The sequence below is a fragment of the Escherichia sp. WS547 genome (assembly GCF_046486065.1).
Classification (GTDB): Bacteria; Pseudomonadota; Gammaproteobacteria; order Enterobacterales; family Enterobacteriaceae; genus Escherichia; species Escherichia coli.
This window is the reverse complement of the sequence record NZ_JBJQMA010000027.1, coordinates 1-57,671: the sequence shown is the minus strand read 5'-3', so window position 1 is coordinate 57,671 and position 57,671 is coordinate 1. Positions and strand designations below refer to the sequence as shown.

Below are 57,671 nucleotides of genomic sequence, written 5' to 3'. Positions count from 1 at the left end.
GGTCAGCCAGCAGTTTCTCTCCCTTGAATTTGCGCAGGTGCTGGACAAAATGGCCTACCTGACGATATGGCAGGGCGATGAAGTACAGCGCCGGGTGAAAGGCGTGGTGACCTGGTTTGAACTCGGGGAGAACGACAAAAACCAGATGCTGTACAGCATGAAGGTGCACCCGCCGCTGTGGCGTGCCGGTCTGCGCCAGAACTTCCGTATCTTCCAGAACGAGGACATCAAAAGCATCCTCGGCACGATGTTGCAGGAAAACGGGGTGACCGAATGGAGTCCGCTGTTCAGCGAGCCGCATCCTTCCCGTGAGTTTTGTGTCCAGTACGGTGAGACTGATTACGATTTCCTGTGCCGGATGGCGGCGGAGGAAGGCATCTTCTTTTATGAGGAGCATGCTTACAAAAGTACCGACCAGAGCCTGGTGCTGTGCGACACAGTCCGCCATCTGCCCGAATCTTTTGAAATCCCATGGAACCCGAACCCCCGTACCGAGGTGAGCACCCTCTGCATCAGCCAGTTCCGCTACAGCGCACAAATCCGCCCTTCTTCCGTGGTGACCAAAGACTACACCTTTAAACGCCCCGGCTGGGCCGGACGTTTTGAACAGGAAGGCCAGCACCAGGACTACCAGCGCACGCAGTATGAAGTGTATGACTACCCCGGACGTTTCAAGGGTGCCCACGGGCAGAACTTTGCCCGCTGGCAGATGGACGGCTGGCGAAACAATGCAGAAACCGCGCGGGGAATGAGTCGCTCGCCGGAGATATGGCCGGGACGACGAATTGTGCTGACGGGGCATCCGCAGGCGAACCTGAACCGGGAATGGCAGGTGGTGGCAAGTGAACTGCACGGCGAACAGCCACAGGCGGTGCCAAGACGGCAGGGAGCGGGGACGGCGCTGGAGAACCATTTTGCGGTGATCCCGGCAGACAGAACATGGCGACCACAGCCGTTGCTGAAACCGCTGGTCGACGGCCCGCAGAGCGCTGTCGTGACAGGACCGGCAGGCGAGGAAATCTTCTGCGACGAACATGGTCGCGTGCGGGTGAAGTTCAACTGGGACCGTTATAACCCGGCAGACCAAGACAGTTCGTGCTGGATCCGTGTGGCACAGGCGTGGGCAGGCACCGGTTTTGGCCACCTGGCGATACCGCGTGTGGGTCAGGAGGTGATTGTAGACTTCCTCAACGGCGATCCGGACCAGCCGATCATTATGGGGCGCACCTACCACCAGGAAAACCGCACCCCCGGCAGCCTGCCGGGAACAAAGACGCAGATGACCATCCGCTCCAAAACGTACATGGGCAGCGGATTTAATGAGCTGAAGTTTGATGATGCGACAGGGAGAGAACAGGTCTACATCCACGCGCAGAAGAACATGGATACCGAAGTGCTCAACGACCGTACCACCACCGTAAAACACGATCACCGCGAAACCGTAAAAAATGACCAGACAGTCACGATCCAGGAAGGTAACCGCCTTCTTACGGTGGAAAAAGGCCACAAAATCACAGGCGTACTAAAAGGGTCTTTATCTGAGGATGTTTTTCAGGACAGAGGCACGATTGCCGGTTCAGTGCATGTTGACGCTGTAAACAATGGTGGCGAAGGCGACGGTATACAGGCTTATACGGCGATTAAGGAAATTTTGCTGGCCGTGGAGGAAAGCAAAATTGCGCTGACGCCGGATGGCATTCAGCTACAGGTCGGGGAATCGACGGTAATCAGGCTGTCGAAGGATGGCATCACCATCGTGGGCGGTTCTGTTTTCATCAACTGATTCACTCAGATTATCAGGGAGTATTTTATGCAGTTCACTTTTAATGAAGGCCACATTCAACTGCCGTCTCAATGGCAGGATCAGTCAATGCAGGTCCTGGTGTCCACAGATAACAGTGGCATCAACCTGGTCATTACCCGCGAAGCCGTTCCACAGGGAACCCTGACACCAGAGCTGTACCAGGAAACGCTGGCGCTGTACCAGGGCAAACTCGATGGGTACACCGAACATGCCTGCCGGGAAATCACTCTGGCAGAGGCCCCGGCCTGGCTGCTGGATTATTCCTGGAACGGTCCGGAAGATGAAGGGAATCAGGGGCGGATTAGCCAGATAGCCGTATTCCAGCGGCGTGGAGATACGCTGCTGACCTTCACTTTCAGCACCTCCTTATCCCTGAAGAACAGTCAAAAGACGATGCTGCTGGAGGTGATAAAGAGCTTCACCCCGTTGCCACCGGAGAATGACATCCAAAAGGACCAGCCGCGCTGACATAAACGAGGGATAACACATGAGTGAAGGACCAGGCGGGCCACAGGGAGCGACCGCAGGCGGTACGCTGGCAATGCGAATGCTGTCACAGCAGGCGATGGTCGCCAGCCAGATGAAACGGGCAGCCAACGACAAAGCCATTGCACAGATGTTGGCATCAAAAAAGTCTGGCCCCCCCGCCGCCAGGCTGGGCGATGAAATTCAGCACAAGAGTTTTTTGGGGGCGCTGGCAGGGGCCGTGCTGGGGGCGATAGTGACCATCGCAGAAGGTTGCCTGATTATGGCCGCCTGTGCCACCGGCCCTTATGCGCTGGTTCTGGTGCCTGCGCTGATGTATGCCAGCTATAAGGCGAGTGATTATGTGGAGGAGAAACAGAACCAGCTTGAATCATGGATAAACAGCTTTTGTGACACGGACGGCGCCATCAATACCGGTTCTAAAAATGTAAAAATTAACGGAGAGCTGGCCGCACGCGCAGCGGTCACCCTTCCCCCTCCTCCCCCACCAGGAGCAATACCTGAAGTCCCACAGGGGGACCCCTCATGGGGTGATATTGCCACTGACCTGCTTGAATCGGCAGCGGAAAAAGCAGTGCCACTGGCGAAGGCCTGGGGGAACGCTGTTATCACCCTGACGGACAGCAATGCCGGTATTATGGATCGCGTCAGCGCCGGCGCATCGCTTCTGTTTCCCGCCGGTCCGGTATTAATGGAGTTTGCCACCATGGTGGGCGGGCGTGGCGAAATCAAAAAAGACGTGGATTTCCCGGAAGCCGGTGAGGACACGGCGCTCTGCGACAAGGAGAACAAACCACCGAGGATAGCCCAGGGCAGCAGCAACGTCTTTATCAACAATCAGCCTGCCGCGCGCAAGGGCGACAAACTGGAGTGCAGTGCGGCAATCGTGGAAGGTTCGCCGGACGTCTTTATTGGCGGTGAACAGGTGACCTATCTGGATATCCAGCCGGAGTTCCCGCCGTGGCAGAGAATGATCCTGGGGGGAATAACGATAGCCAGCTATCTTCTGCCGCCCGCGGGACTGCTGGGAAAACTGAAGAATCTGGCGAAACTCGGCAAACTGGGAAACCTGCTGGGGAACAGCGGGAAGCTGCTGGGGGCAAAGCTCGGCGCGTTGCTGGGGAAAACAGGTAAGTCGTTAAAAAGTATTGCCAATAAAGTCATCAGATGGGTAACAGATCCTGTCGATCCGGTAACCGGCGCATACTGCGACGAACGTACCGACTTTACGCTGGGCCAGACACTCCCCCTCTCCTTCACCCGTTTCCACAGTTCTGTACTGCCGCTGCATGGCCTGACGGGCGTGGGCTGGAGCGACTCCTGGAGCGAATACGCCTGGGTGCGTGAACAGGGAAACCGGGTGGATATCATCACCCAGGGAACCACGCTGAGATTTGCCTTCGACGGAGACAGTGATACGGCGGTTAACCCGTATCACGCCCAGTATATCCTGCGCCGCCGCGACGATTACCTGGAGCTGTTCGACCGTGATGCCCTGAGCAGCCGCTTCTTTTATGACGCCTTTCCGGGAATGCGCCTGCGCCACCAGGTGACCGGCGATACCAATGATGACCGCCTGGCACACAGCCCCGGTGACCGGATGTACATGCTGGGCGGAATGAGTGACACCGCCAGCAACCGCATCACGTTTGAGCGCGACAGTCAGTACCGGATCACGGGTGTCAGTCACACCGACGGGATCCGGCTTAAACTGACGTACCACGCCAGCGGCTACCTGAAAGCCATTCACCGCACGGATAACGGCATACAGACGCTGGCGACCTACGAACAGGACGAACGGGGACGGCTGACAGAAGCGGATGCGCGGCTGGACTACCACCTGTTTTATGAGTACGACGCTGCGGACCGGATCATCCGCTGGTCCGATAACGACCAGACGTGGAGCCGTTTCACCTACGATGCACAGGGCCGGTGCGTGACCGTCACCGGGGCGGAAGGCTATTACAACGCCACGCTGGACTATGGGGACGGCTGCACCACCGTGACGGACGGCAAGGGCACTCACCGTTATTACTATGATCCTGACGGCAATATTCTGCGGGAAGAAGCGCCGGACGGCAGCACCATCACGTATGAATGGGATGAATTCCATCACCTGCTGGCCCGCCACTCCCCTGCCGGACGGGTGGAGAAATTTGAATACGCCGCCGCACACGGTCAGTTAAGCCGTTACACGGCGGCAGACGGCGTGGAGTGGCAGTACCGCTATGATGAGCGCGGCCTGCTCAGCAACATCACCGACCCTGCCGGGCAGACGTGGACGCAGCAGTGCGATGAACGCGGCCTGCCGGTAAGCCTGGTGTCGCCACAGGGCGAAGAGACCCGGCTGGCGTATACCGCTCAGGGGCTGCTGTCGGGGATATTCCGCCAGGATGAACGGCGTCTGGGCATAGAGTACGACCACCACAACCGGCCGGAAACACTCACCGACGTGATGGGCCGTGAACACCACACCGAATACAGCGGTCACGACCTGCCGGTGAAGATGCGCGGCCCCGGCGGTCAGTCAGTGCGGTTACAGTGGCAGCAGCACCATAAACTGAGCGGCCTTGAGCGCACTGGCACCGGCGCGGAAGGATTCCGCTACGACCGTCACGGCAACCTGCTGGCGTACACGGACGGTAACGGTGTTGTCTGGACAATGGAGTACGGCCCGTTTGATTTGCCGGTGGCGCGAACGGACGGTGAAGGCCACCGCTGGCAGTACCGCTACGATAAAGACACGCTGCAACTGACAGAAGTCATCAATCCGCAGGGCGAGTCATACCGTTATCTTCTGGACAACTGTGGCCGGGTGACGGAAGAGCGCGACTGGGGCGGCGTGGTCTGGCGTTACCGTTATGATGCCGATGGCCTGTGTACCGCCAGGGTTAACGGTCTGGAGGAAACCATCCTCTACAGCCGGGACGCCGCAGGCCGCCTGGCAGAAGTCATCACGCCGGAAGGCAAAACGCAGTATGCGTATGACAAATCCGGCAGGCTGACGGGTATCTTCAGCCCGGACGGCATATCACAGCGCACCGGCTATGACGAACGCGGGCGGGTGAATGTCACCACTCAGGGCCGACGGGGCATTGAGTACCACTACCCCGACGAACACACCGTCATCCGCTGTATCCTGCCACCGGAAGATGAACACGACAGACACCCCGGTGAATCCCTGCTGAAAACCACCTACCGCTACAACGCCGCCGGAGAACTGACGGAGGTTATCCTGCCGGGGGATGAGACGCTGACGTTCAGCCGTGATGAGGCAGGACGTGAAGTGCTCCGGCACAGTAACCGGGGTTTTGCCTGTGAACAGGGCTGGAATGCAGCCGGTCAGCTTACCAGCCAGCGCGCCGGATTTTTCCCGGCGGAAGCCACATGGGGCGGACTGCTCCCCTCACTGGTACGGGAGTACCGTTACGACAGCGCGGGTAATGTGTCGGCTGTCACCAGCCGGGAAGATTACGGACGGGAAACTCGCCGGGAGTACCGGCTGGACCGGAACGGCCAGGTCACGGCGGTGACAGCCTCAGGCACCGGGCTGGGCTATGGCGAAGGCGACGAGACTTATGGCTATGACAGCTGCGGCTACCTGAAGGCGCAGTCTGCGGGCAGGCACCGGATAAGTGAAGAGACTGACCTGTATGCCGGAGGCCACCGGCTGAAACAGGCCGGAAACACGCAGTATGACTATGACGCCGCAGGCCGGATGGTCAGCCGCATAAAACACCGTGACGGCTACCGCCCGGAAACAGAGCGGTTCCGGTGGGACAGCCGTGACCAGCTGACCGGGTATTGCAGCGCACAGGGTGAACAGTGGGAATACCGCCACGACGCCAGCGGCAGACGGACGGAAAAACGCTGCGACCGGAAGAAAATCCGCATCACGTACCTGTGGGACGGCGACAGTATTGCGGAAATCCGGGAATACCGCGATGATAAACTGTACAGCGTACGGCACCTGGTGTTTAACGGCTTTGAGCTGATAAGCCAGCAGTGCAGCCGGGTACGGCAGCCGCATCCGTCCGTGGCCCCGCAGTGGGTGACGCGGACGAATCATGCGGTGAGCGACCTGACGGGCCGTCCGCTGATGCTCTTTAACAGTGAAGGTAAAACCGTCTGGCGACCGGGGCAGACCAGCCTGTGGGGGCTGGCACTCAGCCTGCCCGCAGACACCGGCTACCCGGACCCGCGCGGGGAACTGGACGCGGAAGCCGACCCCGGCCTGCTGTATGCAGGACAGTGGCAGGATGCGGAATCCGGGCTGTGCTATAACCGGTTCCGGTATTACGAGCCGGAAACAGGGATGTACCTGGTGAGTGATCCGCTGGGGTTGCTGGGGGGTGAGCAGACTTACCGGTATGTGCCGAATCCGTGTGGGTATGTTGATCCTTTGGGATTAGCAACATGTCCCATAATCAGACAACGGGTGCTGGCTAACCTTGAAGCCAGTCGGGCAGCAAGGGCTGCATCTAATTTTGGTAAGAAAAATATCTATGATTTTATCAAGGCAACTCAATCTGCTATCCCTGGCACCTCTATCCCAAAATCTTTTGAGATTATAACTGCTAATGGTACTTTCTGGGTACACCCAAATGCTACAAAACATATGGCTGAATATTTGACTCGGAACGGTCTCTCACATTCAACTTCTGTAGAGAGCCAAATAATGTTAACAAGTTTTCACGAAGCTGTAAGTTTGGCTAGTGCTCAAGGTATAAAGTATGAAGAAATGATGAATGTTGGCGGCTGGGAACTAGTATTTAGTCAAGCTAAATCTGACTCGGCTTTATCAGTTATTAAACATGCTCTTTATAAATGACGATTATGCTTACATTAGAAAATGAAACAAACTACAAAGATGTTGTTGTTAATATAGATGAATTTGTACCTTTTGATATAACTTTTGGAAAGGGGAGCGAACAGTGTTTGTACTGGAGAGGCGGCAATGGTAAAAGTTCTTTGGTTGAAGTTGGGTTAAATATGTACAGCGGAGAAGTAAGTAACATCACACTAGCAAATATCGATTCAGGTGAAATTAACATTACAGATGAGATGTTAGCCAACAACCTTCCTGAAATACAAGGGTCTGTTATATTTCAGACAAGCGAGTGGCTTAATAAAGACATTTCCGAATACTCAAACAGATTTATTGATGATTTTGATTGCAATATCAAGTTAATAATTGGTAGTAATTACATTAAATTATTATTTAAAAAAGCAACAAATCCCATTTGTTATATCATTAATAGGAATATAAGATTTGGTTTTTCTTTGAGTAGGGAACTTTCGACATTGGAAATATTAGACCTCAATCAAGAAAAATTAGATATTCTAAAGTTATTTAAATAGTTTTAGTGTTTGAAACTTACCGAGAGATGATAGCTATGAATGAATACAAAAACATCCATCTTGGAGGAAACAATGGAATGTTAATCCATTAAAAAACATACTTCAATATCTTTAGTGAAGAAAGAGTTGTATGAAAGAAATATATCTTATGTGAGCGACATGATGCATGCTAATTATATTATTGGCCGGAAATTTTATGATGATAGCAAAAAGGAGGGGTTATTTCTGTAAGAATGGATATACCCGCAGGGTTTGAACCAGACATTTATTTGTTGAAGTCTAAGATCCAAATGGAAGCATTTATATCCCTCAGATATTATGCGTTGACGGGTTGATAAAGATACTTTTAGAGGGTTAATAAATGGAGAACGTATAATAAATCTCTTAAACAAACTATAACCTGTACTAATGAAAAAAATGGGAATAGATAAGTTAATAGCCTATTCTAAAAATGGTAAAGTGGTTTTACTTCCAAAATAATGGAGTTTAGTATGAAAATCGAAGCTAATTCCCTTACTCATCCCTATGACTACAACGCCTCACTGAACAATTATTTACATTATTTTGAGAATTTCTCTCGTAATGACTGGAATAAAGATTCATGTGGAGGATATTTTACTTTTAGAGATGATGACAGAGAGTGTGTTTTGTTTTTTGTGAATTATGGTGATAATTTTTCATTGCGCTATGATTGTACACAAAGTTCTGATGGAATAGTGTCATGCTGGTATAGTAACCATGAAGATGATAAAATGAATATCATCGTCGATGCTGATACAGAACAATTTATCCCTTTAGGTTCTTGCTTACCTCCTGATATTACTTTATCAGTAATAAAAGATTTTTTCAAAAATCCTTTAGAGAAATCAAAAAAAGTAAAATGGATGAATGCAGATGACATTGACTGGTCATCTGTGTATTAAAGTTGGATTGGATAATTATCTGTTTCAAAAATCATTAAATTTAGAACCTATCTGTTCAACAGAGCTGCCTTGAACAGCAGGTTCTTTTATGATGTCCAGGAGCGAATATGCCTGTGATGTCTGGCACTCAGCATCTGACTGACCTGGACTACTGATCCTACTCACACAGGGAGCTAGACCTGGAAGCAACCTACTGTAAGCAGTGCAGTAGCAGCCCACCTCACATCAGTCCTTGCAAGGTGTGGGCCTTTGTGATCTTGCTCTGTATTGCTGAGATCCTCAGGAAGGACTCGAAATTTAATCAGGAAGGCCGTTGCTAAAAATCAAAAAATAAATTCAAGAGCAATTTCTAAAACTTTTGAATCTACTGTATCGGATGAGGTTTTCACTCCTTTCCAAAAGGTGAGTTTTCAAGCATTCAAGTTTCTGTTATGACCAAAACTTCACCATTTAACACTAATCCGAGTATTATGTTACCATGAAGAAAAAAGATATTAGATTTGCAATATCCATTAACTCCAACTCAAGTAAGATAGAATTAATGGAAAAATTAAAAACATAATCCCAGGGCTTATTGAAATAACTCCCAGTGCATTAAGAGAAGAAAAAACATGGTAGTTATTGAAGATAATGATCTTTATGACCCTATAAAAGCAGAGGGAGTTGATGGATGGATGTATTATAAATTCATATTATCCATATTCCCATTAAAGGGAGTAGACACAACATTAGAATATCAACGGGAATTATCTTTTCTTTTCTTAAAGAAATTAAAAGATGCGGGTCTGTTAGGTGAACTTATATGCGAGGATGATTTTCATGACTGATGACCTCTACATATATCCTCAGTTCGTGGCTGGTATTACATGATCTGACAGGGAAAGATCGTAGCGAAATCAAAAAAGACGTGGATTTCCCGGAATCCGGTGAAGACACAGCGCTCTGCGACAAGGAGACTAAACCGCCGAGGATAGCCCAGGGCAGCAGCAACGTTTTTATCAACAATCAGCCCGCCGCGCGCAAGGGGGACAAACTGGAGTGCAGTGCGGCGATCGTGGGAGGTTCGCCGGACGTCTTTATTGGGGGTGAGCAGGTCACCTATCTGGATATCCAGCCGGAGTTCCCGCCGTGGCAGAGAATGATCCTGGGGGGAATAACGATAGCCAGCTATCTTCTGCCGCCAGCGCAGGGAAAGATCACGTAACGCTGCTTTTTTGTACTAAATAATTCGCACTAAATGTTCAATAATTGAGATATTCCTTATTACCTAAATACAGTTCCACCAAGATTACCTAAACCCAAATGAGGTAAAAGATAGTGGGTATGAATAAAAATGAAATCCATTTCCCTATAGGATATGGTTGGTTGAATGAAAAAAAAATTATTGGCACCAGTGAATTTAGCCAATTAGAACCATGGTTTTATCTAGATGAGAACAGGTGTTTTTTTGCGAATAAAAAATGGCCAAATGTCATAGGTGAACAATTATTCGCTTTTGCTAAACGTCAAGATAATGATGAATTGGCTTGTTTCAAAATTAATGAATCTGGAGTCTGTGAGGGTGTTTATTTAATTAATGGGTGGACTCCTAACGGGTTTGATATTATACAATTTTACCCTGATTTTTGGGAATGGGTACATTTGGTTATACAAGATGTCTCGGAGTGGATTGATAATAAAGGATAATTTGAAACAAAAGTAAAAAACCGCCTTCATTGAAGGTAACGTGGAGTGGTGGGCGGAGCAGCCTGCCCGCAGACACAGACTACCCGGACCCGCGCGGGGAGCGGGACGCGGAAGCCGACCCCGGCCTGCTGTATGCAGGACAGTGGCAGGATGCGGAATCCGGACTGTGCTATAACCGGTTCCGGTATTACGAGCCGGAAACCGGGATGTACCTGGTGAGTGATCCCCTGGGGTTGCTGGGGGGTGAGCAGACTTACCGGTATGTGCCTAATCCTAGTGGGTATGTTGATCCTCTGGGATTAGCAACGTGTCCTATACTCAGACAGTGGGCGCTGACTAACCTTGAAGCCAGTCGGGCAGCAAGGGCTGCATCTAATTTTGGTAAGCCTCTGGTCCAGCGAAATAAAACGATTGGCGATAAAGTAAGGGATATGATTGCCAAAGAGAGGGGAACCACTCTAATTGAACAAAATTATAGAGTGACAGGAGGATTAAAGCGTATTGACGTTGTTGATGGAGTAACGGGTATAGAATCTAAAGTCGGTCGAACAGGGTTAACAACCCGAGTACGGCAAGAGGTAGCGCGGGATATTAAGATTTTGAGAAGTGAGCAACTTGATCAAATTGAATGGGTGTTTACAAGAAGTTCAACTACAGGGAAGATTGGGCCAACTAAACCACTTGAAGATCTTTTAAATAAACATGGTATACCGATTATTTATCGATAAGGAGTGATAGTGTGAAACTCAAACCGATTGGTGACTTTTTAAACAAAAATGGGTTTATAAAAAATGGTAACAATGATTTTTATAAAGTTCATGATAAGTTTGTAAATTGTATAAATTTTCAAAAAAAGAGTACAGGTGATATTTTTTTTATAAACACAGGTGTTCATCCTGTGTTCGAAAATTTTTGCAATGAACCACCGAAAAAAGAAATAGATTGTTACATCCGTAACCGTGTGTGTGATGGACTAAGTATATCTTTGCTGCATTCTTTTGAAGGTAGTGAGTTTGTTATCAGTGAGATAAAAAACAAAGCGTTTTGTTTTTTTGAATACTTTGATTCATTGAATAAAATATTCGATGCTATTCGTGTTGTAGATATTGAAGAGAGAAATATTTGCGATGAGCTAAGTGGTGTAAGCAGCGTAAGATTAGCTTTGATGTGTATGAACTACCAGTATGAGAAAAAAAATTTAGCCTTGTTTCTGATTTTGCGAACTATGGTCTTGCTATATCTAGAGGCCCGGTACCGAAAAAAGCATTTAAGGATATGATAAAAATAACAGAGTGATACCTAATCCGGTGTAATACTTGCTGCCTGTGTACCGCGAAGATTAACGGCCGGGAGGAAACTATTCTCTACAACCGGGACGCCACAGGCCGCCTGGCAGAAGTCATCACGCCGGAAGGCAAAACGCAGTATGCGTATGACAAATCCGGCAGGCTGACGGGTATCTTCAGCCCGGACGACACATCACAGCGCACCGGCTATGAAGAACGCGGGCGGGTGAATGTCACCACTCAGGGCAGGGAAAGATCATCCAAAGTACACTTTTTGTACTAAATAATTCGCATTTTATGTTTAAAAATGGAGATATTCCTCATTACCTAAAGCTGTTTTTTATTGCTTATACATGATCAAATACTCCTTACATAATTAAGGAGAACAAAATGGAACTTAAAAAATTGATGGAACATATTTCTATTATCCCCGATTACAGACAAGCCTGGAAAGTGGAACATAAATTATCGGATATTCTGCTGTTGACTATTTGTGCCGTTATTTCGGGTGCAGAAGGCTGGGAAGATATAGAGGATTTTGGGGAAACACATCTCGATTTTTTGAAGCAATATGGTGATTTTGATAATGGTATTCCTGTTCACGATACCATCGCCAGAGTTATATCCTGTATCAGTCCTTCAAAATTTCACGAGTGTTTTATTAACTGGATGCGAGATTGCCATACTTCAGATGATAAAGACGTCATCGCAATTGATGGAAAAACACTCCGGCATTCTTATGACAAGAGTCGCCGCAAGGGAGCGATTCATGTCATTAGTGCGTTCTCAACAATGCACAGTCTGGTCATCGGACAGATCAGGACGGATGAGAAATCCAATGAAATTACAGCTATCCCTGAACTTCTTAACATGCTGGATATTAAAGGAAAAATCATCACAACTGATGCGATGGGTTGCCAGAAAGATATTGCAGAGAAGATACAAAAACAGGGCGGTGATTATTTATTTGCTGTAAAAGGAAACCAGGGGCGGCTAAATAAAGCCTTCGAGGAAAAATTTCCGCTGAAAGAATTAAATAATCCAGAGCATGACAGTTACGCCATTAGTGAAAAGAGTCACGGCAGAGAAGAAATCCGTCTTCATATTGTTTGCGATGTCCCTGATGAACTTATTGATTTCACGTTTGAATGGAAAGGACTGAAGAAATTATGCGTGGCAGTCTCTTTTCGGTCAATAATAGCAGAACAAAAGAAAGAGCCAGAAATGACGGTCAGATATTATATCAGTTCTGCTGATTTAACCGCAGAGAAGTTCGCCACAGCAATCCGAAACCACTGGCGCGTGGAGAATAAGCTGCACTGGCGTCTGGACGTGGTAATGAATGAAGACGACTGCAAAATAAGAAGAGGAAACGCCGCAGAATTATTTTCAGGGATACGGCACATCGCTATTAATATTTTAACGAATGATAAGGTATTCAAGGCAGGGTTAAGACGTAAGATGCGAAAAGCAGCCATGGACAGAAACTATCTCGCGTCAGTCCTTGCGGGGAGCGGGCTTTCGTAATCTTGCCCTGCGTTAACCGCCCCTCCTTGACACCACGCTTTTGTCTACATTCTACACAAACGGCAACTTTTATAACCAGTGTAAAAATAACGTGCCGCAATAGTCATACCTATTAATGGTAAAAAGCTGTCACAATTCATAAAAAACCTTAATATACGCCACCCTAAACATAACCAGCGTTAATGTAAGGTTTTTGTGTGGACTGGCTTCTTGATGTTTTTGCTACCTGGCTCTACGGCTTAAAAGTAATCGCGATAACGTTAGCGGTCATCATGTTCATCAGCGGGCTGGACGATTTTTTTATTGATGTCGTCTACTGGGTACGCCGCATTAAACGCAAGTTGAGTGTTTATCGCCGCTACCCGCGAATGAGTTACCGCGAACTGTATAAACCAGATGAAAAACCGTTAGCGATTATGGTTCCGGCGTGGAATGAAACGGGCGTCATCGGCAATATGGCCGAGCTGGCGGCGACCACGCTCGACTATGAAAACTATCATATCTTTGTTGGCACCTACCCCAACGACCCCGATACACAGCGTGATGTTGACGAAGTGTGCGCTCGCTTCCCGAACGTGCATAAGGTAGTCTGCGCGCGTCCTGGCCCCACCAGCAAAGCCGACTGCCTGAACAACGTGCTGGACGCCATCACCCAGTTTGAGCGTAGCGCCAATTTCGCTTTTGCTGGTTTTATTCTGCATGACGCCGAAGACGTAATTTCACCGATGGAATTGCGTCTGTTCAACTATCTGGTCGAGCGTAAAGATCTGATTCAGATCCCGGTGTATCCGTTCGAACGCGAATGGACGCACTTCACCAGCATGACTTACATTGATGAGTTTTCAGAACTGCATGGCAAAGATGTTCCGGTGCGTGAAGCCCTCGCCGGACAAGTGCCCAGCGCAGGCGTCGGTACCTGTTTCAGCCGCCGCGCCGTGACCGCACTGTTAGCTGACGGTGACGGTATTGCTTTCGACGTGCAGAGTCTTACTGAAGATTACGACATTGGTTTCCGCCTGAAAGAAAAAGGTATGACGGAAATTTTTGTCCGTTTTCCGGTGGTGGACGAAGCCAAAGAACGCGAGCAGCGTAAATTTTTACAGCACGCGCGGACGTCAAACATGATCTGCGTGCGCGAATATTTCCCTGATACCTTTTCGACTGCGGTTCGACAAAAATCTCGCTGGATCATCGGCATTGTTTTCCAGGGCTTTAAAACCCACAAATGGACCTCCAGTCTGACGCTGAACTACTTTCTCTGGCGCGACCGCAAAGGGGCAATCAGTAACTTTGTCAGCTTCCTCGCGATGCTGGTGATGATCCAGCTTTTGCTGTTGCTGGCGTATGAAAGTTTGTGGCCCGATGCCTGGCATTTCCTTTCTATTTTCAGCGGCAGCACATGGTTAATGACTCTGCTGTGGCTAAACTTTGGCTTGATGATTAACCGCATCGTGCAGCGGGTGATTTTCGTTACTGGCTACTACGGCCTGACGCAGGGGCTGCTATCTGTCCTGCGTCTTTTCTGGGGCAACCTGATTAACTTCATGGCCAACTGGCGCGCGTTAAAACAGGTACTTCAACACGGCGATCCACGTCGTGTCGCGTGGGATAAAACAACGCATGACTTCCCCAGCGTGACTGGCGATACCCGCTCGTTGCGTCCGTTAGGTCAAATCCTGCTGGAAAATCAGGTCATCACTGAAGAACAACTCGATACAGCACTGCGTAATCGCGTCGAAGGTCTACGCCTGGGCGGTTCAATGCTGATGCAGGGGCTGATTAGCGCCGAACAGCTGGCACAGGCGCTGGCAGAGCAAAACGGCGTGGCGTGGGAGTCGATCGACGCCTGGCAGATCCCTTCATCACTGATTGCCGAAATGCCGGCTTCCGTGGCGCTGCATTATGCAGTACTGCCGCTGCGTCTGGAAAATGATGAGTTAATTGTCGGCAGTGAAGATGGTATTGACCCGGTTTCGCTGGCAGCCCTGACGCGTAAAGTCGGACGCAAAGTGCGTTACGTCATTGTTCTGCGGGGACAAATTGTCACGAGGTTACGTCACTGGTATGCGCGCCGACGCGGTCACGATCCGCGGGCAATGTTGTACAATGCGGTTCAGCATCAGTGGCTCACGGAACAGCAGGCCGGTGAAATCTGGCGGCAATATGTGCCGCATCAGTTCCTGTTCGCCGAAATACTGACCACGCTCGGTCATATTAATCGTTCAGCAATTAACGTGTTGTTATTGCGCCATGAACGCAGTTCTCTGCCGCTCGGCAAGTTTTTGGTCACCGAAGGCGTTATCAGCCAGGAAACGTTGGATCGCGTCCTGACAATTCAACGCGAATTACAAGTTTCGATGCAATCACTATTACTCAAAGCAGGTTTAAACACAGAACAGGTTGCGCAACTGGAGTCCGAAAATGAAGGAGAATAACCTTAATCGCGTCATCGGATGGTCTGGTTTACTGCTGACGTCTTTATTGAGTACCAGCGCACTCGCAGACAATATCGGCACCAGCGCAGAAGAGCTGGGGCTGAGCGATTATCGCCATTTTGTTATTTATCCCCGTCTCGATAAGGCGCTGAAGGCACAGAAAAATAACGACGAAGCAACCGCCATCCGCGAATTTGAATATATACACCAACAGGTGCCGGATAATATTCCGCTAACTTTATACCTTGCGGAAGCCTATCGCCATTTTGGTCATGATGACCGGGCGCGGCTGTTGCTTGAGGATCAACTGAAACGTCACCCAGGAGATGCCCGACTTGAGCGCAGTCTGGCGGCTATTCCAGTTGAAGTGAAAAGCGTTACGACTGTTGAAGAACTGCTTGCCCAGCAAAAAGCGTGCGACGCTGCGCCGACCCTGCGTTGTCGCAGTGAAGTCGGGCAGAATGCCCTGCGGCTGGCACAATTACCTGTCGCCAGAGCGCAACTGAACGATGCGACGTTTGCTGCATCGCCGGAAGGAAAAACGCTGCGAACCGATCTGCTGCAACGCGCAATCTACCTGAAACAATGGTCCCAGGTAGATACGCTATACAATGAAGCACGCCAGCAGAACACATTAAGCGCGGCAGAACGCCGCCAGTGGTTTGATGTGCTTCTTGCCGGGCATCTGGACGATCGGATCCTGGCGCTGCAATCACAGGGGATCTTCACCGATCCTCAGTCATATATTACTTACGCGACCGCGCTGGCTTATCGTGGCGAAAAAGCACGCCTCCAGCATTATCTCATTGAAAATACGCCGCTATTTACCACGGACGCACAAGAGAAAAGTTGGCTCTATCTGTTATCTAAATACAGCGCCAACCCCGTTCAGGCGTTGGCGAATTATACGGTACAGTTTGCCGACAACCACCAGTATGTTGTTGGCGCGACGCTACCGGTGCTGTTAAAAAAAGGTCAGTACGACGCAGCGCAAAAACTGCTCGCCACCCTCCCCGCCAATGAAATGCTTGAGGAGCGTTATACCGTTAGCGTAGCGACCCATAACAAGGCTGAAGCTCTGCGTCTGGCACGATTGCTGTATCAGCAAGAACCGGCAAATCTTACCCGCCTGGATCAACTGACCTGGCAACTGATGCAGAACGAGCAGTCACGCGAAGCTGCCGATTTATTGCTGCAACGCTATCCTTTCCAGGGCGATGCGCGTGTCAGCCAGACTTTAATGGCGCGACTGGCGTCTCTGCTGGAAAGTCATCCTTACCTGGCAACGCCGGCGAAGGTGGCGATTTTATCGAAACCCTTACCGCTGGCGGAGCAACGTCAGTGGCAAAGTCAGTTGCCGGGTATTGCAGATAATTGCCCGGCAATAGTTCGCTTGCTGGGCGATATGTCGCCTTCCTACGATGCCGCCGCCTGGAACCGTCTGGCAAAGTGTTATCGGGACACGCTACCCGGTGTGGCGTTGTATGCATGGCTTCAGGCCGAACAACGACAACCGAACGCCTGGCAACATCGTGCGGTAGCGTATCAGGTTGAGGACTACGCCACCGCACTGGCGGCCTGGCAGAAAATCAGTCTTCACGACATGAGCAATGAGGATCTGCTTGCTGCTGCCAATACCGCCCAGGCGGCAGGAAATGGTGCGGCTCGCGATCGCTGGCTTCAGCAGGCAGAACAACGTGGGCTGGGAAACAATGCCCTCTACTGGTGGCTGCATGCGCAACGTTACATTCCTGGTCAGCCGGAACTCGCACTGAACGATCTCACGCGCTCAATCAATATTGCGCCTTCTGCCAACGCTTACGTTGCGCGGGCGACAATTTATCGCCAACGTCATAATGTCCCGACGGCAGTGAGTGATTTGCGCGCCGCGCTGGAACTGGAGCCGAATAATAGCAACACCCAGGCAGCGCTTGGTTACGCCTTGTGGGATAGCGGTGATATCGCACAGTCGCGGGAAATGCTCGAACAGGCGCATAAAGGGCTACCGGACGATCCGGCACTTATCCGACAACTGGCCTACGTGAACCAGCGTCTGGATGACATGCCTGCGACGCAGCACTACGCCCGGCTGGTGATTGATGACATTGATAATCAGGCGCTGATAACCCCACTGACCCCAGAGCAAAATCAGCAACGCTTCAATTTCCGCCGTCTGCATGAGGAGGTCGGTCGCCGCTGGACGTTCAGTTTCGATTCTTCCATCGGCTTGCGTTCCGGCGCGATGAGTACCGCTAACAATAATGTCGGCGGCGCAGCGCCAGGGAAAAGCTATCGTAGCTACGGGCAACTGGAAGCCGAGTACCGCATCGGACGCAATATGCTGCTGGAAGGCGACCTGCTCTCAGTTTATAGCCGCGTCTTTGCCGATACCGGAGAAAACGGGGTGATGATGCCGGTGAAAAATCCGATGTCCGGCACCGGTCTGCGCTGGAAGCCGCTGCGCGATCAGATCGTTTTCCTCGCCGTCGAACAGCAGTTGCCGCTGAACGGGCAAAATGGCGCATCCGATACCATGCTGCGCGCCAGCGCCTCATTCTTTAATGGCGGCAAATACAGCGACGAATGGCACCCGAACGGTTCAGGCTGGTTTGCCCAAAACCTGTACCTCGATGCGGCGCAATATGTCCGCCAGGATATTCAGGCGTGGACGGCAGATTATCGCGTAAGCTGGCATCAGAAGGTGGCGAACGGACAGACTATTGAGCCTTACGCTCACGTTCAGGACAACGGTTATCGTGATAAAGGCACTCAGGGCGCGCAGCTTGGCGGTGTCGGGGTCCGCTGGAATATCTGGACCGGCGAGACGCACTACGACGCCTGGCCGCACAAAGTCAGTCTCGGCGTCGAGTATCAACATACCTTTAAGGCGATTAATCAACGTAACGGAGAGCGCAACAACGCGTTTCTCACCATTGGAGTGCACTGGTAAATGCGTAAGTTCATTTTCGTATTGCTGACACTGCTTTTGGTCAGCCCTTTTTCCTTTGCGATGAAAGGTATTATCTGGCAACCACAAAACCGTGATAGTCAGGTTACCGATACCCAGTGGCAGGGGCTGATGAGTCAGTTACGTTTGCAAGGCTTCGATACCCTGGTTTTGCAATGGACTCGTTACGGCGATGCATTCACCCAGCCAGAACAGCGCGCGTTATTGTTTAAGCGTGCAGCAGCTGCGCAACAGGCTGGCCTGAAGCTGATTGTCGGGCTGAATGCCGATCCGGAATTTTTTATGCACCAGAAACAGTCATCCGCGGCGCTGGAAAGCTATCTTAATCGCCTGCTGGCTGCCGATCTCCAACAAGCCAGATTATGGAGCGCCGCGCCTGGCGTAACGCCGGATGGCTGGTACATCAGCGCGGAAATTGACGACCTGAACTGGCGCAGCGAAGCCGCCCGTCAGCCTTTGCTGACATGGTTAAACAACGCGCAGCGGTTGATTAGCGATGTTTCAGCAAAACCGGTTTATATCAGTAGTTTTTTCGCCGGAAACATGTCGCCCGATGGCTATCGCCAACTGCTGGAACACGTTAAAACAACCGGCGTTAATGTCTGGGTACAGGATGGCAGCGGCGTGAATAAACTTACCGCTGAACAGCGTGAACGTTATCTACAGGCCAGCGCCGATTGCCAAAGTTCCGCCCCTGCCAGCGGCATTGTTTATGAACTGTTTGTCGCCGGCAAAGGCAAAACCTTTACAGCGAAACCGAAACCGGATGCAGAGATCGCCTCGCTGTTAGCGAAACGTTCCTCTTGCGGTAAAGACACGCTCTATTTCTCTCTGCGCTATTTGCCCGTCGCGCACGGCATTCTCGAGTATTAAATCCCCTCCAGGTAAGTCGGGTACGACCTGACTTACCACTTTCGCTCTCGTCAGAATTCCATCAAGATTAATTGCTAAAAAGCGTGCTAAAGAAAGAAGATCGTTATCGGCGAACGGGCCGATCACTCATGCAGGAAGCATAGATCCTTTGAGCGGAGTTTCTGATATCTGAGGAGTGCGAAATGCAATTGAGCAGCAGTGAACCTTGCGTGGTGATCCTGACCGAAAAAGAGGTAGAGGTAAGCGTCAATAACCATGCTACGTTTACCCTTCCGAAAAACTACCTGGCCGCCTTCGCGTGCAACAATAACGTCATTGAACTCTCAACGTTAAATCACGTATTAATCACCCACATCAACCGCAACATCATCAACGATTATCTGTTGTTTTTAAATAAGAACTTAACCTGCGTAAAGCCCTGGTCGCGGCTGGCTACCCCGGTTATCGCTTGTCATAGCCGTACACCGGAAGTGTTCCGGCTAGCCGCCAACCACAGCAAGCAGCAACCCAGCAAACCCTGCGAAGCGGAGTTGACGCGCGCATTGCTTTTTACCGTATTGTCTAACTTTCTTGAGCAATCGCGGTTTATTGCCCTACTGATGTATATCTTACGCAGCAGCGTCCGCGACAGCGTCTGCCGCATTATTCAAAGCGATATTCAGCATTACTGGAATCTGCGAATTGTCGCCAGTTCGCTATGTTTAAGCCCCAGCCTGCTCAAAAAGAAATTAAAAAACGAAAATACCAGCTATAGCCAGATTGTCACAGAGTGTCGTATGCGTTACGCCGTACAGATGTTATTGATGGATAACAAAAATATTACTCAGGTGGCGCAATTATGTGGCTATAGCAGCACGTCGTACTTTATCTCTGTTTTTAAGGCATTTTACGGCCTGACACCGTTGAATTATCTCGCCAAACAGCGACAAAAAGTGATGTGGTGAAGGGCAAAGCGGAAACGGATAAGACGGGGATAAATGAAGAAGAAATGGCGCGCCCTGCAGGATTCGAACCTGCGGCCCACGACTTAGAAGGTCGTTGCTCTATCCAACTGAGCTAAGGGCGCGTTGATACCGCAATGCGGTGTAATCGCGTGAATTATACGGTCAACCCTTGCTGAGTCAATGGCTTTTGATCTGGTTGCTGAACAAGTGAACGACCGCGTCTGATTTTCTGATTTATTTCGCTATAGCGGCAAACAAACGTACACCGCTGCGCGTCTGAATCAAGAAAACCCGTATTTTCATGTATCAAAGTACAATTTCCCGCCCTAACGGAAAATTGTCCGATCCAATGAGACTGGTAACTATGAAACCAACGTCGGTGATCATTATGGATACTCATCCTATCATCAGAATGTCTATTGAAGTTCTGTTGCAAAAAAACAGTGAATTGCAAATTGTCCTGAAAACGGATGATTATCGCATAACCATCGATTATCTCCGAACCCGTCCTGTTGATTTAATCATTATGGATATAGACTTGCCCGGAACAGACGGTTTTACCTTCCTGAAAAGGATCAAACAAATCCAGAGCACAGTGAAAGTATTATTTTTATCATCGAAATCAGAATGCTTTTATGCTGGCAGAGCGATACAAGCTGGTGCTAACGGTTTTGTCAGTAAATGCAATGATCAGAATGATATTTTTCACGCCGTTCAGATGATCCTCTCCGGATACACTTTTTTTCCCAGCGAAACGCTCAACTATATAAAAAGCAATAAATGTAGCACGAATAGTTCAACGATCACTGTGCTATCTAATCGTGAAGTGACGATATTACGTTATCTGGTCAGCGGATTATCCAATAAAGAAATTGCCGATAAGTTATTACTTAGCAATAAAACAGTTAGTGCGCATAAATCTAATATTTATGGCAAGCTAGGTTTGCATTCAATTGTAGAGCTTATCGACTACGCCAAATTATATGAATTAATATAATATTAATTATAATTGATCATAAATATCGCATCCGCTTTCGCCACACCTGGCTGAACACCGCTGGCTAACGCTCGATAATTGGCAAAAAAGTTTAGTGTGACATTGCCATTTGCATCTACTTCCTCAGTCGGACTCGCCTCCCCCAGTGCGAGCCGGGAGCGATCGCTATTACGTAATTCGATGGCGACGGTTTGTGCCATTGCGGGATCATCCAGAGCCAGCAGGTTGGCATCAGATGCCGGCGTTCCCGTAAATAAAATCGCAACTGAACCCGGAGGACATCCCTCCAGCCGCAGGCTAAAAGGGACGAGTGCCGTGGTATCGCCAGCGCTCAGTAATTGTGTCGTAGGCCATCTGCCTAAATCTACCGTCTTATCCTTATCCGCTGTGTTTACGGTACAGGAGAAATCAACAACGTTACCGTGCAAATTGATATTAATCGTTCCTAAAGGGTCAACTGCCCATCCACTGGAACTCCACAGTAGCCCGCAGAAACAGCTAAAGAGCACTCTTCTCATTCTCCGTACCTCATTGATAATCGACGCGTAAATACCCCAGCGCGCTAAACGGCCCTTCGGTCGGTTTTTGACCGGTAATACTGATAGGCCAGGCGCGAAGTGTGACATTGGCTGCCGCAGCTGCATCCAGACGGAAAGGAATAACGCTATTGAGATCGTTAGGCGTGATCGGCGTATCGTTCTGATCGGCCACAATAAAACCTAAATCCTGATTGTCCGACACCATCGCCTGACCAGAAACGGCACTGGCTTCCAGACGCATTGTTAAATAAGCCTGCGCAGCAACATTCGTACATTTGATCGCAATGCTCTTGGTTTGCGGCATGACACCAGCTGGTCGATTCCCCGGCCCTGCCGCACTAAATAACGATGCGCCGATATCACCAAAATCAAATTCAACAATTTGCCCGGCATTTAATTCGCAGTTTTGCGGTACTTCAACCCGGCCACCAAAACTAATGGTATAAACAGGTGTAACCAACGGATCGTTAGGCGTTGATGTCACATACACGGTAAACATCACCTGTCTGGGGATCTCCACCATGTTAATAAAGGGACGAATAACCTTTAAACGAAATATCAAACGAGAATCCATCACCCCGAACGGAAGGTTTTGCGAAACGTTAGGATCTGTTCCCATACGAATATAATTTTGCGGAGGGAATTGAATATCCATCACGCTATCAACCAGACTCATCGCACCTAATAGATAATCATTTAATTGCATATATTTATAATTATCGATAGTTTCCTGAACAATAAAGTTAGTGACATAACTACGGTATGTATAATTCACCAGCGTGCCGGGTGGACAAATTGCTGACACACCTACCCAGCCGGATTTTTCCGGTAAAACAACAATCTGGCCTGGCTGGTTATTGGTGCTATTAAAGACATTTGAGAGATCATAGTGTTCATCTTCTGCTACGCCAGTACTATTTGCACAAACAGTAGCCCAGGATATGTTTGCCAGACACAAACATGCCATTGCCAATAATAATCTGCAGATTATCTTCATTGATAATTTCCTTTATGAGCCAGGATGTGTGCAAACTGCCGAAATAACAGTGACGGCTTGCTGTAAGCTTTGCTTCGGCAATACATAGTGCGCAATGCAGCGTGAGTTTGCACCGTCTCCCCACTGAACCAGTAATTCACCAGACAATGGCGCACCGCTTAAATAAACTTGCCCGTCATCACCCACCATACTGGTTATTCCGGTACTGTTTTCCCGTACCAGTGATCCAAACGGCACCGGTTTTCCGCCCTGGGTAACGGTAATGAGCGCCCGCACGCCTATGCGGGTGTCAAAATTGGCACGAACCAACGCGCCTTGCGTCGGCACAACACTGCTAATATTTTTTTCAACATCGATGGAATTCCCCATCGTATTGGTATCAAGCGCGATACGGTTATACCGATAAACCGTGGCATACGGCATCACCGCATAGCCGCGCCAGTCGGTTAAAATGCCAGTTTGATTTTCAATGCGTACACCGCCTGCGCCAGGCGCTTTAATCAAAACATTGGTATCCCCTAAAGGCTGGCTCAGCGTTATGCCATTTTCATGTCCGACCACACCGCCAGACAGCTGCCAGTTAACGTCATGTTGATCGCGGTCGTAGTTATACCCGACCCCCAGCGTACCGTAAGTGGCCTGCCAGTTTGCCGTAGCGCTGCCCGTATACCCATTATTCGAGGTATCGCCCTGGCTTACGTGATAACTCAGGTTGTGGCCTTCCAGTAAGGTCCCACCTACACCTGCCAGCCAGCTATTTTGCCCGTTGCTGTTACGGTTGGCGTTAAAGGAGGCATAAGCGCGGTCGAGCGCATTTTCCCGGGTGTAGCGACGTTTGGTCAAAACATTGAAAGGCACTGAAACATTAAGTCCGACAATACGTTCGTTATCGGGAATCCCTACAGATTCATTCCACGAAAATGAGAGCGAATAACTGATGCCAACCCAGCTGCTGGTATACCCCACCTGATACCACGTATCTGAATCCGAAGTATTCCAGTATTTTTGATGGGTACCAGAAATATAAAGCGAGCCAAAGTCATTAAGTGATTGTGAAATATTTAACTGCAAACGGTCTTTACGGCTAAAGCGTAAATTGTGGTAATTCACGATTATCGGTTCATCGCGATGCTCACCGTCATAATCGTAATCATATTCGTACCCCTCCATACGACGATACGCAACATCATCAAGGGTATAAAAACCTTGTGTCGAATAGCGGTAACCCATCAACTGAAAATTGGTGCCGAAAGTGTTCATTGATTTCGCATAGAGGAAGCGAATGGAATCCCCCTCATGACGACTGTCGTCGGCTAACTGACTGCGCGCATGCGTTACATCCAGCGACACTGCGCCCCAGTTCCCGAGGTTGCGCCCCAGCCCTAACAAAAAGGCGGTGTAATTTGCAGATAATTGCGTCCCGCCGTAGGCAGTAAATTCCTGTGGTAAACCGCCGAGTGCCGTGCCCTGAAAAAAGAAAGGCGACGATTGCTGACTATTACCGCTACGAAAATCGCCCGCTGTCAGGTCAAATTTGAAACGCCCTTCGCGTTGTAAAATTGGCACTGTTGAATACGGAATTGTGTAATTCTGCTGATTGCCATCGCGCTCGTCGATGGTGACATCCAGATCGCCATTTGAAGATGTCGGGTGCAAATCTGTAATTTCAAAAGCGCCGGGGGAAACATAGCTTTGATAGATAATAAAACCATTTTGCCGAATCGTTAGCTGGGCCGCCGTACGGGCAATCCCACGTACCGTTGGGGCAAACCCTTGCTGGCTATCAGGATACATATTATCGGAAGAGTAAAGCCGTACACCACGAAATCCAACGCCATCGAAAATATCACTTCCTGTATTGCCGTCTCCCATTACCAGTTCACTTTTCAGCGGAATAATGGCGCGCTGTACCCAGGTGCCAATATTATTCCACTGTTCTGAATGATATCCATTTCCGCGAAAATAGTTCCAGGAACCATTGTTGCGTAAACGCCACGGGCCAATATTAATCCCGCTGAGCTCACTAAAAAAATAGCTATCGTTACCATTACCTCTGTTACCGGTGAAATTATAATTCAGGAGTAAAGCAGGAATACCTTCATCCCACTCTTCAGGCGGAATGTAACCGTGAGCGCTACTCAACAACGCTATCTGAGGAATAGTGATGTTCAGGCGCATCGCTGCAAAATCAAAGTTAATTGTGGTATCAGGTACAGCTTTCAGTAAATTAATGCATTTATTATTTTGCTGCTGGGCTAACTCGGGGAATGCACTGCTATTAAGGCCAATTCGTTCAAGGAGTGCCTGGTTAAAACAAGGCATTAACCCACCTGATTTATCACCTGTATTTACTGTCGTCGATTCAAATACGATATCCTGTGAACCAATGAACTCATCATTACGCCAGAGATCCACCCGATACACGCCCGCAGGTTGATGATTACCTCTCTCAAAGCGCGATAAATCAGCAACGGATGTGCCATTCTCTAATAAAAATGCCGGGTTGAAATAACTTTCCGCATAGCTTAAAAAGGAGGGTAAAATGGCAAGAGATGAATAACAAATTCCGGCCAGACACCAGCTATACCTCTGCGGAATATCCGTAGTAGTGGGTATTTTCATAATTAGCTCTGATATTGTCAGATGATTCGGTTAGTTTAAGTTCACTTCTCTGACCGGGGTTACTGAACCATAATCATTAACGGTCTGAAATTTCAGCTTTCCCTGCACTCCTGAGGGTAAGGGAATTTGTGAATTAACTCTGGGTGCAACCATAGCATTCCCCAGTTTTTGGCTGCCCACTTGCAGGTTAACCAGGGTGACATAAAAAGGTGATGGATTATGAACATTGATATAGTTACCGGATCGCGAAAACTTGAGTGTGTCCGGCGCTTCTGCGGGTAATTCTTGTAGTTGAATTGGACGGAGAAATAACTTCATGCGCGATAAAATCGCCAGTTGCAAAACATTCCTGCCGTTCAATGCATTTTTATCTACCGAAGGGATCGTCTTAACATTCATCCAGAACAGAGACTCACGATCTGCCGCCAGCGGTGGACCGGTGTAAATAATACGCAAGGTATTTTCGCTTTTGGGTTCACTAACAAACAGTGGCGGTGTAATGATGAATGACTTTTCTTTTACACCGCTGCTGTTTTCAATCCACGAATTGACCAGAAAGCGCTCATTGGTATGGCTATTTCTAATCCATACCGCAGTCTGTTTAGCATCAGCGGGATAAATAATACGCGTGGCACCTAATGCGATCCCTCCGGCAGCATGGGCGCTGGTCGAAATGATTAAATAAAATATAATGAGCATCAATAACTTTATTTTAGTCATCATAGTTAATACGCCTTGTGTATTCCTGACGGCAAAAATAAGGAGTATAAAGAAATGATTGCTTTGGTTTCTTACAACACATCATTCCCTTTTCATTTAATAAAGCGGCATGATACAAAGTGAACATGATTTCGATTTACATTGCCACCATACCGCTTCAGACAACCGGTACATTACTTTGTTATAAGACGTGATATATAATTCAAAACAACGTGGTTTTGATTATTCGTATCTCATAATAAAAGTCGCGTCAGCATTTGCTTGCCCTGCTGATGCACTTGTACCGGTGCCTTTATAACGTGCAGAAAAATGAAGAACGTTGGTCCCGGGGATCAAGTTCTGGTTGGTTGAGAAGCTATTCCCATCAGGTTTGAGAATTGCGGATGTATTATCAAGTATTTCAATACCGACACCCGTTGCTGTTGTTGTATTAGTACTGGATGCAATGGCCAATAAATTATCATTGATTGCATCCGCCTGACCAGAAAATGCAACGGCAGCATTAGCGGCAACGACAGGATCGCAGTCGTTCAACTGTATAGTGAATGGAATTAATGCAGAGGTATTACCAACAGCATTGAAAATATCGGTACGATATTGACCGAGTGTGACAACCTGGTCTGCCGAGTCAGTATTCACTGAACAGGCAGCATTCACCAGTTCGCCTTCAAAGTGAATTGTACCGCCATCTACAACGGCAGCATAACTACCCGTAGCGGCGAATAGTGCGGCGGCCAGCGCAGACGAAATAAATCTTAATTTCATATATATTCCTTCAATCTCATTTATCGACTCCACATCCGTATATAACCGATTACTTTATTTAAGACACTGATAGTAGTAAATTCCTTTTTATCCTCTAAGAATGTCTTAATTGAAAATATGCACTCTATTCTAAAAAATAGAGAGCCCCGTTAGATGAATACTTCCGCGCAAAATATATTCAACACAAATATAGACCTGAAGCGGTAAATTACCAGGCTGAAAATTCTTTTTATATTGTCAGGTATTTCTTAAATTATCTTAATCCTTAAACAAGGAAATAAATCAGTTCCAGATTTACAACGCCATCATGGACGAAAAATGAAGCTTTCAATCTCAGCGACAGTGCGCCTCACCTTCGCAAGAGGTCGCTTCACGCGATAAATCTGAAACGAAACCTGACAGCGCGCCCCGCTTCTGACAAAATAGGCGCATCCCCTTCGACCTACGTAACAGATGGAATCCTCTCTCTGATGGCAGCAAAGATTATTGACGGTAAAACGATTGCGCAGCAGGTGCGCTCTGAAGTTGCTCAAAAAGTTCAGGCGCGTATTGCAGCCGGACTGCGGGCACCAGGACTGGCCGTTGTGCTGGTGGGTAGTAACCCTGCATCGCAAATTTATGTCGCAAGTAAACGCAAGGCTTGTGAAGAAGTCGGGTTCGTCTCCCGCTCTTATGACCTCCCGGAAACCACCAGCGAAGCGGAGCTGTTGGAGCTTATCGATGCGCTGAATGCCGACAACACCATCGATGGCATTCTGGTTCAACTGCCGTTACCGGCGGGTATTGATAACGTCAAAGTGCTGGAACGTATTCATCCGGACAAAGACGTAGACGGTTTCCATCCTTATAACGTCGGTCGCCTGTGCCAGCGCGCGCCGCGTCTGCGTCCCTGCACCCCGCGCGGTATTGTCACGCTGCTTGAGCGTTACAACATTGATACCTTCGGCCTCAACGCCGTGGTGATTGGCGCATCGAATATCGTTGGCCGCCCGATGAGCATGGAACTGCTACTGGCAGGTTGCACCACCACCGTGACTCACCGTTTCACTAAAAATCTGCGTCACCACGTAGAAAATGCCGATCTATTGATCGTTGCCGTCGGTAAGCCAGGCTTTATTCCCGGTGACTGGATCAAAGAAGGCGCAATTGTGATTGATGTCGGCATCAACCGTCTGGAAAATGGCAAAGTTGTGGGCGACGTCGTGTTTGAAGACGCGGCTAAACGCGCCTCATACATTACGCCTGTTCCCGGCGGCGTTGGCCCGATGACGGTTGCCACGCTGATTGAAAACACGCTACAGGCGTGCGTTGAATATCATGATCCACAGGGTGAGTAACATGGCGACATTTTCTTTAGGTAAACATCCGCACGTTGAGCTGTGCGACTTGCTGAAACTGGAAGGCTGGAGCGAAAGCGGCGCGCAGGCGAAAATCGCGATTGCCGAAGGCCAGGTGAAAGTCGACGGTGCGGTTGAAACGCGCAAACGCTGCAAAATCGTTGCCGGGCAGACAGTGAGTTTTGCCGGTCACAGCGTACAGATTGTTGCCTGATCCCTTTCCCGGCCTGTAACAACAGGCCGGTTCTCTTTTCAGACTTTTGCCCTCTACGCCCCGTTCATCCATGCTGATAGCATCGACATTTTGCCGAAGCGACCATCATGCCAACCATTATTACGCACGCAGCCGTTCCCCTTTGCATTGCTTTAGGGTTGGGTTCGAAAGTCATCCCTCCGCGCCTGTTATTTGCCGGAATCATCCTGGCGATGCTGCCCGATGCCGACGTCTTGTCGTTTAAATTTGGCGTTGCTTACGGCAATGTTTTTGGTCATCGCGGGTTTACCCATTCGCTGGTGTTTGCGTTTGTTGTCCCGCTGTTATGTGTGCTGATTGGACGCCGATGGTTCAGGGCTGGGCTGATTCGCTGCTGGCTGTTTTTAACCGTCTCGTTGCTATCGCACAGCTTGCTGGATGCGGTAACCACTGGTGGTAAAGGCGTTGGCTGGCTATGGCCGTGGTCAGATGAACGCTTTTTCGCTCCCTGGCAGGTGATTAAAGTCGCGCCGTTTGCATTGTCTCGTTACAGCACGCCGTACGGGCATCAGGTGATTATTTCTGAATTGATGTGGGTGTGGTTGCCGGGGATGCTACTGATGGGAATGTTGTGGTGGCGCAGACGATAACCGGATGCGAAAACTCGCATCCGGCAATAGCGCAATTACTTACGACGCCAGGTGGTCCCTTGCGGGCCATCTTCCAGCACGATCCCCATCTCGTTAAGACGGTCACGCGCCGCATCTGCCGCCGCCCAGTCTTTCGCTTTACGGGCATCCAGACGCTGTTGAATTAACGCTTCAATCTCAGCCACTTCGCTGTCGTCTGCCTGCGCACCGCTTTGCAGGAACGCTTCCGGTTCTTGCTCCAGCAGGCCCAATACGGCGGAAAGTTTACGCAGATGAGACGCCATCGCGTTTGCCGCTACCATATCTTCTGCTTTCAGACGGTTTACTTCACGCGCCATATCAAACAGCACGGAATAGGCTTCCGGGGTGTTGAAATCGTCGTCCATCGCTTCAATAAAGCGCACTTCAAACGCTTCGCCACCGGCAGGCGCAACGGTTTTATCTGTGCCGCGCAGCGCAGTGTAGAGACGCTCCAGCGCCGCACGCGCCTGCTTCAGGTTCTCTTCGCTGTAGTTCAGCTGGCTGCGATAGTGGCCTGACATCAGGAAGTAACGCACGGTTTCAGCATCGTAGTATTTCAGCACATCGCGCACGGTAAAGAAGTTACCCAGCGATTTCGACATCTTCTCGCGGTCAACCATTACCATCCCGGAGTGCATCCAGTAGTTCACATACTGACCATCATGGGCACAGGTGGACTGAGCGATTTCGTTCTCGTGGTGCGGAAACATCAGGTCTGAACCGCCGCCGTGGATATCAAAGTGGTTACCCAGCTGCTTGCAGTTCATTGCCGAACATTCAATGTGCCAGCCTGGACGGCCCGCGCCCCACGGCGACGGCCAGCTCGGTTCGCCCTCTTTCGACATCTTCCACAGAACGAAATCCATCGGGTTGCGTTTGTCGTCGACCACGTCAACGCGCGCGCCTGCCTGCAGCTGGTCGAGATCCTGACGCGACAGCACGCCATATGTCGGATCGGTCGGTACGTCAAACATCACGTCGCCGTTGTCCGCCACATAAGCGTGACCTTTGGCGATCAGTTGTTCAGTGAGTTCAATAATTTCTGCGATATGATGCGTCGCGCGCGGCTCCATATCCGGGCGCAGAATGTTCAAAGCATCAAAATCTTTGTGCATTTCGGCGATCATGCGATCCACCAGCGCCACAAAGCTTTCGCCATTTTCATTGGCGCGTTTGATGATTTTGTCGTCGATATCAGTAATGTTGCGCACATACTTCAGCTTATAGCCGAGGAAACGCAGATAGCGCGCAACCACGTCAAAAGCAACAAAGGTACGCCCGTGACCGATATGACAGAGATCGTAAACGGTGATTCCACACACGTACATGCCGACTTCCCCGGCGTGAATAGGCTTAAATTCCTCTTTTTGGCGTGTCAGAGTATTGAAGATTTTTAGCATCGAAGATTCCGTTTAGACATGTGTGGGTAATTGAGTTGCGTATAATACCCATATTTCCCGCGCGAATCAGCATACATTGCGTGATGATCCGATCGTGCGGTTATGCTATAACACCACCCTATATATGACCCGAACCGGGTTGAAGCACCAATCAAACGGAACAGGATGCAAAAATGGTTACTTTCCACACCAATCACGGCGATATTGTCATCAAAACTTTTGACGATAAAGCACCTGAAACAGTTAAAAACTTCCTGGACTACTGCCGCGAAGGTTTTTACAACAACACCATTTTCCACCGTGTAATCAACGGCTTTATGATTCAGGGCGGCGGTTTTGAGCCGGGCATGAAGCAAAAAACCACCAAAGACCCGATCAAAAACGAAGCCAACAACGGTCTGAAAAATACCCGTGGTACGCTGGCAATGGCCCGTACTCAGGCACCGCACTCTGCAACTGCACAGTTCTTCATCAACGTGGTTGATAACGACTTCCTGAACTTCTCTGGCGAAAGCCTGCAAGGTTGGGGTTACTGCGTGTTTGCTGAAGTGGTTGAAGGCATGGACGTGGTAGACAAAATCAAAGGTGTTGCAACCGGTCGTAGCGGTATGCACCAGGACGTGCCAAAAGAAGACGTTATCATTGAAAGCGTGACCGTTAGCGAGTAATCGTGGCGACACTCTTTATTGCAGATCTTCATCTCTGCGCGGAAGAACCGGCGATCACCGCCGGTTTTCTGCGTTTTTTAGCGGGGGAAGCCCGCAAGGCCGACGCGCTGTATATTCTTGGCGATCTGTTTGAAGCGTGGATTGGCGACGACGATCCCAACCCACTCCATCGCCAGATGGCGGCAGCGATCAAAGCGGTGTCCGATTCCGGTGTTCCCTGTTATTTCATTCATGGCAACCGTGATTTTCTGCTCGGCAAACGCTTTGCCCGTGAAAGCGGCATGACGTTATTGCCGGAAGAAAAGGTGCTCGAACTGTATGGTCGCCGGGTATTGATTATGCATGGCGACACGCTGTGCACCGATGACGCCGGTTATCAGGCTTTTCGCGCCAAAGTCCACAAACCCTGGCTGCAGACGCTATTCCTCGCTCTGCCATTGTTTGTGCGCAAACGCATTGCCGCGCGAATGCGCGCGAACAGCAAAGAAGCCAACAGCAGTAAATCGCTGGCGATCATGGACGTTAACCAAAACGCGGTGGTCAGTGCGATGGAAAAACATCAGGTGCAATGGCTGATCCACGGGCATACCCATCGCCCGGCGGTGCATGAACTTATCGCCAATCAGCAACCTGCTTTTCGCGTGGTACTGGGTGCCTGGCATACGGAAGGTTCAATGGTGAAAGTCACGGCAGATGACGTTGAGCTGATTCATTTTCCGTTTTAAATACCCGCAACTTTGCTGATTTCACAGCCACGCAACCGTTTTCCTTGCTCTCTTTCCGTGCTATTCTCTGTGCCCTCTAAAGCCGAGAGTTGTGCACCACAGGAGTTTTAAGACGCATGTCTTCCCGCAATAATCCGGCGCGTGTCGCCATCGTGATGGGGTCCAAAAGCGACTGGGCTACCATGCAGTTCGCCGCCGAAATCTTCGAAATCCTGAATGTCCCACACCACGTTGAAGTGGTTTCTGCTCACCGCACCCCCGATAAACTGTTCAGCTTCGCCGAAAGTGCCGAAGAAAACGGTTATCAGGTGATTATTGCGGGCGCAGGCGGCGCAGCGCACCTGCCAGGCATGATTGCCGCCAAAACGCTGGTGCCAGTGCTGGGCGTGCCAGTACAGAGCGCCGCACTGAGCGGTGTCGATAGCCTCTACTCCATCGTACAAATGCCGCGCGGCATTCCGGTGGGTACGCTGGCGATTGGTAAAGCTGGCGCGGCAAACGCGGCGTTACTGGCAGCACAAATTCTTGCGACTCATGATAAAGAACTGCACCAGCGTCTGAATGACTGGCGCAAAGCCCAGACTGACGAAGTGCTGGAAAACCCAGACCCGCGAGGTGCGGCATGAAACAGGTTTGCGTCCTCGGTAACGGGCAGTTAGGCCGTATGCTGCGCCAGGCAGGCGAACCGTTAGGCATTGCTGTCTGGCCAGTCGGGCTGGACGCTGAACCGGCGGCGGTGCCTTTTCAACAAAGCGTGATTACCGCTGAGATCGAACGCTGGCCGGAAACCGCATTAACCCGCGAGCTGGCGCGCCATCCGGCCTTTGTGAACCGCGATGTATTCCCGATTATTGCTGACCGTCTGACTCAGAAGCAGCTTTTCGACAAGCTTCACCTACCGACCGCACCGTGGCAGTTACTTGCCGATCGCAGCGAGTGGCCTGCGGTGTTTAAGCGTTTAGGTGAGCTGGCGATTGTTAAGCGTCGCACTGGTGGCTATGACGGACGCGGTCAATGGCGTTTACGCGCCGATGAAACCGAACAGTTACCGGCTGAATGCTACGGCGAATGTATTGTCGAGCAGGGCATAAACTTCTCTGGCGAAGTGTCGCTGGTTGGCGCGCGCGGCTTTGATGGTAGCACCGTGTTTTATCCGCTGACGCATAACCTGCATCAGGACGGTATTTTGCGTACCAGCGTCGCTTTCCCGCAGGCCAATGCGCAGCAGCAAGCGCAAGCCGAAGAGATGCTGTCGGCGATTATGCAGGAGCTGGGCTATGTGGGCGTGATGGCGATGGAGTGCTTTGTCACCCCGCAAGGTCTGCTGATCAACGAACTGGCTCCGCGTGTGCATAACAGTGGTCACTGGACGCAAAACGGTGCCAGCATCAGCCAGTTTGAGCTGCATCTGCGGGCGATTACCGATCTGCCGTTACCGCAACCAGTAGTGAATAGTCCGTCGGTGATGATCAACCTGATTGGTAGCGATGTGAATTATGACTGGCTGAAATTGCCGCTGGTGCATCTGCACTGGTACGACAAAGAAGTCCGTCCGGGGCGTAAAGTGGGGCATCTGAATTTGACCGACAGCGACACATCGCGTCTGACCGCGGCGCTGGAAGCCTTAATCCCGCTGCTGCCGCCGGAGTATGCCAGTGGCGTGATTTGGGCGCAGAGTAAGTTCAGTTAACCTGGTGCACAAACCTGCTTAAAAGCTAATGCGCAAGCAGTTTTCCCCCTCACCCTAACCCTCTCCCCACAGGGGCGAGGGGACTGTCCGCGTTCTTATTTGGGGTTTGGAATCTTTCTCAGAGCCTTAATTCTTGCCAAATACCCCAATCACTACAGCGAAATACAGGTCCCCGCTTCGCCCGCCAGCGTCTCTTCAATCCGCGATAACGCCCCAATCCACGCAGGTTTGCCACGGCTTCTGACATAGCCACTCACCGCCATTACCTTCGGCCCCATCGAACCATCGGCTTTGGCAAATGGCGCTAACTCATCCGGTGTGGCATGGCGAATGGCACGTTGCTGCGGCGTTCCCCAGTTTTCATATACCGCATCAGCATCGGTGAGGATCACCAGCCCATCGGCATTAATCTGCTCGGCGAGCAACGCAGCGGCGAGATCTTTATCAATCACTGCTTCACTCCCTGCTCCGTCATCCGTCACAGGCACACCGCCGCCGCCACTGCAAATCACCACATGCCCCTCTTTGAGCAACAACTCGATGGCTTCGCTGTCGAGAATTTTACGCGGTTGCGGAGACGCTACCACCCGGCGCAAATATTTACCATCACGTTTCATCTGCCAGCCGTAAGCCGCTTCCAGTGCCTCTTGTTCTTCTGGCTGATAAACCGGACCGATAAACTTCTCTGGCTGCAAAAACGCCGGATCATCAGGCGAAACCTCAATGCGCGTCAGCACCGTCGTGACAGGCGGCATCTGCGGCTGTGCGCTCAAGCTCTGCGCCAGCATATAGCCAATCATCCCCTGGCTTTCCGCCACCAGCACATCCAGCGGATACGGTTCTACCTCTTTCCACGCCAGATTCTGTAACGCCAACAGCCCCACCTGTGGCCCGTTGCCGTGAACAATCGCCAGCCGATAAGAACGGGCCAGGCACGCCAGTGCGGGTACAGCGCTGGCGATATTGCGATATTGATTTTCTGCCGTCAGCGCCTCACCGCGCTGAAGCAAGGCATTGCCCCCAAGAGCTACAACCAGTGTTTTCATGGTTTTCCTTGTAATAATTGTTGACCAAGCCAGAACCCCAGCAGCGTATCTGCCCCTGACGTATGTCCCAGCGCCAGCAGCGAATCAATCGCAACAGCGGTACGTTTCGGGCAACTCAGAGCATGAACAAAGTGCAGGAGTGGCGAGGCGAAATATCCTTGCGCGGCATAACGTAAATAATTAACGCTCACCGCAGTGGTAACGAGTTGAAGATGGTCGGAACAGGCAAAAAACGGGCGACCGGAGCGCGCATCTAAAGCGCCATAATACCAGGCTGCCAGCAGCATTCCCGTCAGCGTGTCATCATGACTCGGCGTTAATCCCGGCCCTTTACCCAGCCAGTGCCGCCAGTCGGTCTTAACGCCATTGAGCGCGGCCTGAAAACAGTGACGAAACTGGCGTAATTCAGCAGGCAGCGGATCGCCTGCCGCCAACGCCAGCGGCCCGAAAAGCCCGGTTTCCTCCGCGCGTTGCATCCATGCCGCTGCAAGCGGTTGAGGATGCGCAGACGGCGTAATACGCAGCAAACAATAACGCTGTGGCTGTTTAACCGTGAAACGTCCGAGGCAAATGCCTTGAGCCACAACCTGTGGTCGTTCATTGCCGCATAATCCACCGCATAACGCATCGAATTGCGCGCGGCGAAGCACCCATCCTCCGGGGCCGAAACCACTACCCTGACGATGCAGCGTTAACAGTTCGCCGCTTTCCGTCATCAGGTTAATCGCCCGCCGCCACACGCCCGCTAACCGCCAGGACTGGCGATAATTCGGAGCGCTACGGCTGGCAAGCAGAGGATGGATGATCGTCATTGCGCGTTCCTCAACCAATCCCCATGCTTTCAGCCAGTGCTTCCAGCGCCTGTTCAAAGCAGGCCAACGGTGCCCGCACAGTGCCTGCGCCAATCTGCCCGATCCCCGCCTCTTTATGGGCGATACCGGTATTGATGAGTGGCGTAATGCCGGTTTCTACCACGCGACGAATGTCCAGTCCCAGGCACGCGCCCTGGAAATCCCAGCCGGGGATCTGCAACTGCATATTGCGCTCAAGGTAAATTTCCGCCATCTCTTCAGAAACGGTTCTGGCCGCTTCCATGCCACCCGCACCGACAAAGCGCGTTACGCCAGGCGCTGCGATCATTGCCGCACCTCCGATACCAAAGGTTTCGGTAATTGCGCTATCGCCCATATCCGGGTTCGCCTGCTCCTGCGAGAAGCCGGTGAAAAACAGACCTTGGGGAGTGTTTACAGGCGCAGTAAACCAGCGTTCGCCCAGCCCGCTGACCCGAATCCCGAACATATTGCCGTTGCGGGTCATAGCCGTGACGATGCTGCCTGCACGGATCATCGCACCAGCATCCATCGCCGCCTTGCAGTAAGCCATCGCGAGGTTAAGGAAGAACTGATCGGTCACGCTGAGGAAATCCATCACTTCCGCGATGTGTTGTTTATCATGATCGAGGCGAGCAATTTGTGGGGCCAGCGCACGCATTAACAGTGCAGAGGAAGCAATATTGCGTTGATGAAACTCATCGCCCATGGTAATGCCCTGCGCCATCATCGCCGTGAGATCGATACCGCGCTCCATGCGCCCCAGCGCCGCACTTAATACTGGCATTAACACATCGCGCATCCAGCGATGGCGAGTCAGGACATCTTCGCCGTAAGCGCCAAAACGCATCACTTTGCCGATACCTTCGTTGAGGTTGCAGTACGCCCGGTTGCCGTCGGTCACGTTCTCGACCACCAGCATCGGCATACTGGCAGAAGTAATGCCGCCCATTGGCCCGACGGCATTCACATGGTGACAAGGAATGAAGTTCACTTCCCCCTGCTCCAGTATTGCCAGCGCCTGCGCCTCATCTTTCGCCCAGCCTTCGAACAGACATGCGCCCACGCACGCCCCTTTCATGGGTCCGGTCATCTCCTGCCAGCGCATTGGCGGCCCGGCGTGAAGCAGTGTTTTGCCCTTGTTTAGTTCGCTGATAAGTGAAGAAGCCGGTTGCACATCCAGCCAGTGTGGACGAGCGCGACGAATTTGTTCGATAACCGCAGCATTGGCTTGCGCCACTGATGTAAACATGGAAACCCCTTATTGCAAACGTTCTAATAAACGAGCCAGTTTTTTATTGCCGCCGGCGACTGGCGACCATTGGTAATGCACAACCGGTTTGCTGGCGCTTTGTAGCTCCAGCGCAAAGCTGCGTAATCCGATGTTAATCACGGCGACGTTTTCCAGTAATGACGGTGTGTGTTGCTGTGTGGCAGGCGAGAGCGGATGAATTAACGCTGCCGCCAGCAAGGTGGCTTCCGGCAGCGAACTCACAACCGCGATCCCCGCATCTTCCAGCGTGGCGATTTGCTGCGAGCGGCATTGCGGGTCACGTTCGGTACCTGTCACCGTGGCAATGGCGTACAGCGGTTGGCTGTCAGAACGCGCGGCACAGGCTTTTTGCCAGGCGCTCACCAGCGAGGCGGCAGGATCGGCGGTCGCACCGAAGCCAATCACGACATCAAGCAGCAACACGCGCACTTGCGGTTTAGCGCCGAGATCGGCAATTAACAGGTTGCGTAAGGTCGGGTCGATCATCGGATGGGGACGCCCGACGGTGTAAAAATCATCGCCCAGGTCGAGGATCTGATGTCCGTCGGCGTCGAGCATCATGCCATGTTGATGGGTATCGTCGGCTTCCACGCCAAGGTGTCCGGCAAGTAATCCCGCCGCTTCAGCGGCCAGCGTACCGCCGGTATACAAACCGCAAATAAATCCGCTGCTGACAGGCGCTATTGCGTTACGTCGCGCCGTAACGCGTGAAAGCAGGCAAGCCAGGCGTGCGGCCTCATCCAGCGAGGAGGCAAACCAGACATTCTCGTCGCGGGCCACCGCCGGGGTATAACCTAAAAACAGCGCCACCGTCGGTTTGCCAGTTGCTTTCATGGCATTAACAATTTTCAGACGCACAGCTTCGGCAGGTGGTTTTGAAACAAATGCCAGCACTTCGCTTTTCTCGTCTGCACTGAGCATTTCCAGCGCCGTTAGCGCACTGATGCCGCCCACTTCACGGCTGAGGTCGCGCCCGCCAAGACCAATCGCGTGGGTAATTCCCTCACCTGCCAGCGCAATCTGCGAACACAGCTCCTGAATCCCGGTACCGGAAGCGCCAATGACGCCAATGTTGCCTTCCGGCATCACGTTAGCAAAAGCCAGCGGCGTGGCGGCAATCATCGACGTACCGCAGTCCGGCCCCATCACCAGCAAGCCTTTATCGCGTGCGCGGGTTTTGAGCTGGATTTCATCTTCCAGCGTGACGTTATCGGAGAACATCATCACGTTGAGGTTGCGATCCAGCGCCTGATTCGCCAGTTCCGCCGCATACTCGCCAGCCACTGAAATCAGCGCCAGACTGGCATCGGGTAATTTCTGACAGGCACTGTCCCAGCGACGCACCTGCGTCAACGCCTGGCTGCTGCCTGAACCCTGCGCCAGTTGTTTTAGCGCCTCTTCAAGCTGTTGCATAATCGCCTGCGCGATCCCCGCATCCGCCGCTTCGCTACGAATTGCCACACAAATATCGTTCGGCGTGGCGTTATTAAAATCGTCATGCCAGAAACCTGTGGTCTCTAATAACGCTTTATTGGCGGGCGTACCCATCATTACGGAAACATCATCAACATTTTCTGATTCGCTGAGTTTTCGTGAAATAATCATTAAACTGACCGAATCCTGAAAACACCCTTTTTTAATAAAGGCGTGGATCATAACAACTCCTTAAAAATTGCACCCATGGCAATTGCACGAGCAGTGTTAATGTGGCGATTACGGTATCGATGACAACGAGTAAATAAGGTGATGAATATCACACAGGGATTATTAACAAAAGAATTCAAATAACCGCCAGGCTATTACGTGTTATTTTTTAATAAGCGTGGTTGTTTTAAAAACCAGGTTAAAAGCGAGCGGATTATCAAATAAATTCTAACTATATTTTTTTGCCTGTCTGGATCACATAATCCAGATATTTTCCCTGTATGTTAATTGCAGTCATGCTTCACACCGTCGTTAAAAAGGAAGACAGATGAAAATCAGTCGGGAAACACTCCACCAGCTAATCGAGAATAAACTCTGCCAGGCTGGGTTAAAACGTGAGCACGCTGCAACCGTGGCTGAAGTATTGGTTTACGCCGATGCCAGAGGGATCCACTCTCATGGCGCGGTGCGCGTGGAATACTACGCGGAACGCATTTCAAAAGGCGGCACCAACCGCGAACCGGAGTTTCGTCTTGAAGAAACCGGGCCATGTTCAGCAATTTTACATGCTGACAATGCCGCCGGACAGGTCGCGGCGAAAATGGGTATGGAACATGCCATCAAAACCGCCCAGCAAAATGGCGTTGCGGTGGTCGGTATCAGCCGGATGGGTCACAGCGGCGCAATCTCTTATTTTGTGCAGCAGGCAGCCCGCGCCGGATTAATTGGCATTTCGATGTGCCAGTCCGATCCAATGGTGGTGCCGTTTGGCGGCGCGGAAATTTACTACGGTACTAACCCACTGGCCTTTGCCGCGCCGGGAGAAGGCGACGAGATCCTTACCTTTGATATGGCGACTACCGTACAGGCATGGGGAAAAGTGCTCGACGCCCGCTCGCGTAATATGTCTATCCCGGATACCTGGGCGGTCGATAAAAACGGAGCACCAACAACCGATCCGTTCGCGGTACATGCTCTGCTCCCCGCCGCCGGGCCGAAAGGGTATGGCCTGATGATGATGATTGACGTCCTCTCAGGCGTCTTACTCGGCTTACCGTTCGGGCGACAGGTTAGTTCGATGTATGACGATTTACACGCCGGGCGTAATTTGGGGCAATTACATATCGTTATTAATCCGAACTTTTTCTCCTCCAGCGAACTATTCCGTCAACATCTTAGCCAGACCATGCGCGAATTAAATGCCATAACCCCCGCGCCCGGTTTTAACCAGGTTTATTATCCCGGACAGGATCAGGATATTAAACAACGCAAAGCCGCCGTCGAAGGCATCGAAATTGTTGATGATATTTACCAGTATTTAATTTCCGACGCGCTTTATAACACGTCATACGAAACGAAAAATCCCTTTGCGCAATAATTATTGAGACAGGACTTTCTTATGATTACACATTTTCGTCAAGCCATAGAAGAAACGCTGCCCTGGCTTTCCTCTTTTGGCGCTGACCCAACGGGTGGGATGACCCGTTTACTTTATTCGCCGGAATGGCTGGAAACTCAGCAGCAATTTAAAAAAAGAATGGCAGCAAGCGGGCTGGAAACACGTTTCGATGAAGTGGGGAATTTATATGGTCGCCTGAGTGGCACCGAATATCCACAAGAAGTGGTTCTGAGCGGTTCGCATATCGATACCGTGGTTAACGGCGGTAACCTCGACGGGCAATTCGGCGCGCTGGCGGCGTGGCTGGCAATTGACTGGTTGAAAACGCAATACGGCGCGCCGTTACGTACGGTCGAAGTGGTGGCGATGGCAGAAGAAGAAGGCAGCCGCTTCCCGTATGTCTTCTGGGGCAGTAAAAATATCTTTGGGCTGGCGAATCCTGACGACGTGCGGAATATCTGTGATGCCAAAGGAAATAGTTTTGTCGATGCGATGAAGGCTTGCGGATTTACTCTGCCGAACGCCCCACTAACTCCGCGTCAGGATATTAAAGCCTTTGTCGAACTGCATATCGAACAGGGCTGTGTGCTGGAAAGTAATGGGCAGTCAATTGGCGTGGTGAATGCAATTGTCGGGCAGCGTCGTTATACGGTGACGCTGAATGGCGAATCAAACCATGCAGGCACCACGCCGATGGGTTATCGTCGTGATACGGTTTACGCTTTCAGTCGCATTTGCCATCAGTCTGTCGAAAAAGCGAAAAAGATGGGCGATCCGCTGGTTCTGACCTTTGGCAAAGTAGAGCCGCGCCCGAATACGGTGAATGTGGTGCCGGGTAAAACCACGTTCACCATTGATTGTCGCCATACCGATGCTGCCGTGCTGCGCGATTTCACCCAACAGTTAGAAAACGACATGCGGGCGATTTGCGATGAAATGGACATTGGTATTGATATCGATTTATGGATGGACGAAGAACCCGTGCCGATGAATAAGGACCTGGTCACCACCCTGACAGAATTGTGTGAAAGCGAAAAACTGAATTACCGGGTGATGCACAGTGGTGCCGGGCACGACGCACAAATTTTCGCGCCGCGCGTGCCGACCTGCATGATTTTCATTCCCAGCATCAACGGGATCAGCCATAACCCGGCGGAACGCACCAATATTACCGACCTTGCCGAAGGGGTCAAAACGTTGGCACTCATGCTTTATCAACTTGCCTGGAAGAAATAAGGAGTTATAAATGGGATATTTAAATAACGTCACCGGTTACCGCGATGATTTACTGGCTAACCGTGCGATTGTTAAACACGGTAATTTCGCGCTGTTAACCCCGGATGGTCTGGTAAAAAATATTATTCCTGGCTTTGAAAATTGTGACGCGACAATCCTCTCCACGCCAAAGCTGGGGGCCTCTTTTGTTGATTATCTGGTCACACTGCATCAAAACGGTGGCAACCAACAGGGCTTCGGGGGCGAAGGCATTGAAACGTTCCTGTATGTGATCTCTGGAAATATCACTGCCAAAGCCGAAGATAAAACATTTGCCTTAAGCGAAGGTGGCTATCTTTATTGCCCACCAGGCTCCTTAATGACGTTTGTTAACGCCCAGGCCGAAGACAGCCAAATCTTTTTATATAAGCGTCGCTATGTTCCGGTAGAAGGTCATGCGCCGTGGCTAGTTTCTGGCAATGCCAGCGAACTCGAACGCATTCATTATGAAGGCATGGACGATGTTATTCTGCTGGATTTTCTGCCCAAAGAGTTAGGTTTTGATATGAACATGCATATCCTCTCTTTTGCGCCAGGTGCCAGCCACGGTTATATCGAAACTCACGTCCAGGAACACGGTGCCTATATTCTTTCCGGTCAGGGGGTTTATAACCTCGACAATAACTGGATCCCGGTGAAAAAAGGCGATTACATCTTTATGGGCGCTTATTCCTTACAGGCCGGTTATGGCGTAGGGCGTGGTGAAGCGTTTAGTTATATTTACTCAAAAGATTGCAACCGCGACGTAGAGATTTAAGTCATACCACTCGCCTGATTATTTTTAGCTATGTTGGATTTTGCCACGGTTTATACCGTGGCTTTTTTTGCGGTAAATTCAGGTAAAAAACGGATGCGGGATAAAATGCATCCGCTCTAATGGCAAGAGTCAGTTTTTAATTCCCTGACCTATTTTAATGGCGCAGGCAATATTTCGTGCGCTGTTGAAGAGATTGGTTTCACCGCTGGCGAGCACTTCGGCTAAAGGTGCCAGACGTGGCAAAATGCTGAACACCGCGTCAATGCCGTACTGGTGCACCACTTCCACGCCATCACCCAATACGCCAGCAATCCCAATCACCGGGACATTAAACTGCTTCGCCACCGACGCCACGCCCAGCGGCGCTTTACCACCTGCCGTTTGCGAGTCGATGCGCCCTTCCCCGGTGATCACCAGCGCTGCACCCTGCACCGCCTGCTCCAGGTTGACTGCCCGCAGTACAATCTCAATACCCGGTTTAATATCCGCATTGAGGAATACCGCCGCCGCAATACCCATCCCGCCCGCCGCGCCGCCGCCCGCCATCTGGCAGACGTTGATTTCCGTTTGCTGTTGTAAAACGCGGGCGAAATTTTGCAGCCCCTGTTCCAGCTCTTCGACCATTTCCGGCGTTGCCCCTTTTTGCGGACCAAACACCGCCGCCGCACCGCGTGGCCCCACCAGCGGGTTATCAACATCACACGCCACTTCGATATGACAATTTGCCAGACGCGGATCGCATTCATCCATCTCAATACTTGCCACGCGTGCTAAATTGCCGCCGTTAGCCGCCAGCACCTGACCGTCGGCATCAAGGAAACGCACACCAAGCGCCTGCGCCATGCCCATACCGCCGTCGACCGTCGCACTGCCGCCAATGCCGAGAATAATATGGCGAATGCCGTTATCCAGCGCATGACGAATCAGCTCTCCGGTGCCAAAACTTGACGCCAGCAACGGATTACGCTTTTCAGGCGCGACTAGCATCAGGCCGCTTGCTGCCGCCATCTCAATCACCACCGTTTTCCCGTCGCCGGTAAGACCATAAAAAGCATTCACTTTTTCGCCAATCGGCCCACAGACTTCAAGCGTCACAATGTTGCCGCCCGTCGCGGCGACCATCGCATCCACCGTTCCTTCGCCGCCATCCGCTATCGGCAAACAGATATAGTGCGCATCGGGAAAGACGGTCGAAAACCCAGCTTTAATTGCCTGACAACATTTTTCTGCACTTAAGCTCTCTTTAAAAGAGTCTGGCGCAATGACAATCTTCATTATCAATCCTTTTTCAACAAATTATTCGATGCGTTCCCACGGAATAAGATTATCCATAAGAACAGCCAGTAAAATTCCGACCAGTAAGCCGTTACTGAGCAGAGGACGAAGCGTTAATGGAAGGTCTTGCAGATACACAGGCGGTAATGCCATTAAAAATATGCCGACAAATAACGGCAATGCGAGTCGATAAATATTGCGAGCGGTAAAGGTTATTTGCTGGCTAAACACCAGCGCCGAAAAGAGTAAAGGCAGATAAGAAACCAGCATGACCGCGCTACTCACTGGTAAGGGGATACTGCAAAACAGACGCGTGAGTGCCGGAACCAGCGCCACCAGCAGGCAAATAACGCTGCCATAAATAAACGAACGCCGCGTGTAATCGCCAGTCTGGGTTAATAAACCAATGGATGAAACAAACGGTGAAAATGGAATTACCGCCAGCGGTACGGTTATCAGCGTCATAAATCCGGTCGCCACAAAGCTACGACGATAACGCGTATTCCCCGCGCCCTGCTGCGGATAAAAAACATCCGTGCCCCGAATCGCACCGTAGGTATTGCTGATATTAACCAGACCTGTAATCACCGCCGTCAGAATAATCCCCGGCGACAAAGCACCGCCACTGCCGAGCGGGAACCACTGCCAGTGCAACTCACCGGAGAGCGAATGCGAAGAAGGAAAGCAAAAGTACCACAACAACCAGCCGGTTATCGTACCGACCAGCAGGCCATAACGGGCAAAACGTTGCGGCAGAAAGATAATCATCGCCAGTACCAGGCACATCACCGCGACCGAAAGCGCGAACGGCGGTAACTGAATTTTAAAATTCGGGTCGGCTATGCCAAACGGCAGCCCGAGCATACCTTTGAAAAAGATAGTGGTCAGCTGCGCGCCCAGCATCAACATAAACAAGACCATCACCGACGGCGTAAATAACCGCGCCAGACGATGACCTAATCCGCTAAAACCAATCAACATCGTCAGCACGCCAGAGAGCGCAATTCCCACCGCCAGGCTGGTAGCGATATCGTTGATCGGTGTCCCGCGCGATGCTTCGCCAAGGGTGATAGTAAGGATGGTTCCCCACCACAGGCCACCCGGCCCTTCCATAATAGCGCGACGATGACCGCAGAACGCCTGAGCGAAGCAGGCCAGTGCAGTAGCAAGAAAAGCATATTGCGTGAGCGTAAGCAGGCTACTTTGCGGCAACTGAAAAGCAGAAAGTAGCGTAGGAGGAACCACAACCGTGTTGCAAAAAATAAAGAAAAACCACTGAAATCCTGATAACAGGCTTTCGCGGCTGACTGCAAAATTGAACATAAACACACCTTAACCGGAGAATGCCCGCCGCAAGGACGGGCATTGCAGGGGCCAGATTACTGCTGATGTTTAAGGATAAATTGACCTTTCGGCGCAACAGGGAAGCCCTGTTCAATGTCGTAAATCACATCACCACGTAAGATGGTTTTCATGATACGCGCGCCAATGGTACGGCCAACATACGGGCTGACTTTGTGGCGATATTCCAGATCGTCATTGGTAAGAACATAGCTGCTATTCGGCTGAATGAAGACGAAGTCGGCATCTTTTCCTGGGGCGATACGGCCTTTTTGCTGCAGACCGAAAATATCTGCTGCGTTAGTCGCCATTAATTTGCCGAACATCGGCAGAGACATACCGCGTTTCTGTACCGCTTCATCGAACATCACGTCCATACAGTTTTGCAGACCGGCAATACCGCCCCATGCTTCCATGATGTTGCCGGCTTTCATTTCCGGCGGGCATGGCGAGTGGTCGGAAACCAGGCAGTCGATTTCACCGTTAAACAGTTTTTCCCACATGCCTTTCTGGTTTTCCAGATCGCGGATCGGCGGTGAACACTTTGCCAGAGTACCGATTTCTTCGAACTGATCGGTATCCAGTACAAAGTAATGCGGGCAGGATTCACAAGTAACGTCCTGACCTTCCTGACGTGCACGAGTCACTTCCTCAACGCCTTCCGGGCTGCTGATATGGCAAATGTGCAGACGGCAACCGGCAACTTTCGCCAGGTACAGTACGCGGCGAATCGCTTCCACTTCGGTAAATACCGGACGCGAAGCCACATAGTCATGGGCAGTTACGCGACCTTCACTTTTCGCTTCTTCGCCCAGTGCATCACAGATCAGCGCGTTTTCGCAGTGCACCAGCACCGGCTGCCCCAGTTCGCCCAGCTTCTGCGCACCTTTGAAGAACTGCCAGTCGTTTACATCACGGAAGTCGTTGTCGATACCGCGATCGCCACAGGTTGCGACGAAGCATTTGAAGCCGACAACGCCCACTTCATCCAGCTCATGCAGACGGTCGATGTTGTAAGACACCAGGCCACCGAGTTGTGCCGCATCGATAGTCAGCTTGCCTTTAGCGGCATCGAACTTCAGTTCAATTGAAGCGCGGTCAACCGTTGCAGGCAGCTGGTTGAGCGGCATTTCGATCATGGTGGTGATACCACCTTTTGCCGCTGCGCGAGTACCGGTTTCATAACCTTCCCAGTGGCTACGACCCGGTTCAGAAATATGGGTGTGCGCATCAACCATGCCTGGCGAAACCACCAGACCAGACGCATCCATAACTTCTTTTGCATCGCCCAGATCCTGACCGATAGCAGCAATTTTTCCGCCTTTAACGGCGATATCTACAACGCGAGCTTCGTTTTCTAAAATAACAGTGCCGTTTTTAATGATTAAATCAAAAGACATAACAAACTCCTTGTAAAATACAGATTGGTTTTTTAACTCAATGTTCAATATCGGGATTAATTAACCTGTGACTTTTTGTTCTCCTGTTTTTTCTGCTGTAGTACGTTTCTTTAATAAGGCGTAGGCCGCAAAGGCGACGATGACGCCGACAAACCATGAAACACGAGATAACGGTTCCATAAAGGGAATAAACTTACCGCCAAGAGATAAAATAACGGCCACCAGAGTTACTGAAAACGCAGTGAGGTTAAAACCGTTATCGTAATATTTATAATCGCCAGGTGCGGTGTACAGTTCATCAAGATTAATTTGCCCACGCATCACCACAAAATAATGCGCCATCATGACACCAATTACCGGACCCAGCATCCCGCCGATAATATCGAGGAACAGATAAATACTGTCCTGATTTTCCATTAATTTCCACGGGCAGATCAGCAGGCTGATAATACTGGCAATCAGTACGCCGTTTTTATAGGTCAGTTTCGTCGGTGCAATGGCGGCAATCTGATAACCAGCCGGAATAATATTACCGGTGGCGTTAGTAGAGATAGTCGTCATCAGAATAACCAGTACCGCAAAGAACGAGGCAAACAGGCTATCCCAACGCTGAACAATATCCAGCACGTTCCAGGTGTCAGCGCCGTAGTGAATACTGGCTCCGGCAATAATACATACCCCGGCGACCGCAAACAGAATATAGGCCACAACTAAACCGAGCGTTTGCCCCAGCGCCTGCTCACGAAACGAGTGGGCATTTTGCGTAAAGTCGGATGCGCTCACCGCCGGTGCCGCCCAGACCGCAACTACCGCGTTAATCACCACCAGGAACAGGAAGCCACTGTTTTCTGCTTTCTGAATACCGCTCGGAATGTAGTCAAAGATTGGACCGAGCCCGACCAGCGAAATCGCCCAAATCGCCATACCGCCGAAAACGATATAGATGCACGGGTTAAGAATGGCAGTGAATTTATTTAAAACTTTGCCACCGCCAAAACCTATACCAACGTTGACCAGCCAGAAGAGTAAGAAAGTAATTAAGCCCGGTAGAGAAAGCCCTAACAGGGTAAAATCACCACCGAGAGTTAAAAATCCCGGCCAGATTTTGCCAATCAGGATCAAGCAGGCCAGCGATCCAGCGTAACATTGCAGGCCAAACCACATAATGGCAGCAATCCCGCCTCTTAATAATCCGGGAAACAGTGCACCACGTACGCCGTAAGAAGCACGCAGGATCATGGCAAAAGGCACACCGTATTTACTGCCCGCAGCACCGTTTAATACCATTACCGCGGCAATGAAAAAGGCGCTGAGGATAATTGCCAGCATAATACTAAAGGTAGACAAGCCGAGAATAAAAAAGCCGCCGACCATCACATAATTGGGAACGTTATGAACCGAACCCATCCATAAGGTAAAATAGTTAAATGTTTTCCAGGTCCGCTGGCTTTGCGTTTTCGGCAATAGATCTTCGCTATAGCCGCGTTGCTGGAATAGTTTTCTCTGATGTTCCATAAATCCCTCTTAATTTCACGTATCGAATAACGTCTTTTTAATCTAGCTATGAGGAACAAATAAAATAAAAATATTATTTTTAATACTGAAGCAACATCTTTGGCTGCTTTCTTTTTTTAATATTGCTGGCCGATTCATTTTCTGATATCGGCCATTTTTATTGCGGGTATCAGGCCAGTTTATGGTTAGCCATTAATTCCAGCGCCTGCACTAACGCAGAGTGATCCAACTGGCTGCCACCGTTTGCCGCACAGGTATTAAACAATTCCTGGCAGGTCGCGGTGTTTGGCAGGTTCAGCGCCAGTGCTTTCGCACTTTGCAGTGCCAGGTTGAGATCTTTCTGGTGCAGCGCAATTTTAAAACCTGGATTAAAGGTGCGTTTAATCATGCGCTCACCGTGAACTTCCAGAATACGTGAGGAAGCAAAGCCGCCCATCAGCGCCTGGCGCACACGTACCGGATCTGCACCGGCTTTTGAAGCAAACAGCAGGGCTTCAGAAACCGCTTCAATATTGAGCGCCACGATAATCTGATTTGCCACTTTGCAGGTTTGACCGTCACCGTTACCGCCCACGAGGGTGATATTTTTACCGAGCAGTTCAAACAGCGGTTTAACACGTTCAAATACCGCTTCGTCACCGCCAACCATAATCGACAACGTCCCTTCACGCGCGCCGATTTCACCGCCGGAGACTGGCGCATCGAGATAATCGCCGCCCAGTTCATTCACCTGACGAGCGAAACGCTTAGTTTCAATCGGGGAAATGGAGCTCATATCAACAATGGTTTTGCCCTTCAGCGAGGCTTTGGTACAACCATTTTCACCAAACAGAACTTCTTCAACCTGTGGCGTATCCGGCACCATAATAAAAATGATGTCCGATGCTTCCGTTACCAAACGCGCAGTTTCAACACTAACGGCACCCAGTGACAGTAATTCATCAGCAACCGGACCAATGGTTGTGACATGCAGTTGATGACCGGCACGCGCCAGATTAATGGCCATCGGTGTACCCATAATGCCTAAGCCAATAAATCCCAGTTTCATAATTAACCTCTTTTAAATTTCGCTTTTCCTGAATTCAGACAACACGATCCCCTGCCAACTTAGCGGCCTAAAAAAGCATTGTCTGAATAGCGTTACGTTTTAACGGTACGGATCCATCCAGCGTAAACCGGCTTCCGTGGTGGTTTGGGGTTTATATTCACACCCAACCCAACCGTTGTAGTCAGAATTTTCAATTACCGTAAAGAGATATTCGTAATTAATTTCTCCGGTTCCCGGTTCGCCGCGATGCGGATTATCGGCAATTTGCAGGTGACCAATTTTATCGGCCCATTGAGTCATAGTGTTGGTTAATTCACCTTCCATCCGCTGCATATGATAAATGTCATACTGAATTTTCAAATTGCAGCAACCAACATCATCAATCAATTTCAGCGCCTGCCGAGTTCCGGTGAGATGGAAACCAGGAATATCAAAATGGTTGATAGGTTCAATCAGTAATAAAATATCTTCTTTCATCAGCATATTCGCGGCATAACGCAGGTTTTCTACAAGCGTTGCGTGAATCTGTTCACTGCTGAAACCAGCCGGCGTTTTACCGACCAGACAGTTAATTTTTTTATTACCCAGCGCACGAGCATAACGAATCGCTGCTGCTACGCCATCCCGAAACTCTTCTTCACGGCCAGGAATACAGGCAATACCGCGCTCGCCCGCCGCCCAGTCACCCGCCGGTAGATTGTGCAGCGTATGTTCGAGTTTATTACTCGCCAGCACCTGTTTTAATTCTTCAATGTCGTAGTCATAAGGAAACATAAATTCAACGCCGCGAAAACCACACTGCGCAGCTTTCTCAAAACGGGCGAGAAAATCATATTCACCAAATAACATCGATAAATTAGCAGAGAAACGTAACATTATTTATCTCCCTTATTCATAGTGCATGAAGCAGGTTTCAGTCGGTGCGTCCACTGCGTTATCGGCGATATCTTCAAATTCCATGACGTTATCCAGTTCGCTGCCCATCGAAATATTGGTCACACGCTCGAGAATAACTTCCACGACTACCGGTACCCGATATTGCGCCATTAAGGCTTTCGCCTGTTCAAAGGCTGGTGCAATATCTTCCGGTTTGAAGACCCGAATCGCTTTACAACCTAAACCTTCCGCTACTTTTACGTGGTCGACGCCGTAACCGTTCACTTCACTGGAGTTAATATTTTCGAACGCGAGCTGTACGCAGTAATCCATATCAAACGCGCGCTGCGACTGGCGAATCAGACCCAGATAGGCGTTATTGACCAGTACATGGATGTACGGAATGTTGAACTGTGCGCCAACGGCTAATTCTTCAATCAGGAACTGGAAGTCGAAGTCACCGGAAATCGCCACCACATTGCGCTCTGGATCAGCGGCACACACGCCCAGCGCCGCCGGAATGGTCCAGCCCAACGGGCCTGCCTGCCCACAGTTGATCCAGTGGCGGTCTTTAAAGACATGTAGCATTTGTGCCGCAGCGATTTGTGACAGGCCAATGGTGGTGACATAACAAACATCGCGACCAAAGGCTTTGTTCATCTCTTCATACACGCGCTGCGGTTTCACCGGCACATTGTCGAAGTGGGTTTTGCGCAGCAAAGTGCGTTTGCGCTGCTGGCAGTCGGCGACCCATTCTTTACGACACGGCAGACGACCCGCTTTTTGCATCTCCTGCGCCACTTCAACCAGCAGCGTCAGCGCCGCTTTAGCATCAGAGACAATGCCCAGATCCGGACACAGCACGCGGCCAATTTGCGTCGGCTCAATATCGATATGAACGATTTTGCGCCCTTCGGTGTATTTCTCTACCGAACCGGTATGACGGTTCGCAAAACGGTTACCGATACCAAACACCATGTCGGACGCCAGTAACGTTGCGTTACCGTAACGATGCGCGGTTTGCAGACCCACCATCCCGGCCATCAGTTCATGATCGTCCGGGATACAGCCCCAGCCCATCAGCGTTGGGATCACCGGAACGCTGGTCAGTTCAGCAAACTGTTGTAACAGTGCAGCTGCGTCAGCATTGATTACCCCGCCCCCGGCAACAATCACCGGACGTTCGGCCTGAATTAACATTTCTACCGCTTTTTCGATCTGCATACGGCTGGCAGCAGGTTTGTAGACCGGCAGCGGTTCGTACATGTCAGGATCAAACTCGATTTCCGCAACCTGAACGTCGAACGGTAAATCCACCAGTACCGGACCCGGACGACCAGAACGCATCAGGTGAAATGCCTGTTGCAGCACGCGAGGCACCAGCGCCGCTTCACGAACTGTAACCGCCATTTTGCTGACCGGTTTAGCAATTGCTTCAATATCTACGGCCTGAAAATCTTCTTTATGCAGACGGGCGCGCGGAGCCTGGCCGGTAATACACAGAATAGGAATGGAATCAGCAGAAGCAGAATAGAGCGCGGTGATCATGTCCGTGCCCGCAGGACCGGAAGTCCCCAGACATACGCCGATATTCCCTGCCGTTGCGCGGGTATAACCTTCCGCCATGTGCGAAGCACCTTCCACATGACGCGCCAGAATGTGACGAATACCACCGTGCTTACGCATCGCTGAGTAGAACGGATTGATTGCAGCTCCCGGAACGCCGAAGGCGGTGGTGATACCTTCTTTCTCCAGCACATACATTGCCGCGTCAACGGCTCTCATTTTTGCCATTTTATTCCTACCTCTATTAATTGGAAAAATTTTCCAACTTTCAAATTTTGTCAAAAAAACCCGCTCCGCAGAGCGGGATGCGACAGACACTATGGATGTGCTTTCAGTCCCAACGCCGTGCTGATATCGCGGGCGGTGTCTCTGACCAGCTCACCCTGACTGACAAAACGATCTTCTGTCAGTCTTGATGAAGGCCCGGAGATGGAGATAGCGGCAACAACACTACCGACATCATCGTAAATTGCTGAAGCTATACAATTCAGGCCGACAACATGCTCTTCTTTATCTACGGTATAGCCCAGTTCACGCGCTTGTTCCAGGTCCTTCAGCAAGGTGGGCATATCCACAAGCGTCGTTGGCGTAAACTGCTGCAAACCGGTTTGCAGAATGATGCTCATCAACTCTTCTTCCGCCAGCGGATAAAGCAGCGCCTTGCCCGCTCCGGAAGCATGCAGCGGCAGACGACTGCCCAGCGGCGCACACATCCTGACCATCGATTTACACTCTAACTGACCAATTAATACCGCTTCATTGCCGTTACGGATCGCGACATTGACCGTTTCGCCGGAAAGTAACATCAGGCGGCGCATAAACGGCCCGGCTACGGAGAGGACATCGCGGTTATGGATGTACGCCGCACCGACGTTAAAGACACCTAATCCTATATGCCACCAGCCTAACTGACTGTCCTGATAGACAAAATCCGCTGCCTGTAAAACCTTCAGCAAGCGAAAGGTCGTGGAGAGCGGCAAATCCAGATTGAGAGAAATATCGCTAACCGACGAACTTCCCCCACTTTTTTCCAGATATTGCAGAATCGCAATTCCCCGCTCTAACGCCTGTGCGCCCTTCTGTGCCACAGGCTCCGCCTGTCCTGGCCTGCCGCGCCGTCTAACTTCCGTCATACCTACGTTAACTCCGACCTACAAGTGAGCATAAACAATGAACAATTAGTTTATCTTATGCAAGTCGGTTGCAGGCGTCACGCAAAACAGAGTTCCTGTTCAGGAATACTTTCAACATCACAGTTGTCACTGCCGCCGCGATCGATGGTCAGAAAATCGGTGACGCGCTGCCAGGCGAAAAGTGGGTGATGCCAGACGTTACGATGGTAATTCACCCCCTGTTCACCGTTGGTGATAAACGCCCGCAGCGTTGACAGGTCTGGTTTGTCGTCACCTAACGCCACGACCACCACAAACACTTCACCTTTCATCGGGATAAAGGCCTGAGTACCCAGCGGATGACGTTCGAGTTCGTGAATGGTCAGCGGCAGATTCGCCGGTTGCGCGCGGTTAATGCTGATAAGCGTACGGTCTTGCTCAAGAATCTCAACCAGCGCCAAATCGTGGTAACGCTCCACCAGGCCATTGTTAATATGGAAAAAATCCCGTTGCTGCGTTTCGATTACGTCGCCATAAGCACTAAAGGCTTCCTGACTTAACGGTAATACCTGAAGTTTCATCTTTTTGTCCTTGTAACATAATTCCGTTCAACCACCGCCGACCGGTCAGCTTGGTTTCAATAACAGGCAATCTAAAACCTTAAGAGAACAACATCAACACAAAAGTTGGAATATTTTTCCAAAACTAGATTTAGTCCACAAATTGAACAGGGTTATCATGTAAAAATACTGATAAATCAGAGGATAAGAAAATCACGCAACTTGCGGATTTAAAAGGGGATACCTGAAGATGTTCGATCCAGAAACCTTGCGGACTTTCATTGCGGTTGCTGAAACAGGAAGTTTTTCAAAAGCGGCAGAACGATTGTGTAAAACCACGGCGACGATCAGTTATCGCATTAAACTTCTGGAAGAGAATACCGGAGTGGCGCTGTTTTTCCGCACGACTCGCAGCGTGACGTTGACAGCGGCTGGCGAGCATCTACTTTCTCAGGCCAGAGACTGGCTGAGCTGGCTGGAAAGTATGCCCAGCGAGCTGCAACAGGTGAATGATGGCGTGGAACGCCAGGTGAATATTGTCATCAACAACCTGCTCTACAACCCCCAGGCCGTCGCCCAGCTGCTGGCGTGGCTGAATGAACGTTACCCGTTTACCCAGTTTCACATCTCCCGACAAATCTATATGGGCGTCTGGGACTCGCTATTGTACGAAGGTTTTTCACTGGCTATCGGCGTCACGGGAACCGAGGCGCTGGCAAATACCTTTAGTCTTGATCCCTTAGGATCGGTGCAATGGCGCTTTGTCATGGCGGCGGATCATCCGCTGGCGAACGTTGAAGAGCCGCTAACAGAAGCACAGTTGCGGCGCTTTCCGGCGGTCAATATTGAAGACAGCGCCCGCACACTAACCAAACGCGTCGCCTGGCGATTGCCGGGGCAAAAAGAGATTATTGTTCCCGATATGGAAACGAAAATCGCCGCCCATCTGGCGGGCGTTGGCATTGGTTTTTTGCCAAAATCACTTTGCCAGTCAATGATCGATAATCAACAACTGGTCAGCCGGGTAATCCCAACGATGCGCCCTCCTTCACCATTGAGTCTGGCATGGCGCAAATTTGGTAGCGGCAAAGCGGTAGAAGATATTGTGACCTTGTTTACCCAGCGCAGGCCGGAAATCAGCGGATTTTTAGAAATTTTCGGCAACCCACGCAGTTAAAAATCAAGTTTCCTTGCGCGTTGGCGCGTAAAATAGCGCGCAAGCTGATTTGAGGTTCACTTTTAACTATGCAAGAGAGACACACGGAACAGGACTATCGTGCCCTGCTGATTGCTGATACGCCCATTATTGATGTTCGCGCCCCCATCGAGTTTGAGCAAGGCGCAATGCCCGCCGCTATCAACCTGCCGTTAATGAATAACGATGAACGTGCCGCCGTTGGCACCTGCTATAAACAGCAAGGCTCAGACGCGGCGCTGGCGCTGGGGCATAAACTGGTGGCGGGTGAAATTCGTCAGCAGCGCATGGACGCCTGGCGGGCAGCGTGCCTGCAAAATCCGCAAGGTATTCTCTGCTGCGCCCGAGGCGGTCAACGTTCACATATTGTGCAACGCTGGCTGCATGAAGCGGGGATTGATTATCCGCTGGTGGAAGGCGGTTATAAGGCACTGCGCCAGACGGCGATTCAGGCGACTATTGAACTGGCACAAAAACCGATAGTGCTGATTGGCGGTTGTACCGGCAGCGGTAAAACGCTGTTAGTGCAGCAACAGCCAAACGGTGTTGATCTGGAAGGGCTGGCGCGTCATCGCGGTTCGGCGTTTGGTCGCACGTTACAACCACAACTTAGCCAGGCAAGTTTTGAAAACCTGCTGGCTGCCGAAATGCTAAAAACCGACGCCCGTCAGGAGCTGCACCTGTGGGTGCTGGAAGATGAAAGCCGGATGATCGGTTCGAATCACCTGCCGGAATGTCTGCGCGAGCGAATGACCCAGGCGGCGATTGCGGTGGTAGAAGACCCGTTTGAGATCCGTCTTGAACGCCTGAACGAAGAGTATTTCCTGCGTATGCATCATGATTTTACCCATGCGTACGGCGACGAACAGGGCTGGCAGGAGTATTGCGAATACCTGCATCACGGACTTTCGGCGATTAAGCGTCGGCTGGGGCTACAGCGCTATAACGAACTGGCTGCACGTCTGGATGCGGCGCTGGCAACGCAACTCACCACTGGCAGCACCGACGGTCATCTGGCCTGGCTAGTGCCGTTACTTAAAGAATATTACGACCCAATGTATCGCTATCAGCTTGAGAAAAAAGCGGAAAAAGTTGTCTTTCGCGGTGAGTGGGCGGAAGTGGCGGAATGGGTTAAGACGCAGTGATGAGGGACGTATTTGTATTAGTCGCGACTTGATCTGACACATGGCCTTGAAAGGTTGAGAGTTACCGGTTTTGATATGAGTGTCGAATCCTTATCCAAAACAAGAGGTAACTCTCATGCTTCATACTGCCAATCCCGTCATCAAACACAAAGCCGGTTTGCTCAATCTGGCTGAAGAACTCAGCAACGTATCAAAAGCCTGTAAAATCATGGGCGTTTCGCGTGAAACGTTTTATCGTTACCGCGAACTGGCCGCTGAAGGCGGTGTGGATGTGCAGATTAATCGTAGTCGCCGCGCTCCTAACCTTAAGAACCGTACCGATGAGGCAACTGAACAGGCTGTTGTTGATTACACCGTCGCTTTCCCGACACATGGTCAGCACCGGGCCAGCAACGAGCTGCGTAAACAGGGGGTTTTTATCTCCGACAGTGGTGTCCGTTCTGTCTGGTTACTCCATAACCTTGAGAATCTCAAAAGACGATACTGAACAAATTTTATCAGGTGACGTTCCGTAAAAAGTTGTATGGAGTTCTCGATGCAGTCGGCGCGACTATCAGTACCCCCGCTGAACCCTGGACTATCGGGCCGCCGTACTGGGGCATGTCACCCTGGCGTGCCGCTGGTTTTCCGCTAATGGTTTATTTCCTCTTTCTTTCCCGGCGAGAATTTATTTTAATCCGGAAGGATTATTTATTTTCAGATAGGGACTCACATTAAACACGAAACATTTTAATTAATGCATGGCTGAATATGTATTACACAATGTCAGATATCGTAAAAGACTAGTGCAATTCTATGTAAACTCTCTGACTATTCATTTTATTTGTTGTTTCAGGGTCGGAACTCACCCTCAATAAACAACTGAATACGAGTAGATATTCATCGTCTGAGCTATATGGCTTTACACAATAGCCGACATGTCTTTTCTCAGTCAGGGATTTTACTTTTCCTCACTACGAAGTTGACGACTTCGATATGGGATAGACTCTTAATTCAAGCAATTACTCTGCACAAGCATCAGGCAATCCAGCTCCAATATTTGTTATAAAATAATGCGTAACATTAATTTCACCAACAAAAAAAAGGTTTACGCTATCCCCTTGCCCTGGTATTTTACCATATTTACACCACACTTTTTTTGTATCTGGATCATTCTCTGATACGATTTTCGCCACTTGTTCCCTGGCCCTCACCGTCAATGTTTTCTTAAACCTCCCCCCATCATCGATTGTTAGGGAAAAATAAGAAAAAAAATAATCATCTTCTACATTTGTGGATATTGATATATCCACCGCTACATGCGGAAAAAAATCTGGGAGCCATGTAAAAACCCCATCACTTTCTGGTATTGCCATATAGTTTATGTAATGCTTACTTACAAGAGATTCATCTTTGTGTAAATAAAGATAAGTAGTCACGCATAAAAAAACAACGATTATAATAGCAAAAATAAATATTACCATCTTTGAGATGTTACTTGAGATAGCCAGCATCTTGTAAAGCCTTTATCGTTTTTTTATGCTCTGGATTAATATAATCAATACATCTATTTGAGCAATCTTGTGTAAATGGACATGTCAACCCATGTTCATTTACAGCCAAGTCTTTTTTATTATCTTCAATCATCTCAGAATGGGATAACTTTACTTTTCTGCCGTACATACCGAACATATTTAACCCGTAATCTCTAATCTCTTTTTCATAACCCAGCCCTTTCGCTGATCGGCTAACACCAGCGTCATTTAATTTAGACACTCGACAAAATGCCATACAATGGAAAAATTGATCAGTCCCACCTAAATTTAATCTCTTCATATCATCATAAGTATCAGATAATATATCCCATGCTCTTTGATGGTTTAGTTGTTCTTTTTTTCGCATTAACGCTACATCTGCAGGACTTAACCCTAATGGATCAATACCATTCACCGGATTCAGCGGATACGCATACAGACTCCATCCCCCCGCCAGCCCAATCGGGTCCTGAGTAATATATCGTCCCAGCAACGGATTGTAGTACCGGTTCCGGTTATAATACAGCCCTGACTCCTCATCGTGTTGCTGCCCTGGCAGACGGTACGGCTGGTGCAGGTGATGCGGGTTTTCCTCATTCAGCAGGTTTCCCCACTCATCATACTCCCCGCTCCACGCCGTATTGCCGTCTTCGCTGATGAGCGCCAGCGGCAGCCCCCGGTGGTCACAGTGATAAAGATGAATTTTTCGCTCAGGTAAATAAACCGGCTCTATCTGTGTCGCCAGCCGCTCCACCGTCAGCCCGCACTGTGCCAGCCACTGGCGGCTTTCACTGCTCACGCGGTCTGCCCGGATTTCCCCCTCCAGTCTGTCCAGCAGCCGTACCAGTTCAGCCGGGAACACCACGCCGTGTCCGTCCTCGCTCCCTTCCTGCTGGAGCTTCTCCGCCAGGCTCCGCCGCTGCGTTTTCTCCCGCTCGCCGTTGTCTGTTTCGATGCGGATGAGCGGTGTGAAGCTTCCCGGCTCGTATACCGTCTGGATACGTGTGCTGTCGGTCTGCACCGTCGTCAGGTGGTCGCCGTCCCAGCCGTACCACGTCACCTCCGGTTTACGCGACAGCGACATCCACCCCGTCAGGTCACGCTCCCGCCGCCATACCCGTTTCGCCATTCGCCGTCCCAGCGGGTCGTAGAGGTAGCGGCTCTCGACCAGTGGCTCGCCATGCTGTATCCGCGTGTAGAACTCCAGGCGGTGCTGGCTGTCGTAGTGGTAGTGGTGGGTCCGCTCGTCGTCCGTCCGTATCACACCCGCCGGGATGCGGTCC

47 protein-coding genes, 1 tRNA gene and 5 pseudogenes (1 of these 53 running past the window's edge) are annotated in these 57,671 nt (G+C 50.4%); 30 read left to right on the top strand and 23 right to left on the bottom strand.

The genetic code is table 11. The features are described from left to right. The 16 genes and pseudogenes from ACJHWK_RS20230 to envY form a co-directional block, all read left to right on the top strand. Positions 1 to 1,783, top strand: partial view of a type VI secretion system tip protein VgrG gene (locus ACJHWK_RS20230; RefSeq protein WP_170886349.1) — the 3' portion only. The gene continues 119 nt to the left of window position 1, outside the view; 1,783 of the gene's 1,902 nt are visible here — the last part of the coding sequence; its start codon lies beyond the left edge, outside the window; the stop codon is at positions 1,781 to 1,783. Positions 1,784 to 1,810: 27 nt separating this feature from the next. Beyond that, positions 1,811 to 2,272 (top strand): DcrB-related protein, encoded by a 462-nt coding sequence (locus ACJHWK_RS20225; protein WP_001160804.1) that lies wholly within the window; start codon positions 1,811 to 1,813, stop codon positions 2,270 to 2,272. 19 nt (positions 2,273 to 2,291) lie between these two features. Then, positions 2,292 to 7,121, top strand: a complete 4,830-nt coding sequence (locus ACJHWK_RS20220; RefSeq protein WP_115202073.1) for an RHS repeat-associated core domain-containing protein — start codon at positions 2,292 to 2,294, stop codon at positions 7,119 to 7,121. A 5-nt stretch (positions 7,122 to 7,126) separates the two neighbouring features. After that, complete coding sequence (locus ACJHWK_RS20215; protein WP_001370340.1) at positions 7,127 to 7,651, top strand: hypothetical protein; 525 nt, start codon at positions 7,127 to 7,129, stop codon at positions 7,649 to 7,651. Between the two features lie 491 nt (positions 7,652 to 8,142). Beyond that, positions 8,143 to 8,574 carry a hypothetical protein gene (locus tag ACJHWK_RS20210; protein WP_001522501.1) on the top strand — a complete coding sequence of 144 codons (432 nt, stop codon included), beginning with the start codon at positions 8,143 to 8,145 and terminating at the stop codon, positions 8,572 to 8,574. 611 nt (positions 8,575 to 9,185) lie between these two features. Next, the gene (locus ACJHWK_RS20205; protein ID WP_000260286.1) at positions 9,186 to 9,401 is read left to right on the top strand and encodes a hypothetical protein; all 216 of its coding nucleotides are present in this window, start codon (positions 9,186 to 9,188) and stop codon (positions 9,399 to 9,401) included. A 59-nt stretch (positions 9,402 to 9,460) separates the two neighbouring features. Further along, positions 9,461 to 9,760: pseudogene (locus ACJHWK_RS20200) on the top strand (PAAR domain-containing protein); the annotation flags it as partial. A gap of 137 nt (positions 9,761 to 9,897) precedes the next feature. Further along, positions 9,898 to 10,260 (top strand): hypothetical protein, encoded by a 363-nt coding sequence (locus ACJHWK_RS20195; protein ID WP_001038643.1) that lies wholly within the window; start codon positions 9,898 to 9,900, stop codon positions 10,258 to 10,260. Between the two features lie 59 nt (positions 10,261 to 10,319). Then, positions 10,320 to 10,988 (top strand): annotated as a pseudogene (locus tag ACJHWK_RS20190) (RHS repeat-associated core domain-containing protein); the annotation flags it as partial. Positions 10,989 to 10,999: 11 nt separating this feature from the next. Further along, a complete protein-coding gene (locus tag ACJHWK_RS20185) occupies positions 11,000 to 11,539 on the top strand; it encodes a DUF4304 domain-containing protein (RefSeq protein ID WP_001522496.1) in 540 nt (179 codons plus the stop codon). 44 nt (positions 11,540 to 11,583) lie between these two features. Beyond that, positions 11,584 to 11,820: pseudogene (locus ACJHWK_RS20180) on the top strand (hypothetical protein); the annotation flags it as partial. A 116-nt stretch (positions 11,821 to 11,936) separates the two neighbouring features. Beyond that, a complete protein-coding gene (locus ACJHWK_RS20175; RefSeq protein ID WP_021523035.1) occupies positions 11,937 to 13,073 on the top strand; it encodes an ISAs1 family transposase in 1,137 nt (378 codons plus the stop codon). Positions 13,074 to 13,270: 197 nt separating this feature from the next. Continuing rightward, the gene (gene nrfB / locus ACJHWK_RS20170; RefSeq protein WP_170886403.1) at positions 13,271 to 15,508 is read left to right on the top strand and encodes a cyclic di-3',5'-guanylate-activated glycosyltransferase NrfB; all 2,238 of its coding nucleotides are present in this window, start codon (positions 13,271 to 13,273) and stop codon (positions 15,506 to 15,508) included. Beyond that, entirely contained in the window at positions 15,495 to 18,458 is a 2,964-nt protein-coding gene (gene nfrA, locus ACJHWK_RS20165) for a bacteriophage adsorption protein NfrA (RefSeq protein WP_410234912.1), read from the top strand. Before nrfB ends, nfrA begins: the two co-directional genes overlap by 14 nt. Then, a complete protein-coding gene (locus ACJHWK_RS20160) occupies positions 18,459 to 19,349 on the top strand; it encodes a DUF4434 family protein (protein ID WP_001522487.1) in 891 nt (296 codons plus the stop codon). It abuts the gene before it with no gap. 182 nt (positions 19,350 to 19,531) lie between these two features. Further along, positions 19,532 to 20,293, top strand: coding sequence for a DNA-binding transcriptional regulator EnvY (gene envY / locus ACJHWK_RS20155; protein ID WP_001177464.1), 762 nt, complete (start codon positions 19,532 to 19,534; stop codon positions 20,291 to 20,293). A 45-nt stretch (positions 20,294 to 20,338) separates the two neighbouring features. On the opposite strand, the gene ACJHWK_RS20150 is transcribed toward envY, so the two are convergent. Then, a tRNA-Arg gene (locus ACJHWK_RS20150) sits at positions 20,339 to 20,415 on the bottom strand. A 242-nt stretch (positions 20,416 to 20,657) separates the two neighbouring features. Here ACJHWK_RS20150 and fimZ point away from each other — a divergent pair. Further along, complete coding sequence (fimZ, locus tag ACJHWK_RS20145) at positions 20,658 to 21,290, top strand: fimbria biosynthesis transcriptional regulator FimZ (protein ID WP_000805422.1); 633 nt, start codon at positions 20,658 to 20,660, stop codon at positions 21,288 to 21,290. 2 nt (positions 21,291 to 21,292) lie between these two features. Here fimZ and sfmF read toward each other — a convergent pair whose 3' ends face one another. The 5 genes from sfmF to fimA all read right to left on the bottom strand — a co-directional run bounded on the left by sfmF (position 21,293) and on the right by fimA (position 26,933). Then, the gene (sfmF, locus tag ACJHWK_RS20140) at positions 21,293 to 21,808 is read right to left on the bottom strand and encodes a fimbria assembly protein (protein WP_001255233.1); all 516 of its coding nucleotides are present in this window, start codon (positions 21,806 to 21,808) and stop codon (positions 21,293 to 21,295) included. Between the two features lie 10 nt (positions 21,809 to 21,818). Continuing rightward, positions 21,819 to 22,826: a type 1 fimbria D-mannose specific adhesin FimH gene (gene fimH, locus ACJHWK_RS20135; protein ID WP_000691065.1), complete on the bottom strand. Its 1,008-nt coding sequence runs from the start codon at positions 22,824 to 22,826 to the stop codon at positions 21,819 to 21,821. 12 nt (positions 22,827 to 22,838) lie between these two features. Beyond that, positions 22,839 to 25,448, bottom strand: a complete 2,610-nt coding sequence (locus ACJHWK_RS20130) for a fimbrial biogenesis usher protein (RefSeq protein ID WP_170886401.1) — start codon at positions 25,446 to 25,448, stop codon at positions 22,839 to 22,841. Between the two features lie 30 nt (positions 25,449 to 25,478). Continuing rightward, positions 25,479 to 26,171: a type 1 fimbria chaperone FimC gene (gene fimC / locus ACJHWK_RS20125; protein WP_020233648.1), complete on the bottom strand. Its 693-nt coding sequence runs from the start codon at positions 26,169 to 26,171 to the stop codon at positions 25,479 to 25,481. A 219-nt stretch (positions 26,172 to 26,390) separates the two neighbouring features. Next, positions 26,391 to 26,933 carry a type 1 fimbrial major subunit FimA gene (gene fimA, locus ACJHWK_RS20120; RefSeq protein ID WP_000776555.1) on the bottom strand — a complete coding sequence of 181 codons (543 nt, stop codon included), beginning with the start codon at positions 26,931 to 26,933 and terminating at the stop codon, positions 26,391 to 26,393. A gap of 470 nt (positions 26,934 to 27,403) precedes the next feature. Between fimA and folD the strand changes: the two genes are divergently transcribed. The 3 genes from folD (at position 27,404) to ACJHWK_RS20105 (ending at position 29,113) form a co-directional block, all read left to right on the top strand. Further along, positions 27,404 to 28,270, top strand: a complete 867-nt coding sequence (gene folD, locus ACJHWK_RS20115) for a bifunctional methylenetetrahydrofolate dehydrogenase/methenyltetrahydrofolate cyclohydrolase FolD (RefSeq protein ID WP_000729155.1) — start codon at positions 27,404 to 27,406, stop codon at positions 28,268 to 28,270. Between the two features lies 1 nt (position 28,271). After that, complete coding sequence (ybcJ, locus tag ACJHWK_RS20110) at positions 28,272 to 28,484, top strand: ribosome-associated protein YbcJ (protein WP_000190286.1); 213 nt, start codon at positions 28,272 to 28,274, stop codon at positions 28,482 to 28,484. Between the two features lie 107 nt (positions 28,485 to 28,591). Beyond that, positions 28,592 to 29,113, top strand: a complete 522-nt coding sequence (locus ACJHWK_RS20105; protein ID WP_001522081.1) for a metal-dependent hydrolase — start codon at positions 28,592 to 28,594, stop codon at positions 29,111 to 29,113. Between the two features lie 35 nt (positions 29,114 to 29,148). Here ACJHWK_RS20105 and cysS read toward each other — a convergent pair whose 3' ends face one another. Beyond that, positions 29,149 to 30,534: a cysteine--tRNA ligase gene (gene cysS, locus ACJHWK_RS20100; protein ID WP_170886317.1), complete on the bottom strand. Its 1,386-nt coding sequence runs from the start codon at positions 30,532 to 30,534 to the stop codon at positions 29,149 to 29,151. A 173-nt stretch (positions 30,535 to 30,707) separates the two neighbouring features. On the opposite strand from cysS, the gene ppiB reads away from it, so the two are divergent. The 4 genes from ppiB (at position 30,708) to purK (ending at position 33,617) form a co-directional block, all read left to right on the top strand. Further along, positions 30,708 to 31,202: a peptidylprolyl isomerase B gene (gene ppiB / locus ACJHWK_RS20095; RefSeq protein WP_000256006.1), complete on the top strand. Its 495-nt coding sequence runs from the start codon at positions 30,708 to 30,710 to the stop codon at positions 31,200 to 31,202. Positions 31,203 to 31,204: 2 nt separating this feature from the next. Beyond that, positions 31,205 to 31,927, top strand: a complete 723-nt coding sequence (gene lpxH / locus ACJHWK_RS20090; protein ID WP_000212237.1) for a UDP-2,3-diacylglucosamine diphosphatase — start codon at positions 31,205 to 31,207, stop codon at positions 31,925 to 31,927. Positions 31,928 to 32,043: 116 nt separating this feature from the next. Beyond that, on the top strand, positions 32,044 to 32,553 hold the full coding sequence (gene purE, locus ACJHWK_RS20085; protein ID WP_001295318.1) for a 5-(carboxyamino)imidazole ribonucleotide mutase: 510 nt from the start codon (positions 32,044 to 32,046) through the stop codon (positions 32,551 to 32,553). Continuing rightward, the gene (gene purK / locus ACJHWK_RS20080; protein WP_001522080.1) at positions 32,550 to 33,617 is read left to right on the top strand and encodes a 5-(carboxyamino)imidazole ribonucleotide synthase; all 1,068 of its coding nucleotides are present in this window, start codon (positions 32,550 to 32,552) and stop codon (positions 33,615 to 33,617) included. The genes purE and purK overlap by 4 nt, the downstream gene beginning before the upstream one ends. 152 nt (positions 33,618 to 33,769) lie before the next feature. On the opposite strand, the gene ACJHWK_RS20075 is transcribed toward purK, so the two are convergent. From ACJHWK_RS20075 to ACJHWK_RS20060, 4 genes are read right to left on the bottom strand one after another with little or no spacing between them, the layout of a single operon-like run. Continuing rightward, positions 33,770 to 34,663, bottom strand: a complete 894-nt coding sequence (locus ACJHWK_RS20075; RefSeq protein WP_001522079.1) for a carbamate kinase — start codon at positions 34,661 to 34,663, stop codon at positions 33,770 to 33,772. After that, a complete protein-coding gene (locus ACJHWK_RS20070; RefSeq protein WP_410234911.1) occupies positions 34,660 to 35,475 on the bottom strand; it encodes a DUF2877 domain-containing protein in 816 nt (271 codons plus the stop codon). The genes ACJHWK_RS20075 and ACJHWK_RS20070 overlap by 4 nt, the downstream gene beginning before the upstream one ends. Positions 35,476 to 35,485: 10 nt before the next feature. After that, positions 35,486 to 36,745: a DUF1116 domain-containing protein gene (locus ACJHWK_RS20065; protein ID WP_001522076.1), complete on the bottom strand. Its 1,260-nt coding sequence runs from the start codon at positions 36,743 to 36,745 to the stop codon at positions 35,486 to 35,488. A 9-nt stretch (positions 36,746 to 36,754) separates the two neighbouring features. Next, positions 36,755 to 38,422, bottom strand: a complete 1,668-nt coding sequence (locus tag ACJHWK_RS20060; protein WP_020233642.1) for an acyl-CoA synthetase FdrA — start codon at positions 38,420 to 38,422, stop codon at positions 36,755 to 36,757. Between the two features lie 316 nt (positions 38,423 to 38,738). Between ACJHWK_RS20060 and allD the strand changes: the two genes are divergently transcribed. From allD to allE, 3 genes are read left to right on the top strand one after another with little or no spacing between them, the layout of a single operon-like run. Then, a complete protein-coding gene (allD, locus tag ACJHWK_RS20055) occupies positions 38,739 to 39,788 on the top strand; it encodes an ureidoglycolate dehydrogenase (protein WP_000703911.1) in 1,050 nt (349 codons plus the stop codon). 21 nt (positions 39,789 to 39,809) lie between these two features. Beyond that, entirely contained in the window at positions 39,810 to 41,045 is a 1,236-nt protein-coding gene (allC, locus tag ACJHWK_RS20050) for an allantoate deiminase (protein WP_001522072.1), read from the top strand. A 10-nt stretch (positions 41,046 to 41,055) separates the two neighbouring features. Continuing rightward, the gene (gene allE, locus ACJHWK_RS20045) at positions 41,056 to 41,841 is read left to right on the top strand and encodes a (S)-ureidoglycine aminohydrolase (RefSeq protein WP_001522071.1); all 786 of its coding nucleotides are present in this window, start codon (positions 41,056 to 41,058) and stop codon (positions 41,839 to 41,841) included. A 129-nt stretch (positions 41,842 to 41,970) separates the two neighbouring features. Here allE and glxK read toward each other — a convergent pair whose 3' ends face one another. The 9 genes from glxK to allA all read right to left on the bottom strand — a co-directional run bounded on the left by glxK (position 41,971) and on the right by allA (position 52,555). Further along, positions 41,971 to 43,116, bottom strand: a complete 1,146-nt coding sequence (gene glxK, locus ACJHWK_RS20040; RefSeq protein ID WP_001522069.1) for a glycerate 3-kinase — start codon at positions 43,114 to 43,116, stop codon at positions 41,971 to 41,973. Between the two features lie 21 nt (positions 43,117 to 43,137). After that, the gene (locus tag ACJHWK_RS20035; protein WP_001302767.1) at positions 43,138 to 44,439 is read right to left on the bottom strand and encodes a uracil/xanthine transporter; all 1,302 of its coding nucleotides are present in this window, start codon (positions 44,437 to 44,439) and stop codon (positions 43,138 to 43,140) included. A 56-nt stretch (positions 44,440 to 44,495) separates the two neighbouring features. Next, positions 44,496 to 45,857 carry an allantoinase AllB gene (allB, locus tag ACJHWK_RS20030; RefSeq protein ID WP_001522067.1) on the bottom strand — a complete coding sequence of 454 codons (1,362 nt, stop codon included), beginning with the start codon at positions 45,855 to 45,857 and terminating at the stop codon, positions 44,496 to 44,498. A 60-nt stretch (positions 45,858 to 45,917) separates the two neighbouring features. Continuing rightward, positions 45,918 to 47,372, bottom strand: coding sequence for an allantoin transporter (locus ACJHWK_RS20025; RefSeq protein WP_000401140.1), 1,455 nt, complete (start codon positions 47,370 to 47,372; stop codon positions 45,918 to 45,920). Positions 47,373 to 47,541: 169 nt separating this feature from the next. Further along, positions 47,542 to 48,420 carry a 2-hydroxy-3-oxopropionate reductase gene (gene glxR, locus ACJHWK_RS20020; RefSeq protein WP_001522066.1) on the bottom strand — a complete coding sequence of 293 codons (879 nt, stop codon included), beginning with the start codon at positions 48,418 to 48,420 and terminating at the stop codon, positions 47,542 to 47,544. Positions 48,421 to 48,519: 99 nt separating this feature from the next. Next, positions 48,520 to 49,296 carry a hydroxypyruvate isomerase gene (hyi, locus tag ACJHWK_RS20015; protein WP_000943560.1) on the bottom strand — a complete coding sequence of 259 codons (777 nt, stop codon included), beginning with the start codon at positions 49,294 to 49,296 and terminating at the stop codon, positions 48,520 to 48,522. Positions 49,297 to 49,308: 12 nt separating this feature from the next. Then, complete coding sequence (gene gcl / locus ACJHWK_RS20010) at positions 49,309 to 51,090, bottom strand: glyoxylate carboligase (protein WP_001309310.1); 1,782 nt, start codon at positions 51,088 to 51,090, stop codon at positions 49,309 to 49,311. Positions 51,091 to 51,179: 89 nt separating this feature from the next. Beyond that, complete coding sequence (gene allR, locus ACJHWK_RS20005; protein ID WP_000141275.1) at positions 51,180 to 51,995, bottom strand: HTH-type transcriptional repressor AllR; 816 nt, start codon at positions 51,993 to 51,995, stop codon at positions 51,180 to 51,182. A gap of 77 nt (positions 51,996 to 52,072) precedes the next feature. Then, positions 52,073 to 52,555 carry an ureidoglycolate lyase gene (gene allA / locus ACJHWK_RS20000; protein ID WP_000776388.1) on the bottom strand — a complete coding sequence of 161 codons (483 nt, stop codon included), beginning with the start codon at positions 52,553 to 52,555 and terminating at the stop codon, positions 52,073 to 52,075. Positions 52,556 to 52,784: 229 nt separating this feature from the next. Here allA and allS point away from each other — a divergent pair, with 229 nt between their 5' ends. The 3 genes and pseudogenes from allS to ACJHWK_RS19985 all read left to right on the top strand — a co-directional run. Beyond that, entirely contained in the window at positions 52,785 to 53,711 is a 927-nt protein-coding gene (gene allS / locus ACJHWK_RS19995) for an HTH-type transcriptional activator AllS (protein ID WP_000460145.1), read from the top strand. A 68-nt stretch (positions 53,712 to 53,779) separates the two neighbouring features. Further along, positions 53,780 to 54,874, top strand: coding sequence for a tRNA 2-selenouridine(34) synthase MnmH (gene mnmH / locus ACJHWK_RS19990; protein WP_001522064.1), 1,095 nt, complete (start codon positions 53,780 to 53,782; stop codon positions 54,872 to 54,874). Between the two features lie 115 nt (positions 54,875 to 54,989). Continuing rightward, positions 54,990 to 55,355 (top strand): annotated as a pseudogene (locus ACJHWK_RS19985) (helix-turn-helix domain-containing protein); the annotation flags it as partial. 58 nt (positions 55,356 to 55,413) lie between these two features. Here the strand turns inward: ACJHWK_RS19985 and ACJHWK_RS19980 are convergent. From ACJHWK_RS19980 to ACJHWK_RS19970, 3 genes and pseudogenes are all read right to left on the bottom strand, one after another. Continuing rightward, positions 55,414 to 55,509: pseudogene (locus tag ACJHWK_RS19980) on the bottom strand (hypothetical protein); the annotation flags it as partial. A 366-nt stretch (positions 55,510 to 55,875) separates the two neighbouring features. After that, the gene (locus ACJHWK_RS19975) at positions 55,876 to 56,367 is read right to left on the bottom strand and encodes a hypothetical protein (RefSeq protein ID WP_000879780.1); all 492 of its coding nucleotides are present in this window, start codon (positions 56,365 to 56,367) and stop codon (positions 55,876 to 55,878) included. Beyond that, a partial coding sequence (locus ACJHWK_RS19970) for an RHS repeat-associated core domain-containing protein (RefSeq protein ID WP_410234910.1) occupies positions 56,348 to 57,671 on the bottom strand: 1,324 nt, incomplete at its 5' end. The genes ACJHWK_RS19970 and ACJHWK_RS19975, both read right to left, overlap by 20 nt.

Coding starts and splice junctions, on each gene's coding strand:
- ACJHWK_RS20225 (WP_001160804.1), top strand. CDS start 1,811: ATGCAGTTCACTTTTAATGAAGGCCACATTCAACTGCCGTCTCAATGG.
- ACJHWK_RS20220 (WP_115202073.1), top strand. CDS start 2,292: ATGAGTGAAGGACCAGGCGGGCCACAGGGAGCGACCGCAGGCGGTACG.
- ACJHWK_RS20215 (WP_001370340.1), top strand. CDS start 7,127: ATGCTTACATTAGAAAATGAAACAAACTACAAAGATGTTGTTGTTAAT.
- ACJHWK_RS20210 (WP_001522501.1), top strand. CDS start 8,143: ATGAAAATCGAAGCTAATTCCCTTACTCATCCCTATGACTACAACGCC.
- ACJHWK_RS20205 (WP_000260286.1), top strand. CDS start 9,186: ATGGTAGTTATTGAAGATAATGATCTTTATGACCCTATAAAAGCAGAG.
- ACJHWK_RS20195 (WP_001038643.1), top strand. CDS start 9,898: ATGAATAAAAATGAAATCCATTTCCCTATAGGATATGGTTGGTTGAAT.
- ACJHWK_RS20175 (WP_021523035.1), top strand. CDS start 11,937: ATGGAACTTAAAAAATTGATGGAACATATTTCTATTATCCCCGATTAC.
- nfrA (WP_410234912.1), top strand. CDS start 15,495: ATGAAGGAGAATAACCTTAATCGCGTCATCGGATGGTCTGGTTTACTG.
- ACJHWK_RS20160 (WP_001522487.1), top strand. CDS start 18,459: ATGCGTAAGTTCATTTTCGTATTGCTGACACTGCTTTTGGTCAGCCCT.
- envY (WP_001177464.1), top strand. CDS start 19,532: ATGCAATTGAGCAGCAGTGAACCTTGCGTGGTGATCCTGACCGAAAAA.
- fimZ (WP_000805422.1), top strand. CDS start 20,658: ATGAAACCAACGTCGGTGATCATTATGGATACTCATCCTATCATCAGA.
- sfmF (WP_001255233.1), bottom strand. CDS start 21,808: ATGAGAAGAGTGCTCTTTAGCTGTTTCTGCGGGCTACTGTGGAGTTCC.
- fimH (WP_000691065.1), bottom strand. CDS start 22,826: ATGAAGATAATCTGCAGATTATTATTGGCAATGGCATGTTTGTGTCTG.
- ACJHWK_RS20130 (WP_170886401.1), bottom strand. CDS start 25,448: ATGAAAATACCCACTACTACGGATATTCCGCAGAGGTATAGCTGGTGT.
- fimC (WP_020233648.1), bottom strand. CDS start 26,171: ATGATGACTAAAATAAAGTTATTGATGCTCATTATATTTTATTTAATC.
- fimA (WP_000776555.1), bottom strand. CDS start 26,933: ATGAAATTAAGATTTATTTCGTCTGCGCTGGCCGCCGCACTATTCGCC.
- folD (WP_000729155.1), top strand. CDS start 27,404: ATGGCAGCAAAGATTATTGACGGTAAAACGATTGCGCAGCAGGTGCGC.
- ybcJ (WP_000190286.1), top strand. CDS start 28,272: ATGGCGACATTTTCTTTAGGTAAACATCCGCACGTTGAGCTGTGCGAC.
- ACJHWK_RS20105 (WP_001522081.1), top strand. CDS start 28,592: ATGCCAACCATTATTACGCACGCAGCCGTTCCCCTTTGCATTGCTTTA.
- cysS (WP_170886317.1), bottom strand. CDS start 30,534: ATGCTAAAAATCTTCAATACTCTGACACGCCAAAAAGAGGAATTTAAG.
- ppiB (WP_000256006.1), top strand. CDS start 30,708: ATGGTTACTTTCCACACCAATCACGGCGATATTGTCATCAAAACTTTT.
- purE (WP_001295318.1), top strand. CDS start 32,044: ATGTCTTCCCGCAATAATCCGGCGCGTGTCGCCATCGTGATGGGGTCC.
- purK (WP_001522080.1), top strand. CDS start 32,550: ATGAAACAGGTTTGCGTCCTCGGTAACGGGCAGTTAGGCCGTATGCTG.
- ACJHWK_RS20075 (WP_001522079.1), bottom strand. CDS start 34,663: ATGAAAACACTGGTTGTAGCTCTTGGGGGCAATGCCTTGCTTCAGCGC.
- ACJHWK_RS20070 (WP_410234911.1), bottom strand. CDS start 35,475: ATGACGATCATCCATCCTCTGCTTGCCAGCCGTAGCGCTCCGAATTAT.
- ACJHWK_RS20065 (WP_001522076.1), bottom strand. CDS start 36,745: ATGTTTACATCAGTGGCGCAAGCCAATGCTGCGGTTATCGAACAAATT.
- ACJHWK_RS20060 (WP_020233642.1), bottom strand. CDS start 38,422: ATGATCCACGCCTTTATTAAAAAAGGGTGTTTTCAGGATTCGGTCAGT.
- allD (WP_000703911.1), top strand. CDS start 38,739: ATGAAAATCAGTCGGGAAACACTCCACCAGCTAATCGAGAATAAACTC.
- allC (WP_001522072.1), top strand. CDS start 39,810: ATGATTACACATTTTCGTCAAGCCATAGAAGAAACGCTGCCCTGGCTT.
- allE (WP_001522071.1), top strand. CDS start 41,056: ATGGGATATTTAAATAACGTCACCGGTTACCGCGATGATTTACTGGCT.
- glxK (WP_001522069.1), bottom strand. CDS start 43,116: ATGAAGATTGTCATTGCGCCAGACTCTTTTAAAGAGAGCTTAAGTGCA.
- ACJHWK_RS20035 (WP_001302767.1), bottom strand. CDS start 44,439: ATGTTCAATTTTGCAGTCAGCCGCGAAAGCCTGTTATCAGGATTTCAG.
- allB (WP_001522067.1), bottom strand. CDS start 45,857: ATGTCTTTTGATTTAATCATTAAAAACGGCACTGTTATTTTAGAAAAC.
- ACJHWK_RS20025 (WP_000401140.1), bottom strand. CDS start 47,372: ATGGAACATCAGAGAAAACTATTCCAGCAACGCGGCTATAGCGAAGAT.
- glxR (WP_001522066.1), bottom strand. CDS start 48,420: ATGAAACTGGGATTTATTGGCTTAGGCATTATGGGTACACCGATGGCC.
- hyi (WP_000943560.1), bottom strand. CDS start 49,296: ATGTTACGTTTCTCTGCTAATTTATCGATGTTATTTGGTGAATATGAT.
- gcl (WP_001309310.1), bottom strand. CDS start 51,090: ATGGCAAAAATGAGAGCCGTTGACGCGGCAATGTATGTGCTGGAGAAA.
- allR (WP_000141275.1), bottom strand. CDS start 51,995: ATGACGGAAGTTAGACGGCGCGGCAGGCCAGGACAGGCGGAGCCTGTG.
- allA (WP_000776388.1), bottom strand. CDS start 52,555: ATGAAACTTCAGGTATTACCGTTAAGTCAGGAAGCCTTTAGTGCTTAT.
- allS (WP_000460145.1), top strand. CDS start 52,785: ATGTTCGATCCAGAAACCTTGCGGACTTTCATTGCGGTTGCTGAAACA.
- mnmH (WP_001522064.1), top strand. CDS start 53,780: ATGCAAGAGAGACACACGGAACAGGACTATCGTGCCCTGCTGATTGCT.
- ACJHWK_RS19975 (WP_000879780.1), bottom strand. CDS start 56,367: ATGCTGGCTATCTCAAGTAACATCTCAAAGATGGTAATATTTATTTTT.